Source organism: Promicromonospora kroppenstedtii (assembly GCF_044389675.1).
Classification (GTDB): domain Bacteria; phylum Actinomycetota; class Actinomycetes; order Actinomycetales; family Cellulomonadaceae; genus Promicromonospora; species Promicromonospora kroppenstedtii.
In genome coordinates this window covers 56025-111456 of sequence record NZ_JBIRYI010000008.1, presented here as the reverse complement: position 1 = coordinate 111456, position 55432 = coordinate 56025, and the positions used below count along the sequence as shown (strand labels likewise).

At 72.3% G+C, this 55432-nt stretch carries 55 protein-coding genes (1 of these 55 running past the window's edge); 18 read left to right on the top strand and 37 right to left on the bottom strand.

Annotated elements, in window-relative coordinates; genetic code table 11:
- Positions 1 to 174: 174 nt before the first annotated feature.
- Both ACH47X_RS14385 and ACH47X_RS14380 read left to right on the top strand, forming a co-directional pair.
- Positions 175 to 1086, top strand: a complete 912-nt coding sequence (locus ACH47X_RS14385; RefSeq protein ID WP_397405285.1) for a DUF4031 domain-containing protein — start codon at positions 175 to 177, stop codon at positions 1084 to 1086.
- Positions 1087 to 1237: 151 nt separating this feature from the next.
- Positions 1238 to 1861, top strand: a complete 624-nt coding sequence (locus ACH47X_RS14380) for a vancomycin high temperature exclusion protein (protein ID WP_397405283.1) — start codon at positions 1238 to 1240, stop codon at positions 1859 to 1861.
- 1 nt (position 1862) lies between these two features.
- Here the strand turns inward: ACH47X_RS14380 and ACH47X_RS14375 are convergent, their stop codons facing one another.
- The 4 genes from ACH47X_RS14375 to ACH47X_RS14360 form a co-directional block, all read right to left on the bottom strand.
- Positions 1863 to 2345, bottom strand: a complete 483-nt coding sequence (locus ACH47X_RS14375; protein WP_397405281.1) for a hotdog fold domain-containing protein — start codon at positions 2343 to 2345, stop codon at positions 1863 to 1865.
- Positions 2346 to 2434: 89 nt separating this feature from the next.
- Complete coding sequence (locus tag ACH47X_RS14370) at positions 2435 to 4069, bottom strand: succinic semialdehyde dehydrogenase (RefSeq protein ID WP_397405279.1); 1635 nt, start codon at positions 4067 to 4069, stop codon at positions 2435 to 2437.
- A gap of 113 nt (positions 4070 to 4182) precedes the next feature.
- Positions 4183 to 4653: a GNAT family acetyltransferase gene (locus ACH47X_RS14365; protein WP_397405277.1), complete on the bottom strand. Its 471-nt coding sequence runs from the start codon at positions 4651 to 4653 to the stop codon at positions 4183 to 4185.
- Between the two features lie 5 nt (positions 4654 to 4658).
- Positions 4659 to 5783 carry a GuaB3 family IMP dehydrogenase-related protein gene (locus ACH47X_RS14360; RefSeq protein WP_036964899.1) on the bottom strand — a complete coding sequence of 375 codons (1125 nt, stop codon included), beginning with the start codon at positions 5781 to 5783 and terminating at the stop codon, positions 4659 to 4661.
- A 140-nt stretch (positions 5784 to 5923) separates the two neighbouring features.
- Here ACH47X_RS14360 and ACH47X_RS14355 point away from each other — a divergent pair, with 140 nt between their 5' ends.
- Entirely contained in the window at positions 5924 to 6646 is a 723-nt protein-coding gene (locus tag ACH47X_RS14355) for an exonuclease domain-containing protein (protein ID WP_397405275.1), read from the top strand.
- 66 nt (positions 6647 to 6712) lie between these two features.
- Here the strand turns inward: ACH47X_RS14355 and ACH47X_RS14350 are convergent, their stop codons facing one another.
- The gene (locus ACH47X_RS14350; protein WP_397405273.1) at positions 6713 to 7351 is read right to left on the bottom strand and encodes a Rid family hydrolase; all 639 of its coding nucleotides are present in this window, start codon (positions 7349 to 7351) and stop codon (positions 6713 to 6715) included.
- A 350-nt stretch (positions 7352 to 7701) separates the two neighbouring features.
- Here ACH47X_RS14350 and ACH47X_RS14345 point away from each other — a divergent pair, with 350 nt between their 5' ends.
- Positions 7702 to 9315, top strand: coding sequence for a flavin monoamine oxidase family protein (locus ACH47X_RS14345; protein WP_397405271.1), 1614 nt, complete (start codon positions 7702 to 7704; stop codon positions 9313 to 9315).
- 115 nt (positions 9316 to 9430) lie between these two features.
- Here the strand turns inward: ACH47X_RS14345 and guaB are convergent, their stop codons facing one another.
- A complete protein-coding gene (guaB, locus tag ACH47X_RS14340) occupies positions 9431 to 10945 on the bottom strand; it encodes an IMP dehydrogenase (protein WP_036964893.1) in 1515 nt (504 codons plus the stop codon).
- Positions 10946 to 11011: 66 nt separating this feature from the next.
- Complete coding sequence (locus ACH47X_RS14335) at positions 11012 to 12310, bottom strand: MerR family transcriptional regulator (RefSeq protein WP_397405268.1); 1299 nt, start codon at positions 12308 to 12310, stop codon at positions 11012 to 11014.
- Positions 12311 to 12501: 191 nt separating this feature from the next.
- On the opposite strand from ACH47X_RS14335, the gene ACH47X_RS14330 reads away from it, so the two are divergent.
- Positions 12502 to 12789: a WhiB family transcriptional regulator gene (locus ACH47X_RS14330; protein ID WP_020016179.1), complete on the top strand. Its 288-nt coding sequence runs from the start codon at positions 12502 to 12504 to the stop codon at positions 12787 to 12789.
- 248 nt (positions 12790 to 13037) lie between these two features.
- Here ACH47X_RS14330 and groES read toward each other — a convergent pair whose 3' ends face one another.
- Complete coding sequence (gene groES, locus ACH47X_RS14325) at positions 13038 to 13334, bottom strand: co-chaperone GroES (RefSeq protein ID WP_020016178.1); 297 nt, start codon at positions 13332 to 13334, stop codon at positions 13038 to 13040.
- Between the two features lie 333 nt (positions 13335 to 13667).
- Between groES and ACH47X_RS14320 the strand changes: the two genes are divergently transcribed.
- Entirely contained in the window at positions 13668 to 14936 is a 1269-nt protein-coding gene (locus ACH47X_RS14320) for a class I SAM-dependent methyltransferase (protein WP_397405266.1), read from the top strand.
- Positions 14933 to 16108 carry a glutamate--cysteine ligase gene (locus tag ACH47X_RS14315; protein WP_397405265.1) on the top strand — a complete coding sequence of 392 codons (1176 nt, stop codon included), beginning with the start codon at positions 14933 to 14935 and terminating at the stop codon, positions 16106 to 16108. The genes ACH47X_RS14320 and ACH47X_RS14315 overlap by 4 nt, the downstream gene beginning before the upstream one ends.
- 16 nt (positions 16109 to 16124) lie before the next feature.
- On the opposite strand, the gene ACH47X_RS14310 is transcribed toward ACH47X_RS14315, so the two are convergent.
- A complete protein-coding gene (locus ACH47X_RS14310) occupies positions 16125 to 16742 on the bottom strand; it encodes a malonic semialdehyde reductase (RefSeq protein WP_036964618.1) in 618 nt (205 codons plus the stop codon).
- A 123-nt stretch (positions 16743 to 16865) separates the two neighbouring features.
- On the opposite strand from ACH47X_RS14310, the gene tsaD reads away from it, so the two are divergent.
- Both tsaD and ACH47X_RS14300 read left to right on the top strand, forming a co-directional pair.
- Positions 16866 to 17909 (top strand): tRNA (adenosine(37)-N6)-threonylcarbamoyltransferase complex transferase subunit TsaD, encoded by a 1044-nt coding sequence (gene tsaD, locus ACH47X_RS14305; protein WP_397405263.1) that lies wholly within the window; start codon positions 16866 to 16868, stop codon positions 17907 to 17909.
- Positions 17910 to 18048: 139 nt separating this feature from the next.
- Positions 18049 to 18771, top strand: a complete 723-nt coding sequence (locus tag ACH47X_RS14300; protein WP_036964616.1) for a hypothetical protein — start codon at positions 18049 to 18051, stop codon at positions 18769 to 18771.
- A gap of 31 nt (positions 18772 to 18802) precedes the next feature.
- Here ACH47X_RS14300 and ACH47X_RS14295 read toward each other — a convergent pair whose 3' ends face one another.
- The 6 genes from ACH47X_RS14295 to ACH47X_RS14270 all read right to left on the bottom strand — a co-directional run bounded on the left by ACH47X_RS14295 (position 18803) and on the right by ACH47X_RS14270 (position 23946).
- On the bottom strand, positions 18803 to 19660 hold the full coding sequence (locus ACH47X_RS14295) for a sulfurtransferase (RefSeq protein WP_397405261.1): 858 nt from the start codon (positions 19658 to 19660) through the stop codon (positions 18803 to 18805).
- Entirely contained in the window at positions 19657 to 20223 is a 567-nt protein-coding gene (gene rimI / locus ACH47X_RS14290; protein ID WP_142032797.1) for a ribosomal protein S18-alanine N-acetyltransferase, read from the bottom strand. The genes ACH47X_RS14295 and rimI overlap by 4 nt, the downstream gene beginning before the upstream one ends.
- Positions 20220 to 20990: a tRNA (adenosine(37)-N6)-threonylcarbamoyltransferase complex dimerization subunit type 1 TsaB gene (gene tsaB, locus ACH47X_RS14285; RefSeq protein WP_397405259.1), complete on the bottom strand. Its 771-nt coding sequence runs from the start codon at positions 20988 to 20990 to the stop codon at positions 20220 to 20222. The genes rimI and tsaB overlap by 4 nt, the downstream gene beginning before the upstream one ends.
- Positions 20991 to 21089: 99 nt before the next feature.
- Positions 21090 to 21662: a tRNA (adenosine(37)-N6)-threonylcarbamoyltransferase complex ATPase subunit type 1 TsaE gene (tsaE, locus tag ACH47X_RS14280; protein WP_397405257.1), complete on the bottom strand. Its 573-nt coding sequence runs from the start codon at positions 21660 to 21662 to the stop codon at positions 21090 to 21092.
- On the bottom strand, positions 21659 to 22894 hold the full coding sequence (alr, locus tag ACH47X_RS14275) for an alanine racemase (protein ID WP_397405255.1): 1236 nt from the start codon (positions 22892 to 22894) through the stop codon (positions 21659 to 21661). Before alr ends, tsaE begins: the two co-directional genes overlap by 4 nt.
- A 47-nt stretch (positions 22895 to 22941) precedes the next feature.
- Complete coding sequence (locus tag ACH47X_RS14270; protein WP_397405253.1) at positions 22942 to 23946, bottom strand: pseudouridine synthase; 1005 nt, start codon at positions 23944 to 23946, stop codon at positions 22942 to 22944.
- Between the two features lie 177 nt (positions 23947 to 24123).
- Between ACH47X_RS14270 and ACH47X_RS14265 the strand changes: the two genes are divergently transcribed.
- Genes ACH47X_RS14265 through ACH47X_RS14255 form a run of 3 tightly spaced genes read left to right on the top strand, consistent with a single transcriptional unit; the run spans position 24124 to position 26163 of the window.
- Complete coding sequence (locus ACH47X_RS14265; protein WP_397405251.1) at positions 24124 to 24702, top strand: hypothetical protein; 579 nt, start codon at positions 24124 to 24126, stop codon at positions 24700 to 24702.
- Positions 24699 to 25625, top strand: a complete 927-nt coding sequence (locus tag ACH47X_RS14260) for a nucleotidyl transferase AbiEii/AbiGii toxin family protein (protein ID WP_397405249.1) — start codon at positions 24699 to 24701, stop codon at positions 25623 to 25625. Before ACH47X_RS14265 ends, ACH47X_RS14260 begins: the two co-directional genes overlap by 4 nt.
- 55 nt (positions 25626 to 25680) lie before the next feature.
- A complete protein-coding gene (locus ACH47X_RS14255) occupies positions 25681 to 26163 on the top strand; it encodes a glutathione peroxidase (protein WP_397405247.1) in 483 nt (160 codons plus the stop codon).
- Between the two features lie 15 nt (positions 26164 to 26178).
- On the opposite strand, the gene ACH47X_RS14250 is transcribed toward ACH47X_RS14255, so the two are convergent.
- A complete protein-coding gene (locus ACH47X_RS14250; RefSeq protein ID WP_397405245.1) occupies positions 26179 to 26481 on the bottom strand; it encodes a hypothetical protein in 303 nt (100 codons plus the stop codon).
- Between the two features lie 142 nt (positions 26482 to 26623).
- Here ACH47X_RS14250 and ACH47X_RS14245 point away from each other — a divergent pair, with 142 nt between their 5' ends.
- Positions 26624 to 27097: a GNAT family N-acetyltransferase gene (locus tag ACH47X_RS14245; protein ID WP_397405243.1), complete on the top strand. Its 474-nt coding sequence runs from the start codon at positions 26624 to 26626 to the stop codon at positions 27095 to 27097.
- Positions 27098 to 27121: 24 nt separating this feature from the next.
- Here ACH47X_RS14245 and ACH47X_RS14240 read toward each other — a convergent pair whose 3' ends face one another.
- From ACH47X_RS14240 to ACH47X_RS14230, 3 genes are read right to left on the bottom strand one after another with little or no spacing between them, the layout of a single operon-like run.
- The gene (locus ACH47X_RS14240) at positions 27122 to 27763 is read right to left on the bottom strand and encodes a response regulator (RefSeq protein ID WP_397405241.1); all 642 of its coding nucleotides are present in this window, start codon (positions 27761 to 27763) and stop codon (positions 27122 to 27124) included.
- On the bottom strand, positions 27756 to 29000 hold the full coding sequence (locus ACH47X_RS14235; protein WP_397405239.1) for a sensor histidine kinase: 1245 nt from the start codon (positions 28998 to 29000) through the stop codon (positions 27756 to 27758). The genes ACH47X_RS14240 and ACH47X_RS14235 overlap by 8 nt, the downstream gene beginning before the upstream one ends.
- 38 nt (positions 29001 to 29038) lie before the next feature.
- Positions 29039 to 30199 carry a hypothetical protein gene (locus ACH47X_RS14230; RefSeq protein WP_397405237.1) on the bottom strand — a complete coding sequence of 387 codons (1161 nt, stop codon included), beginning with the start codon at positions 30197 to 30199 and terminating at the stop codon, positions 29039 to 29041.
- Between the two features lie 124 nt (positions 30200 to 30323).
- Here ACH47X_RS14230 and ACH47X_RS14225 point away from each other — a divergent pair, with 124 nt between their 5' ends.
- Entirely contained in the window at positions 30324 to 31082 is a 759-nt protein-coding gene (locus ACH47X_RS14225; protein WP_397405235.1) for a class I SAM-dependent methyltransferase, read from the top strand.
- 32 nt (positions 31083 to 31114) lie between these two features.
- On the opposite strand, the gene ACH47X_RS14220 is transcribed toward ACH47X_RS14225, so the two are convergent.
- From ACH47X_RS14220 to ACH47X_RS14200, 5 genes are all read right to left on the bottom strand, one after another.
- Complete coding sequence (locus ACH47X_RS14220; RefSeq protein WP_397405233.1) at positions 31115 to 32494, bottom strand: copper amine oxidase; 1380 nt, start codon at positions 32492 to 32494, stop codon at positions 31115 to 31117.
- Positions 32495 to 32640: 146 nt separating this feature from the next.
- On the bottom strand, positions 32641 to 35541 hold the full coding sequence (locus ACH47X_RS14215; protein WP_397405231.1) for a choice-of-anchor G family protein: 2901 nt from the start codon (positions 35539 to 35541) through the stop codon (positions 32641 to 32643).
- Positions 35542 to 35916: 375 nt separating this feature from the next.
- Positions 35917 to 38268: a helix-turn-helix transcriptional regulator gene (locus ACH47X_RS14210; protein ID WP_397405229.1), complete on the bottom strand. Its 2352-nt coding sequence runs from the start codon at positions 38266 to 38268 to the stop codon at positions 35917 to 35919.
- A gap of 283 nt (positions 38269 to 38551) precedes the next feature.
- Positions 38552 to 39016 (bottom strand): hemerythrin domain-containing protein, encoded by a 465-nt coding sequence (locus ACH47X_RS14205; RefSeq protein ID WP_397405227.1) that lies wholly within the window; start codon positions 39014 to 39016, stop codon positions 38552 to 38554.
- Between the two features lie 87 nt (positions 39017 to 39103).
- Positions 39104 to 40861: a bifunctional ADP-dependent NAD(P)H-hydrate dehydratase/NAD(P)H-hydrate epimerase gene (locus ACH47X_RS14200; RefSeq protein WP_397405225.1), complete on the bottom strand. Its 1758-nt coding sequence runs from the start codon at positions 40859 to 40861 to the stop codon at positions 39104 to 39106.
- Positions 40862 to 40960: 99 nt separating this feature from the next.
- Between ACH47X_RS14200 and ACH47X_RS14195 the strand changes: the two genes are divergently transcribed.
- Positions 40961 to 42010, top strand: a complete 1050-nt coding sequence (locus ACH47X_RS14195; RefSeq protein ID WP_397405223.1) for a TIGR03560 family F420-dependent LLM class oxidoreductase — start codon at positions 40961 to 40963, stop codon at positions 42008 to 42010.
- Between the two features lie 30 nt (positions 42011 to 42040).
- On the opposite strand, the gene ACH47X_RS14190 is transcribed toward ACH47X_RS14195, so the two are convergent.
- The 4 genes from ACH47X_RS14190 to glmS form a co-directional block, all read right to left on the bottom strand.
- The gene (locus ACH47X_RS14190; protein ID WP_036964604.1) at positions 42041 to 42391 is read right to left on the bottom strand and encodes a holo-ACP synthase; all 351 of its coding nucleotides are present in this window, start codon (positions 42389 to 42391) and stop codon (positions 42041 to 42043) included.
- A gap of 334 nt (positions 42392 to 42725) precedes the next feature.
- Complete coding sequence (locus ACH47X_RS14185) at positions 42726 to 43556, bottom strand: alpha/beta fold hydrolase (RefSeq protein WP_397405220.1); 831 nt, start codon at positions 43554 to 43556, stop codon at positions 42726 to 42728.
- 45 nt (positions 43557 to 43601) lie between these two features.
- Complete coding sequence (locus ACH47X_RS14180; protein WP_397405218.1) at positions 43602 to 43970, bottom strand: pyrophosphatase; 369 nt, start codon at positions 43968 to 43970, stop codon at positions 43602 to 43604.
- Positions 43971 to 44003: 33 nt separating this feature from the next.
- Positions 44004 to 45905: a glutamine--fructose-6-phosphate transaminase (isomerizing) gene (gene glmS / locus ACH47X_RS14175; RefSeq protein WP_397405216.1), complete on the bottom strand. Its 1902-nt coding sequence runs from the start codon at positions 45903 to 45905 to the stop codon at positions 44004 to 44006.
- 121 nt (positions 45906 to 46026) lie between these two features.
- Between glmS and coaA the strand changes: the two genes are divergently transcribed.
- Positions 46027 to 47022 (top strand): type I pantothenate kinase, encoded by a 996-nt coding sequence (gene coaA / locus ACH47X_RS14170; RefSeq protein WP_051433040.1) that lies wholly within the window; start codon positions 46027 to 46029, stop codon positions 47020 to 47022.
- Positions 47023 to 47026: 4 nt separating this feature from the next.
- Here coaA and ACH47X_RS14165 read toward each other — a convergent pair whose 3' ends face one another.
- The 4 genes from ACH47X_RS14165 to rplM all read right to left on the bottom strand — a co-directional run bounded on the left by ACH47X_RS14165 (position 47027) and on the right by rplM (position 50416).
- Positions 47027 to 47776: a DedA family protein gene (locus tag ACH47X_RS14165; RefSeq protein WP_397405214.1), complete on the bottom strand. Its 750-nt coding sequence runs from the start codon at positions 47774 to 47776 to the stop codon at positions 47027 to 47029.
- Positions 47777 to 47930: 154 nt separating this feature from the next.
- A complete protein-coding gene (gene glmM, locus ACH47X_RS14160) occupies positions 47931 to 49295 on the bottom strand; it encodes a phosphoglucosamine mutase (RefSeq protein ID WP_397405212.1) in 1365 nt (454 codons plus the stop codon).
- A 142-nt stretch (positions 49296 to 49437) separates the two neighbouring features.
- Positions 49438 to 49923, bottom strand: coding sequence for a 30S ribosomal protein S9 (rpsI, locus tag ACH47X_RS14155; protein WP_036964600.1), 486 nt, complete (start codon positions 49921 to 49923; stop codon positions 49438 to 49440).
- A gap of 43 nt (positions 49924 to 49966) precedes the next feature.
- On the bottom strand, positions 49967 to 50416 hold the full coding sequence (gene rplM, locus ACH47X_RS14150) for a 50S ribosomal protein L13 (RefSeq protein WP_020016145.1): 450 nt from the start codon (positions 50414 to 50416) through the stop codon (positions 49967 to 49969).
- Between the two features lie 296 nt (positions 50417 to 50712).
- On the opposite strand from rplM, the gene ACH47X_RS14145 reads away from it, so the two are divergent.
- Positions 50713 to 51138, top strand: a complete 426-nt coding sequence (locus ACH47X_RS14145) for a DUF5709 domain-containing protein (protein ID WP_397405209.1) — start codon at positions 50713 to 50715, stop codon at positions 51136 to 51138.
- Between the two features lie 150 nt (positions 51139 to 51288).
- On the opposite strand, the gene ACH47X_RS14140 is transcribed toward ACH47X_RS14145, so the two are convergent.
- Positions 51289 to 52203, bottom strand: a complete 915-nt coding sequence (locus tag ACH47X_RS14140; protein WP_397405207.1) for a tRNA pseudouridine synthase A — start codon at positions 52201 to 52203, stop codon at positions 51289 to 51291.
- Between the two features lie 39 nt (positions 52204 to 52242).
- Between ACH47X_RS14140 and ACH47X_RS14135 the strand changes: the two genes are divergently transcribed.
- Complete coding sequence (locus ACH47X_RS14135) at positions 52243 to 53001, top strand: ROK family protein (RefSeq protein WP_397405205.1); 759 nt, start codon at positions 52243 to 52245, stop codon at positions 52999 to 53001.
- Positions 53002 to 53076: 75 nt separating this feature from the next.
- Here the strand turns inward: ACH47X_RS14135 and rplQ are convergent, their stop codons facing one another.
- From rplQ to rpsM, 4 genes are all read right to left on the bottom strand, one after another.
- Positions 53077 to 53613 (bottom strand): 50S ribosomal protein L17, encoded by a 537-nt coding sequence (gene rplQ, locus ACH47X_RS14130; RefSeq protein WP_397405203.1) that lies wholly within the window; start codon positions 53611 to 53613, stop codon positions 53077 to 53079.
- A 55-nt stretch (positions 53614 to 53668) separates the two neighbouring features.
- On the bottom strand, positions 53669 to 54685 hold the full coding sequence (locus tag ACH47X_RS14125; RefSeq protein WP_036964595.1) for a DNA-directed RNA polymerase subunit alpha: 1017 nt from the start codon (positions 54683 to 54685) through the stop codon (positions 53669 to 53671).
- A 188-nt stretch (positions 54686 to 54873) separates the two neighbouring features.
- Complete coding sequence (gene rpsK / locus ACH47X_RS14120) at positions 54874 to 55278, bottom strand: 30S ribosomal protein S11 (RefSeq protein ID WP_020016139.1); 405 nt, start codon at positions 55276 to 55278, stop codon at positions 54874 to 54876.
- 75 nt (positions 55279 to 55353) lie between these two features.
- A protein-coding gene (gene rpsM / locus ACH47X_RS14115) for a 30S ribosomal protein S13 (protein ID WP_036964594.1) crosses the window boundary here: on the bottom strand, positions 55354 to 55432 show its final stretch. It continues 296 nt past the right edge of the window; 79 of the gene's 375 nt are visible here — the last part of the coding sequence; the start codon falls outside the window, past its right edge; its stop codon occupies positions 55354 to 55356.

Here is a 55432-nt window from a genome sequence, read left to right as displayed (position 1 = left end):
AGTACCGGGTAGTGCCGCTGAGCATGAGCGGCCTGGAGGACCATAAGGGGCGCGCGGGGGCCACCAGGACCAGATCAACCGCCCTGCGGGTGTTCCTGCAGAAGATCACCCGCACAACCGGCTCCCCCGAGCCCGGCAACCGCCCAGCCCTCCCAGGAGCGCTAGCCTCACCCCGTGACCCTCTTCATCGACCCGCCGGCCTGGCCCGCGCACGGGACGCTCTTCTCCCACCTGGTCTCCGACAGGTCACTCCAGGAACTCCGGCTCTTCGCGCGAGCCGCCGGCGTGCCCGACCGCGCCCTCGACCTCGACCACTACGACGTCCCCGCCGAGCGGTACGACGACCTGGTCGCGGCGGGCGCCGTGCCCGTCGACGGCGGTGACCTGGCCCGACGCCTGGCCGGCTCAGGGCTGCGCGTCTCCGGCGCCGAGCGGAACCGCGCCAAGCGCGCCGCGCTCCTGAGCCGGTGGGACGCCCTGTGGGCCGACCCGAGCCTGGCCCACCACGCCGGCACCGACCTGGTCGAGCGCTGGCGCGAACCGCACCGGGTCTACCACACGACGTTCCACCTGGCCGCTGCCCTCGACGCCCTCGACGTCGTCGCGGCCGGGAGCCGCATCGACGACCGCGGTCTCTGGCACGCCCGGCTCGCGCTCTGGTTCCACGACGCGGTGCACGACGGCGTCGCCCAGCAGGACGAGGAGCGGTCCGCCGAGCTCGTCGCCGAGCTGCTCGGGCCGCTCACCAACGCCGGCGTCACCGCAGAGGACATCGACGAGACCGCACGCCTCGTCATGGTCACGGCCACCCACGATCCGGCGCCCGACGACGTCGTCGGCGGCCTGGTCAGCGACGCCGACCTGGCGGTGCTCGGCGGCAGCCCTACCGTCTACACGCGGTACACGCACCAGGTCCGCGCCGAGTACTGCGACGTCCCCGACTCGCTGTTCCGCGCCGGCCGCTCCGAGGTGCTCCGCGGCCTGCTGGCGGGCGGCCCCCTGTTCCGCAGCACCCCGGGCACCACCCGCTGGCAGGACGCCGCGACGGCGAACCTCGCCGCCGAACTGGCCCTGCTGGCCGCCTGATCCCGGTCGGCAAGACGTCGGGCGGTCGGCAGAATGTCAGATGGTCGGTTCCTCGGAATGCCGACCACCTGACATTCTGCCGACCACCCACCCGCGGCCCCAACCCCGCCCCGCGACAGCCCACCGCCCCGCACGCGGTAGCCTTCGCCGCGTGACTCCCCTCAAGGTCTCCGCCGTCGTCGCGGGCGTGCTCGCCGTCGCCTTCACCGTCCCCGTCGTCGCAGTTCAGGCCACCGGGAACGCCCGCGTGCGCAACGGCGCGAGCGAGATCGAGAAGGCCGACGCCGTCATCGTGCTCGGGGCGGGCCTGCGCACGGACGGCACGCCGTCGACCTACCTGCGCCGCCGCGTCGAGGGCGGCGCCGAGCTGTTCCGCGCGGGCGTCGCGCCGACGGTGATCCTGAGCGGCGACGCCCACGACAACCCCGACGGCACCCGCTACGACGAGCCGGGCTCGATGCGCGCCTGGCTCCTGGACAACGACCTGGGCGTCCCCGACGACGCGATCGTGCTGGACCGCGAGGGCTTCAACACCACGGCCACGTGCCGCCGCGCGTACGACCTGTACGGCGTGCGCACCGCCGTCGTCGTCACGCAGGACTACCACCTGCGCCGCACCCTCTATTCCTGCGTGGAGGCCGGGCTGGACGCCGTGGGTGTCGGCGTCAGCGCCGCGAGCGTCCAGCCGGCGCAGTGGGCCTGGTGGCACGTGCGCGAGCTGCCGGCGAGCTGGAAGGCCGCGGTCCGCTCCCTCGCGAGGCGCCGCCCTCGCTGACTCACTTCTTCTTCGGCGTCACCCACAGGTGGATCGTGCCCTCGACCACCACGGTGCCGTCGGCCAGCACGCCGCGCACGCGGACGGGCAGGTCCTTGTCGTCGCCGTCCCACTGCGCCTGGTCGGTCTCGGCCACGCAGGTGACATCGCCGGTCGACTTCGCGAGGTAGTGCACCTCCATGCCCTTGGGCAGCCACCGCTTGTCGTCCGGCACAGTGGCCTCGGCGAGCGAACCCATGGCCATCTCGAGCCCGTTGCAGACGGCGATCGCGTGCACCGTGCCGATGTGGTTGCGGTTGCGCCACCGGTTGGGGACGACGACCTCGCCGTAGTTCGGTCGCATGTCGACCACGCGCGGGGCGATGGTGCCGAAGTACGGGGCCTTGAGGCTGTACGCCAGGCTGAAGATCCGCTTCCCGAGCAGGCCACCGACCACCGGCAGCGAGTTGGCGGACTTCCAGAAGGCATGGAGCTGCGTCGTCATGCGGGTGAGCGTACTCGCCCCGGTGACGACCGTTCACTCCTTCGACGACCATACGGTCGTCGCCCCGACCCCGAGGAACGTCGAACCCCTCAGGACATGCGCAGCCTGCGCATCGCCCCCAGCGCCGTGGTGAGCACCCGGCTCGGGGTGTCCCCGCCCAGCCCGTAAAGGCTGTCAAGCGTCGCCCCGATCCGGGCGCCACGCGACGTCACCACGGTCTGCTGCCGGGTCATGCCGGTGATCGACGCCGCGCCGTGCCGCCCGCCGAGCCCCGACGACTTCCAGCCGCCGAGCGGCGCGGAGACCGAGCCCCAGGTGAGCGTGTACCCGTCGTTGATCGCGACCGACCCGCACTCCAGGCGCGCCGCCAGGCGCCGCGCCCGCGCGACGTCCCGGGTCCAGACGGCGGAGTGCAGCCCGTACTCGGTGTCGTTGATGACCGTGACAGCGTCCTCGTCGCAGTCGACCCGCGTGATCGTGACGACGGGGCCGAAGGTCTCCTCGCGCGCGACGACGGCCTGGGCCGGCACGTCGTCGAGCACGGTCGGCGCGTAGAAGTACGGGCCGACGTCGGCGCGGTGCACCCCGCCCGCGAGCACCCGGGCGCCGCGGGCCAGCGCGTCGTCGACGTGCGCGGTCACCTTGTCGAGCTGCGCGGCGGAGGTGAGCGAACCGATGTCGGCCGAGTAGTCCAGCGCCGGGCTGAGCCGCAGGTTGCGCACGGCGCGCACGAACTTGGCCACGAACTCGTCGGCGATCGCCTCGTGCACCACCAGTCGTTCGACGGACACGCACAGCTGCCCGGCGTTCGAGAAGCAGGCCCGAACGATGCCCGGAACTGCGGCGTCGACGTCGACGTCCTCCGCGACGTACAGCGCGTTCTTGCCGCCGAGCTCGAGCGTCGCCCCGATGAGGCGCTCCCCCGCGCGTGCGGCGACCTTGCGCCCCGTGGCGGTCGAGCCCGTGAACGCGACGTGGTCGACGTGCTCGATCAGCGCCTCGCCCACGTCCGGACCGCCCGCGACCACCTGGAACAGGCCCGCCGGCAGGCCGGCGTCGTCCAGGGCCTCGGCCGCCCACAGGGCGGTGAGGGTGGTCTGCGGGTCCGGCTTGAGCACCACCGCGTTGCCGGCGAGCAGTGCGGGCAGAGCCTCGGACAGTGCGAGCACCAGCGGGAAGTTCCAGGGAGCGATCGCGCCGACGACGCCGACGGGCCGGCGGTGCACCTGTACACCCGCCAGGAGCGGGACCATGCCGCGCAGACGACGGGAAGCCAGGTAGCGCTCACCGCGGACGGCGTAGTGCCGGGCGACCTGCGCGATGTCCGCGATCTCCTCGAACGCGGCGCGCCGCGACTTGCCTGTCTCGAGCTGGATCAGGTCGAGCGCCTCGGACTGTCTCTCCAGGACGATGCGACCGAGCCGCTGGAGCACCCCGGCACGGTCGCGCACCGAGAGGCGCGCCCAGCCGCGCTGCGCCACCCGCGCGCGGACAACGCTGGCGGCGACGTCGTCGGCGGAGGAGACCGGGAAGGTCACGAGGGGAGCACCCGTGAACGGACACATCGAGCGGTGCGTGCCGGAAGCCTCGGACGTCGCGATCCGAGCCACGAGCGGCGCCATCACGCCGGGCTCGAGAACGAAGGTTCCCTGCGGGTGCTCGGGGTCGAGCACCGCGCCGACGGCACCACTCGCTGCTGCGTCGGCTGCTGTGTCGTCGATCATGGCGGCCACCCTACGCGCAAAACCCTGCACCATGTATTGATAGATGTGTGAAACTGACTTTCATGGCGCTTGGTCGCGACGGCCGCGATCTCGCCCCGCGGCGGCGGTCGTGGCTAGTTCTGCTCGACCCAGCGACCCAGGACGGTGGTCTCCTGATCGCCGTAGCCGAGCCGCTCGTAGAAGCCGAGCACGGCGGTGTTGGTGGTGCGCACCATGAGCTGGATCTTGCGCGCGCCACGGGCCACCAGCCAGGCCTCGGCCGCGACCACCGCGGCCCGGCCCAGGCCCGTGCCCTGCAGCCCGGGTGCGACCGCCACGTAGTACAGCCAGCCACGGTGCCCGTCGAGCCCGGCCATGGCGGACGCCGCCACGCGGCCGTCGGCCCGGGCGACCAGGACCGTCGAGGTGCTGCCCGCGCGGGCGTCGGCGATGTCGAGGTGCGGGTCGTTCCAGGGCCGGATGAGGCCGCACTCCCGCCACAGCTCGACCACCTGGTCGACGTCGGTGTCCGTGATCTCGACGAACTCACCATCGGCCACGGGCGCTGCGGCCAGGACCGGGGCGAGCGGCTCGGTACCCGACACGGGCGTCACCGTGGCTGGTACGGCGACACGACGACCTCGACCCGCTGGAACTCCTTGAGGTCGGAGTAGCCGGTCGTCGCCATCGCGCGGCGGAGGGCACCCACGAGGTTGAGCGTGCCGTCGGCCTGCTTGCCGGGCCCGAAGAGGATCTCCTCCAGGGTGCCGACCGTACCCACCTCGACGCGCTCGCCGCGCGGCAGCTGCGGGTGGTGCGCCTCGGGACCCCAGTGGAAGCCCTTGCCGGGGGCCTCCGCAGCCCGCGCGAGCGCGGCACCGAGCATGACGGCGTCCGCGCCGCAGGCCACGGCCTTGACGATGTCGCCGGAGTGGCCCACGCCGCCGTCGGCGATGACGTGCACATACCGGCCGCCCGACTCGTCGAGGTAGTCGCGGCGGGCCGCGGCGACGTCGGCCACCGAGGTGGCCATGGGCGCGTGGATGCCGAGGCTGACACGCGTGGTGTGGGCGGCGCCGCCGCCGAAGCCGACGAGCACGCCCGCGGCGCCCGTGCGCATCAGGTGCAGCGCGGCCGTGTAGGTCGAGGCCCCGCCGACGACGACGGGCACGTCGAGCTCGTAGATGAAGCGCTTGAGGTTGAGCGGCTCGGCGTTGCCCGAGACGTGCTCGGCCGAGACCGTGGTGCCGCGGATGACGAACAGGTCGACACCGGCGTCGACCACCGTCTTGTAGAACTCCTGGGTGCGCTGCGGGGTCAGCGCGCCGGCGACGGTGACGCCGGCCGAGCGGATCTCCTTGAGGCGCTGCGTGATGAGCTCAGGCTTGATGGGCTCGGAGTAGATCTCCTGCATGCGGTGCGTCGCCTCGCCGACGGGCAGCGCCGCGATCTCCGCGAGCAGCGGCTCGGGCGACTCGTAGCGGGTCCACAGGCCCTCGAGGTCGAGCACGCCCAGGCCGCCGAACCGGCCCAGCGCGACCGCGCTGTCCGGGGTCATCACGGAGTCCATCGGGGCCGCGACGATCGGCAGGTCGAAGTGGTACGCGTCGATCTGCCAGCCGACCGAGACGTCCTTCGGGTCGCGTGTGCGCCGGGAGGGCACCACCGCGATGTCGTCGAAGGAATAGGCGCGCCGCCCACGCTTGCCGCGTCCGATCTCGATCTCGTTGCTCACCCGCCAAGCCTACCCATCGCTGCTGACCCGGCGCGCAGTGTCTCGGTGATGTGCGGGGTGGCACGAACCACAGTGTCAGTGAGCGGTGGCAGGGTTCTCCCTGGACGCACCGGTGAACCCGGACGAGCAGGGAGGACACCATGAACGAGACCTGGATCCACAGGCCGCTGCTGGGCTTCGACACCGAGACCACGGGGGTGGACGTCACGGGTGACCGCATCGTCACCGCGGCTCTCGTGCTGCGTACGCCCGGAGTCGGCACCGAGGTGCGCACCTGGCTGATGGACCCGGGTGTGGAGATCCCGCAGGAGGCCGCCGCCATCCACGGCATCTCCACCGAGCACGCCCGGGCCCACGGCGTGGCGCCCCGGGAGGCGCTGGAGGAGATCGCCGCGGAGCTCGCCACCCACCTGGCCGACGGCGTCCCGGTGGTCGCCTACAACGCCGCCTTCGACCTCTCGCTGCTCGACTCCGAGCTGCAGCGCCACGGGCTCAAGACCCTGCCCCAGCGCCTGGGCCGGCCCGTCGAGCCGGTGGTCGACCCGCTGGTCATCGACCGCTGGCTGGACCGGTACCGGCCGGGCAAGCGCCGCCTGGGCGACCTCTCGCAGTGGTACGGCGTCACCTCCGACGGTGACCTGCACACCGCCGAGGTGGACGTGCTGGCGACACTCGACGTCCTGGAGGCGCTCGCACGGCGGTTCCCACAGTTGTCCCGCATGTCCCTGGCCGACCTGCACCAGCAGCAGATCGGCGCGCACCGCCAATGGGCGGTCAGCTTCAACGAGTGGCGCCGCGACCAGGGCCTGACCGGTCCCGACGCGTCGGGCGCCTGGCCGGTACAGCACGCGACGAGCGCCTGACGGGCGGGGCGGGCGGCCTCGCCCCGGGAAGTGTCCGGGGCGAGGCCCTGCTCAGCCCGCTGCAGCTCAGCGCGGGTAGACGGCGTCGACCTCCACCTCGACCAGCCAGCCGTCGACCGGCAGGTTCTCGACCTCCAGCGCGAAGCGCGACGGACGCGCCTCGTTGACGACCATGGGCTCGGTCGTCGCCGAACCGAGCTGCACGTCGAGCACCTCACCGGTGGCCAGATCCGTGTTCGCGAAGAACTGGCGGTAGGCCCGGTTCCACCCGGCGAAGTCCATCTTCTCGGCGCCCCGGGGGTTCTGCAGGAACACGCGCATCGAGACGACGTCGTCGTACGACAGACCCGCCTTGTCCAGGTTCTCGCCGATCCGCATGAGGGCGTTGATGCCCTGGGCCTCGGTGAGGGTGACGCCCGCGGGCAGCTCCCCGCCGGGGAACACGTCGGTGGGGATGTACCGCTCCTCGGCACTCACCCCCGGCGTGGTGTTCCGGGCGGCCGGGCCGAGGCCGGAGGACTTGTACCAGGACACGTTCTTTCCGATCGCCACGCCGTCGGCGATGAGCGGGGTGTCCCCGGTGACGAACGAGTGGGCGCGCGTGGGGTCGGGCCGGAAGGCGTGGGCGGCCGCGAACGCGGTCCCGGGGACCGCGATCGCGGCGGTGACGACGACGGCGGTGATCAGCGCGGCACGGTTCTTCATGGTGCTCCTCCATCTGGCCGGGCCGGGTGCCGCGAGGGCGCCCGGATGCGGTGTGGCCCGGCGGACGGCACCGGGTGGCGCGGACGCTAGCCACGGGGAGTTTCGGCGGGATGTCCACTTCGAGTCGGGTCGGGAACGACTCCGCAGCGCGGTTCGAATCGTTCCTGCGGAAACGCTGACCTGCGGCGGAACCCGGAAACACCATGGTTACTACGCGCAACTGCGCAGTAACGGCGGAGACTCGCAGCGGTGACCTTCGGTCCATAGCGTCCGGCGCGGTGCTGACGGCGGCCCCGGCTTCTTGCCGAGGTTCGCGTGCGTCAGGCCTGTCGACACGAGAGGTAGGGACCGTGGTCACCGAGAAGAGCACCCCAGGTGTCTCCCGCCGTAACTTCCTGCAGGCCGTCGGCGCCGGCTCCAGCGCCGGTGTCATGTTCGCGACGATGGGCGCGATGGGTCTGGCCCCCAGCGCCGCGGCCCAGCCGAGAGCCGAGTCCTGGGTCCCCCCGAAGGCCGGCGACTTCACGCTGACCGGCCGGTCCACGAAGAAGGTCGTCGTCGTCGGCGCGGGCCCCGCCGGCCTCGCGACCGCGTACGAGCTGCAGAAGGCCGGCTACCGCGTGACCGTGCTCGAGGCGCGGCACCGCCCCGGCGGACGGACCCTGACGATCCGCGGCGGCGACAGCGAGACCGACGTCAACGGCGTCAAGCAGACCGCGCGGTTCGCCGACGGCATCTACATGAACGCCGGGGCCGGCCGTATCGCGCAGTGGATGGTCACCATGGACTACATCCGCGAGCTGGGCGTGCCGTACGAGGTGTTCACCAACGCGAACGCCGACGCCTACCTCTACAACGAGCGGACCGGCGCGACGCCGGGCAACCCGGTGCGCTACCGCACCGCCAAGGCCGACGTCTTCGGTTACACGTCCGAGCTGCTGCACCACGCCACCGACCAGGGCGCCCTGGACCAGAAGCTGACCGCGGAGGACAAGGACAACCTGCGCTCGTTCCTGCGCAGCTGGGGTTCGCTCAAGTCGGACGGCACCTACGCCGGCGGCAGCAACCGCGGCTTCGAGGTCTACCCGTCCGCCTGGAACGAGCACGGCACGCCGTTGCCCGGACCCGGCACGGTCTCCGAGGTGCTGGCCTCGAAGGTGGGCCAGTACTTCCCGTTCGAGATCAACTGGGAACAGTCGATGCTCATGTTCCAGCCCAAGGGCGGAATGGACACGACCTACCGGTACCTGGTGCGGGCCATCGGCAGCCAGAACGTGCACTTCCGCTCCCCGGTCACGGGCGTGGAGAACACGAGCCGCGGGGTCAAGGTCACCTACACGCCCGAGAACGGGCGGGAGCGTCAGATCGAGGCCGACTTCGCCGTCGTCGCGGCGCCGGCGGGCCTCATGCGCCGGTGGGACACCAACTGGGGCCCGCAGATCGACGCGGCGCTCGGCGAGTTCGCCGTGGGCTCCCCCGCGGGCAAGATCGGCCTGCAGTACAAGTCGCGGTTCTGGGAGGACGACCACCGGATCTTCGGCGGGATCACGGAGACCGACATGGACCTCGCCCACGTCTGGTACCCGTCGTACGGGTACGGCGAGCGCAAGGGGCTCGTCGTGGGCTACTACAACACCGGCGCCAACGCCCGCACGTACGCCGACATGACCCCGAAGCAGCGCGAGCTGCGCGCCGTCGAGCAGGGCGTGAAGATCCACGGGGAGAAGTACCGCAGCGAGCTGGACACGTCGTTCTCGATCGCCTGGCACAAGGTGCCCTACATCGAGGGCGCCTGGGCCTACCCGAACACCAGCTCCGCCGGCTTCCGGCTGCTGCAGCAGGGGGCCGGCAACGTGTACTTCGCGGGCGACTGGATGTCCGAGGTCTCCGCGTGGCAGCACGGCGCGTTCTGGTCGGCCCGCTACGCGGTGCAGGCCCTGCACGCCCGCGTCATGGCGAGCTGACGGGTTCGATTCGCCGCGGTGGAACCGTGGCGAGACGGAGCTGGGGCCGGAGCACTGATCAGTGCTCCGGCCCCAGCTCCGTCTCGCCGCGTTCTGCTTCGGCAGGGTGGCAGGATCAGAAGCCGCTGTAGTTCGGCGCCTCGACCGTCATCTGCACGTCGTGCGGGTGGCTCTCCTTGAGCGACGCCGACGTGATGCGGACGAACCGGCCGTTCTCCTGCAGCTCCGGGACGGTCCGCGCACCCGTGTAGAACATCGTCTGGTGCAGACCGCCGATGAGCTGGTGCGCCACGGTGGCCAACGGCCCCTTGTACGCGACCTGGCCCTCGATGCCCTCGGGCACGATCTTGTCGTCGCTGGTGACCTCGGCCTGGAAGTACCGGTCCTTGGAGTAGGACTTCTTGCCGCGCGAGGACATGGCGCCCATCGAGCCCATGCCGCGGTAGGTCTTGAACTGCTTGCCGTTGACGAGCACCAGGTCGCCCGGGGTCTCCTCGCAGCCCGCGAACAGCGAGCCCAGCATCACGGACTCGGCGCCGGCCACGATGGCCTTGCCGATCTCGCCGGAGTGCTTGAGGCCGCCGTCGGCGATGACGGGCACGCCCGCCGGCTTGCAGGCGAGCGACGCCTCGTAGACGGCGGTGATCTGCGGCACGCCCACGCCGGTCACGACACGGGTGGTGCAGATGGAGCCCGGCCCCACGCCCACCTTCACGGCGTCGGCGCCGGCGTCGACGAACGCCTGCGCGCCCTGGCGCGTGGCGACGTTCCCGCCGATCACCTGGACGTCCTTGGTGGCCGGGTCGGTCTTGAGGCGCTTGACCATGTCGATCAGCATCCGCACGTTGCCGTGCGCGGTGTCGGCCACGAGCACGTCCACGCCGGCGTCGATCAGGGCCGTGGCGCGCTGCCACGCGTCGCCGAAGTAGCCGATCGCGGCACCCACCATGAGGCGGCCCTGGCCGTCCTTGGACGAGTTCGGGAACTGCTCGGACTTCACGAAGTCCTTGACGGTGATGAGCCCGGTGATGCGGCCGTCGGGGTCGATCAGCGGCAGGCGCTCCAGCTTGTGCTTGCGCAGCAGCAGCGTCGCGTCGTCCCGGGAGATGCCGGCCGGGCCGGTGATCAGCGGCTGCGGCGTCATCACCTCGTCCACCTTGGTGGTGGCCCACTCGGCGACGGGCGTGAAGCGCAGGTCGCGGTTGGTGACCATCCCGATGAGCTTGTTGTCGGTGTCGACCACCGGGAAGCCGGAGATCCGGAACTGGCCCGCGAGGGTGTCGAGCTCCTCGAGCGTGGCGTCCGGGCCGATCGTGACGGGGTTGGTGATGATGCCGGTCTGCGTCCGCTTCACGAGGTCGACCTGGGTGGCCTGGTCCTCAATGGAGAGGTTGCGGTGCAGCACGCCGAGGCCACCCTGACGCGCCATGGCGATCGCCATGGCCGACTCGGTGACCGTGTCCATCGCCGCTGAGATCAGCGGGATCTTGAGCGAGATCTCGCGCGTGAGGCGAGACGTCGTGTCGATGTCCGACGGCGCCAGGTCGGAGTAACCCGGCAGCAGCAGGACGTCGTCATAGGTGAGCCCGAGGAAACCGAACGGGTCGCCCGGCGAGGTCTGGTCCGTCATGCAGCAAGTCTACGGCCGCCGCGACCACAGATCTCGGCCGGGCCGTGGTACCGGCCGAGGCGTGCGTCACCTCGACTTGATGACGGCGAGCACCTCGTGCAGCAGCCCTGTGAAGGAGCGCACCCGCTGCACCGTGGGCCCGAACGGCAGCTCCGTCGCGGCGGCGTCGGCCCGCAGTCCGACAAAGATGGGCAGCTCCGGGTAGCTCTCGTTCACCGCGTGCACGACGTCGAGGTCCGGCTTGTTCTGCGTGGTGGCCAGCACCACCGCCGTCGGGCGGACCATCGTGACGAGTTCCACCGACCGGTGCGTGCTCGCGGGACCCGTGACGATGCGCGCCATCGAACCCTGGGCGGCCAGCGCGGCGGCGAGGGCGTGCGCCGAGAGCGGCACCACCTCGTCCGGGGCGGCGAACACCAGCACGATCTTGCGCATCCGGCTCGGGTGGTTGGCCGGGGGGCCACCCGCCTCGACCATGACCCGCTCGAACTCCTCGATGTAGTTGCGCAGGGCCCGCAGCGCGGACGTCGCGAGCACGACCTCGGGCATCTCACCAGGGCCGGCCAGGACCGTCCGCTCCGACAGCCGGAGCCAGGCGGGCTCGACGAGCTCGGTCCACCACGTGGCCGGGTCGCCCTCCGGGCCCAGCACGAGGAGGTTGTCGCAGGCGGTCCGGCTGTAGGCCAGCGCGGCGTCGACCAGGGCGGACACCCGGCCCGACGTCGGCGCCGGGGAGGCGGCGGACCGCGGACCGCCGGCCGGCGCCGGGGCCGCGGCCCCGCCCGTTCCGCCACCGCCGGACGCGCCTCCGGGCAGCGCCCGCAGGTGCGCGCGGCCGCGCGGCTCCTCGGGGCGGTCATCGTCCGACGCCGGCGCGGGGTCGTCGGTCTCGTCGTCGAACTGCGGGTCGCCCTCGGGCCCCGGCTCGTCGTCCTCGGCCGGGGCCTCGACGGTGCCGACGAACCTCTCGGCGAACTCGGCGTCGTCGACGTCGTCGTCGGCGAACTCGTCGACGTCGTCGGCCTCCAGGTCGCCCCCGACCTGCACCGCGGGCAGCGCGGGAGCGGTCTTGGTGGCGACCTGGAGCTCCGCGTCCCCCGCCTCGACAGCGGCGCGAGCCGCGTCGACGGGGGCCACGCCCTCAAGGGTCAGCCGGCGCATGACGAGGAGCCGGGCGACGTCGTCCGGTGTGTAGCGGCGGTGCGATCCAGCGGTGCGGCCCGACGGGCCGAGGCCGTAGCGGCGGTCCCACGTACGCAGGGTCGCGGGAGCGACCCCGAGGCGCCGGGCTACCGCGGCGACAGCCAGTCCGGGGCTGGATGTACGTGACCCGCCCGAGTTCTGGGCGGGTCGCGAAGAAGTCATGGACTCGATTCTGCCGACCGGACCCTCTCCGCGCCACTGCGAAACCCGGCGTGCCGCCGATCTCGGTGGATTCCAGTCCAGATTGGAACAAATCCGGTCAGGGCCGAACCGCTTCGGGCTGACTCGATTTGATCGAGATGAAACGAAATTGCCCCTTGAACAACTTCTGCACAACTTGTAGGTTGTTCGCCATGACGGAGATCTCGAGGCTTCCCGGTCCGGTGATGGAACTGTGGGAATGGCAGTACCAGGGTGCGTGCCGCGACGCGGACGACACCCTCTTCTTCCACCCCGAGGGTGAGCGCGGGTCGACCCGCCGGCGTCGCGCCGAGGCCGCGAAGGCGATCTGCCGCTCCTGCCCCGTGATGATGCAGTGCCGCGAGCAGTCGCTCCGCGTGCGCGAGCCATACGGCGTGTGGGGCGGGCTCAGCGAGGACGAGCGGTCGGCGATCCTCGCCGGCAAGTCCGTCTCCGCCTGACAGAGCCTGCCTGACCAGGCCGAACAACTTCTGCCGCACGATGTCGCGCGGCAACCTGAGGCAGCGCGCCTGAGGAAGCAGCACCCCACCGGGACGGGCGTGCGCCGAAGCACGTCGGCCGGGCGCCAGGCGCGCGGGCACGCGCACCAGGAACGGCACCGCAGACAGACAGCACCAGGGCTCCGCCACGACGAAGGCCCCGCACCGACCGGTGCGGGGCCTTCGTCTGTAGCTGTCGCGGACTGGGATCAGCCCACGACGACCGCGAGGACGTCGCGGGTCGAGAGCACCAGGTACTCCTCGCCCGCGTACTTGACCTCGGTGCCGCCGTACTTGGAGTAGATCACCTTGTCACCGACGGCGACGTCCAGCGGCACACGGTTGCCGTTGTCGTCGATGCGGCCCTGGCCCACGGCCAGCACCTCGCCCTCCTGGGGCTTCTCCTTGGCGGTGTCCGGGATGACCAGGCCGGAAGCGGTCGTGGTCTCGGCTTCGAGAGCCTTGACGACGATCCGGTCCTCGAGCGGCTTGATGGGGACCGACACGTCGGACCTCCTCTTTCGTGAGCGGATCGAGTGATCAGCTGCGTGGTTGACTTAAGGGGCTCGAACGTTCGACGGTCCGCCGTCGTCGCGGGTGCCGGCGGGCACGAACGTCTGGGTCCTCCGCCGCGACGCCCGCTGTCGGGTTCCGCGCCGGTGAACAACCCCAAATCTAGGTCGGCGCTAGCACTCGGTCAAGGCGAGTGCCAATCGCGTGGAGTCGCTCACACGCCTGGAGGCTGACTCGCCGCCAGGACGTCGAAAACTCGTCATCTCCACCAAAAGGTTGCGTCCGGATACTCGTCATGACCAGGACAAACGTGGAAAGATCTTCCCATGGATGCGGCGATTCTGAGCAAACTCCTCAGCCCTGAGGGCTGGGCCCTGCTTGCGGCACTTCCGCCGTACGACGAGCGCGACGCGATGCGCACCGTCTCCACACTGCGCTCCCAGGGCGTCGCGGCGGATCTCGCCGCCGCCGTCGTCACCCAGTCCCGGCTCCGCACGCGGGCCCGGGCCAAGTTCGGCGACTTCGCCGACGGGATGCTGTTCACCGCGGACGGCCTGGAGCAGGCGACGCGGCTCGTGGTCGCGGCGCTGCACGCCCGGCGGTACCTCGACGCGGGCATCACCGCGCTCGCCGACCTCACCTGCGGGATCGGCGCCGACTCCCTCGCATTCGCCGGCACGGGCCTGCGCGTCGTCGCGACCGACCTCGACGAGTGCACGGCCGCCATCGCGCAGTGGAACCTGCGCCACTTCCCCGAGGCAGAGGTGCGGCACGCGGACGGCCTGACGCTCGACCTGCGCGCCGAGGGCATCGAGGGTGTCTACGCCGACCCCGCCCGGCGCGTGCGCGGCGGGTCGGGCGGCCGCAGCCGCCGCATCTTCGACCCGCACGCCTACGAGCCCCCGCTCGACTCGGTCTGGGCGCTGCGCGAGACCGTGCCGGCCGTCGGCATCAAGGTGGGCCCGGGAATCGCGCACGAGGGCCTGCCCACCGACGCCGAGACCCAGTGGGTCTCCGTGAACGGCGACGTGGTCGAGGCCGGGCTCTGGTTCGGCCCGCTCGCGCCCGACGGACCCGGCCGCTCGGCCCTCGTGCTGCGCACCTTCACCGACGGCGACGGCAAGGAGCACACCCTCAGCCGCACCGTGCGCGGCGACGACGTCGAGCCGGAGGTCGGCGGCGTCGGCCAGTTCTTCTACGAGCCCGACGGCGCCGTCATCCGCGCCGGCCTGGTGGGTCAGGCCGCCGCCGAGCTGGGCGGGCGCCTCGTCGACCCGACCATCGCGTACGTGACCACGGACGAGCCGGCCGCCATGCCGTCGGCCAGGCCCGCCGACCCGGCCGGGGCGCAGGCCCCGATCGCGACCGGATACCGGGTGCTCGACACCATGCCGTTCGGCCTGAAGCGGCTCAAGTCCTACCTGCGCGACCGGAACGTCGGGCGCGTCACGATCAAGAAGCGGGGCACCGCCGTGGTGCCTGAACAGCTTCGCAAGCAGCTCGTACTCACCGGAACCGAGGAGGCGACGATCGTGCTCACCCGTGTTGCAGGCAACCAACAGATACTGCTCGTCGAACCCCTGGGAGCCGTATGAGCTCGCCGGCCCAGCTCGGCTTCGGCGAGTCCCCACGGTCGACCGTGGGGATCGAGTGGGAGATCGGGCTCGTGGAGCCCGGCACCGCAGACCTGTCCCAGGCGGGACCCGAGGTGCTGGAGGCTCTGGCCCGCGACGGCGGCAACCGGCAGCGCGGCTCCGGCGGGCTGATCCCGCACGTCACGGGCGAGTACATGAAGAACACGATCGAGCTGGTCTCGGGCGTGGGCAGCACCGTGGCCGACGCCGGAGCCGACCTCACCCGCACGCTCGAGCACGTGCGCACGGTGACCGACCCGATGGGCCTGGAGCTCATGGGCGGCGGCACGCACCCGTTCGCCCGGGGCGCCGACCAGGAGATCGGCGACAAGGAACGCTACGCCCGGATCCGCGAGCGCACGGGGGTGTGGGGTACGCAGCTGATCATCTGGGGTCTGCACGTCCACGTCGGCATCGAGGACCGGGAGAAGGCGCTGCCGCTGATGCGGGGGATGCTCAAGTACTTCCCGCACCTGCAGGCGCTGTCCGCCGCCTCGCCGTACTGGGCGGGTGAGCACTCGGGCTACGCGTCCAACCGGTCGCTGTTGTTCCAGCAGATCCCGAGCTCGGGCCTGCCGCTCGCGTTCCGGACCTGGCAGGAGCTGGAGGCGTACGCGGGCGACATGATGCACGTGGGCGCGGTCGAGGTGTTCAACGAGGTGCACTGGGACATCCGCCCGTCGCCCAAGTTCGGCACGCTCGAGGTCCGGGTGTGCGACGGCCCGACCAACCTCACCGAGGCGCTGACGCTGGCCGCGCTGGTGCACTGCCTGGTCGAGCACCTGTCCACGCAGCTCGACCAGGGCCGGGACCTGGTCGAGCTGCCGCCCTGGTACGTGACCGAGAACAAGTTCCGCTCGGCACGCTACGGGCTGGACGCCACAGTGATCCTCGACGCGCACGGCAACCAGGGCCACGTCGTCGACGCGATCGGCAAGCTGCTGGTCGAGCTCGAGCCCGTGGCGCACCGTCTGGGCTGCGCCGGGGAGCTCGCCGGTGTGCGGGACATCGTCCGCACGGGTCCGTCCTACCGGCGGCAGCAGGAGGTGGCCGCGGCGCACGACGGCGACCTGGTGCCGGTGGTGCGCGCCATGATGGAGGAGATGCGCGCCGGCCGGCCGCTGGCCGGCTGACGGCGCCGCGCCGGGGTCAGACGACCCGCGCGGCGTCGTCGAAGCTCAGGCGCGGGGCGCGCGGGCGGGTGGTGTCGGCGCCGTCGGCCGCGCTGACGTTGACCACGAGGAAGCCCTTCCAGCCGTTCTCGGCGAAGAACTCCGCGTCGATCCCGGCGTAGTCGCCGTTCATCGGGCCGACGGCCAGGCCTGCGGCGCGCAGGCCGACGAGGAGGTAGCCGGCCTGGAGCAGGGCGCTGGTGCGCGCCGCCCCGGCGCGCATCTCGGCGTCCCCGGCGAACATCTCGCGGGCACCCGGCATGTGCGGGATCAGCACGTCGAGCCGCTCGTGGAAGTCGGTGTCGTAGGCGAGCACGAGCGTGACGGGGGCCTTGGACACCCGCTCCTGGTTGTTCTCGGGCATGTGGCCGACGAGGCGCTGCCGGGCCTCCGGCGTGCGGACGACGAGCATCCGCAGCGGGCTCGTGTTCATCATCGTCGGGCCCCACTTGATGAGGTCGTAGACGGCGGTGAGCTGCTCGTCGGTGACCTCCGACTCCGCGAAGGTCGTCACGGTGCGCGCGGTACGGAACAGGCGGTCCGCGGTCGCGTCGTCGATGGCGAGCGGTGCGGTGGCCTCGAGTGCTTGAGTCATGCCCGGTGGAACAAAGTTGCCCTGAGCGATAGTTCCAGATTCAACCGTGACGTCCCGCACGTCCGCGTGTCACATCCCAGCCGGTTCCACGCTCACCGCCGCCGGGGAACTAGGCTGGAGCACATGGCAGATCCACTGGTGCTCGGTATCGAGACCTCCTGCGACGAGACCGGCGTCGCGCTGGTCCGCGGAAACGACCTGCTGGTCGACGCCGTCGCCAGCTCGATGGAGGAGCACGCCCGCTACGGCGGCATCATCCCCGAGGTCGCCAGCCGCGCCCACCTCGAGGCGATGATCCCCACCATCCAGAAGGCCCTCGGCGAGGCGGACGTCGACCTGTCCGAGGTCGACGCGATCGCCGTCACCGCCGGGCCCGGGCTCGTCGGGCCGCTCACCATCGGTGCCTCGGCCGCGAAGGCCCTGTCCATCGGCCTGAACAAGCCGCTGTACGGCGTGAACCACGTGATCGGTCACGCGTGCGTGGACCAGCTCGTGGACGGGCCGCTGCCGGAGCGCGCGATGGCGCTCGTGGTCAGCGGCGGACACAGCTCGCTGCTGCTGGTCGACGACATCGCCACCGACGTCACCGAGCTCGGCTCCACCCTGGACGACGCCGCGGGCGAGGCCTTCGACAAGGTCGGTCGTCTGCTCGGCCTCCCCTACCCCGGCGGTCCGCACATCGACCGGCTCGCGCGCGAGGGCGACCCCACCGCCATCCGGTTCCCCCGCGGCCTCACGGCCGCGAAGGACCAGGCCAAGCACGCCTACGACTTCTCCTTCTCGGGTCTCAAGACGGCGGTGGCCCGCTGGGTCGAGGCCCGCACGGACGCCGGGCAGGAGATCCCCGTGCACGACGTCGCGGCGTCGTTCGCCGAGGCCGTCGCCGACGTCCTGACGGCCAAGACCATCGCCGCGTGCCACAAGCACGGCGTCGAGACGCTGGTGGTCGGCGGCGGGTTCTCCGCCAACAGCCAGCTGCGCGAGATGGCGGCCAAGCGCTGCGCCGAGGCGGGCATCGACCTGCGCATCCCGCCGATCCGCTACTGCACGGACAACGGCGCGATGATCGCGGCGCTCGGCTCCGCCGTCGTGCGGGCCGGGTTGGCGCCGAGCAACCTGGACATCCCGGTGGACTCGTCGATGCCGCTCACCACGATCACCGTCTGAGCCGGAGGTGAGCGCAGGCGGAGCGCCGAGGAACGAGGCGCACCGCCCGGAGCGAACCGCAGGCTCGGACGGCAACGTCACCGTCTGAGCCTCTGAACCTCCGGCCGCGCTGTCGGTGGATGGCTCTACGCTGCGTGCCGTGACAGTGATCCCGCTCGAGAAGCTCGAGCCCGCGCCCGTCATCGAGACCGCGCGCCGCCTGCGCGAACGCATCGGCGCGCGGTTCCCCGACCGGGGCATCCACCGGGTGGCCCAGGAGCTCGCGACCCTGACGGAGCAGGTGGCGGACACCTCGGCGGGGACCCGACGGCGCAGCCGCCTGGTGCGGGCCGGCTCGCGTCTCCTGATCGCCCTCGTGGTGCTCGTCGCCCTGGTCGCGTTCGGCTTCGCCGTCGAGGCCGCGGGCACCGATGCGCCGGACAACGGCCTCGACTGGTTGCCCCTCATCGAGAGCGCCGTGAACGACATCGTGTTCGTCGCGATCGCCGTCGTCGTGCTGCACTCGGTGCCGCAGCGGGTGCAGCGGTCGGACCTGCTGGCCAAGCTGCACCGGCTGCGTTCCCTGGCGCACATCATCGACATGCACCAGCTCACCAAGGAGCCGGAGATCCTGCGGGACGCCTTCACGGGCGAGTCGGAGAACAACGACGTCGACCTGACCCCCGAGCAGATCGAGTACTACCTGGAGTACTGCACCGAGCTGCTGTCGATCGTGGGCAAGGCGGCGGCGCTGTGCGCCGAGGAGTCGCAGGACGACATCGTGCTGAACACGGTCTCGACCATCGAGTCGCTGACGGTCGGCATGGCCCGCAAGGTGTGGCAGAAGATCCTCGTGCTCAACGAGGTCAGCCCCACGCCCTGACGCGGTCCATGCCTGCCCGGCGCACGGTCGGTCAGCCCACCGCGACGGGCCGCGCGGGATCGTTCGACCACTGCGACCAGGAGCCCGGGTACAGCGCCGCGTCCACACCGGCGATCGCGAGGGCCGCCACCTCGTGCGCCGCCGTGACACCCGAGCCGCAGTACACGCCGACGGTCGCGCCGTCGGCGGCGCCCAGGGCACCGAACCGCCGCCGCAGGTCCCCGGTCGGCAGGAACCGGCCGTCCGCGCCCAGGTTCTCGGCCGTCGGCGCGCTGACCGCGCCCGGGACGTGCCCGGCTTGCGGGTCCACCGGCTCGACCTCGCCGCGGTACCGCTCGCCGGCCCGGGCGTCCAGCAGCACACCGGCGCCGTCGGCCAGCTCTGCCGCCTGGTCGGCGTCGAGCACGGGCATGGCCCCGGGTCGGACGACGACGTCGCCCGGCTCGGGCGTGACGTCCCCCGGCTCGACGGCGGAGCCCTGCGCGGTCCACGCTGCGAGTCCGCCGTCGAGGATGCGGACGTCGGGCACGCCGAAGTAGCGCAGCAGCCACCAGGCCCGGGCGGCCGACGTGCCGCCCACGGAGTCGTAGACCACCACGCGCGAGCCGGCCGAGACGCCCCAGCGGCGCGCCGCCGCCTGGAACGCCGCCGCCGAGGGCAGCGGGTGCCGCCCCTCGGCGGGCGAGCCGTGCGCGGCCAGCTCCGACTCCAGGTCCACGTACACGGCACCTGGCACGTGCCCGGCGCGGTACTGGTCGTGGCCGTCGGTCATGCCCAGCGCCCAGCGGACGTCGAGCACGACGGGCCGACCCTCGGCCGGGTCCGGCACGCCGCCGACCTGCAGGTCGGCCGCCAGCGTCGCGGCGTCGACCAGGACTTGTTTCCTCATGCCGCGTCTCCCGTGGCGTCGTCCGGGGTGTCTGCAGCCGGGGCGTCCACCGGCGACTCGACCGCGGCGTCCGCCGTCGGGTGCTCCACCTCGGACAGCTCCAGGCGCATCGTGTACGCGTCCATGTCCTCGGGCTGGTAGTAACGCTTGCGCACGCCGAGGATCTGGAAGCCGAAGTCGCGGTACATCTCGATGGCGGGCGCGTTGTCGACGCGCACCTCCAGCAGTACGGCCTCTGCCTTGACCTTGCGGGACCGCTCGATGAGGGCGTTCATGAGCTGGCGCCCGACGCCGTGCCGCTGCACGTCGGGGTCCACGCCGATGGTCATGATCTGCGTGACGTCGCCGTCGAACCACAGCCCGGCGTAGCCGACGACGGGCTGGTCCCCGGCGCGGTCGAGCCGCTCCGGCTCCGCGACGACGTACCAGCGGCCCAGGCCGGCGAGCTCGTCGGCGAGCATCCCGTAGGTCCAGGCGCCCCGGCCGAAGAGCTGGCGCTCGAGCTGCAGCACACGGTCGAAGTCGGCGCTGCGCAGCGGGCGGAGCCGCACCTCGGTGATCATGCGGCACCGCCGGTGGCGGCCGTCGCCGGACCGGCCCCGGAGCCGGCACCCGAGCCCGTCGGGGAGCCCGGCTCGTGCACGTCCGGACGCCGCAGGTACAGCGGCTCGGTCGGCAGGTCCTCGCCGGCCGCGCGGCGCACGAGGGCCAGCCGGGCGAGCACGGTCGCGTCCGGGACCAGCGGGGCGTCGTCGGCCACGGGCAGGAACTCCGGGTAGAGCATGGCGCCCTCGCCGACCACGACGGGCAGCGGGGCGTCCCCGGCGTCCGGTGTGGGGAGCTGGCCCTGGGCGACGAAGCCGGCCCGGTCGACGTCGGGCCCGGCGGTCCGCTCCACGACCGGTACGCCGTGCGGCCCCTCGTGCGCGACCACGCGGTAACGCGCCCAGTAGACCTCCTTGCGGCGGGCGTCGGAGGTGGCCAGGATCTCCTGCCCCGCCCGGAGCCCGAGGTCGCTGACGGCCTGCACCGCCAGGGCGTCGAGGCTCGGCACGCCCAGCACGGGGATGCCGAGGGAGAGGGCGAGCGTCCGGGCGGTCACGAGCCCGACGCGCAGCCCCGTGAACGGGGCGGGACCCGTTCCGGCGACGACGGCGGTCAGGTCGGCGCGCTCGATCCCGGCCTCGTCGAGGACCTCCGTGATCAGGGGCGCGAGCGACTCGGCGTGCCTGCGGCGCTCGTCGGAGGAGCGGGACGCGAGGCGCGCACCGTCCTCGTCGACGAGGGATACGGCGACGGCTGCTGAGGTATCGAGAGCAAGAACGGCCACGCCACCAGGGTATTACGGCCCCAGGCGGCCGCAGGGAATGATCGGCGGTTCGTCAGGTGATCGGCAACCCGGGCTGCCGATCACCCGACGAGCTACCGATCACAGCAGGGAACGCAGGTCCACCCCGGCCCAGCGTGGCCCCACCGCGCGGATCGTCACCTTGCGCGTCCCCGCCTCCGGGTCCTCGGCCGCCTCCACGCCGGGGTCGAACGTCGGCGCAGCACCCCGCGGCCGCTCCAGGTCGATCTCCAGGCGGTCGTCGGCGAGGGCCTCGGCCAGGCCGCGCCCCCATTCCACGACGGTCACGGAGTCGTCCAGCGATGAGTCCAGGTCGAGCGCGTCGAGCTCGCCGAGCCCGCCGAGCCGGTAGGCGTCGACGTGCACCAGCCCCGGCCCACGCGTCCCGTCCGGGCGCGGCAGCGGCGGGTGCTCGCGCGCCACGATGAACGTGGGCGATGCCACCTGCCCGCGCACGTTCAGCGCCGCCCCGATCCCCTGCGTCAGGGTCGTCTTGCCCGCGCCGAGGTCGCCGGTGAGGATCACCAGGTCGCCCGGGCGCAGCACCCCGGCGAGGGCCGCTCCGAAGGCGCGCGTCGTGTCGGCGTCCGGCAGCTCGATCACCACCGCCTCCGACGTCGTGATGTCGCCCGGTCCGCTCACTGCCCCGCTCACGCGGTCTCCCTTCCTGCCGTGCCCACGTACACGCGTGGCACGCGCGCGCCGAGGCGCGTCACGATCTCGTAGCTGATGGTGCCGGCGGCCTGTGCCCAGTCCTCGGCGTTGGGCGCGCCGGCACGGGCGAGCCCGTCGGACGCCCCGAACAACGTCACGACGTCGCCCGCCTGCTCGGACGCGTAGGGGCCGAGGTCCAGCATGATCTGGTCCATGCACACCCGGCCCGCGACACGCAGCACGCGCACGGTACCGAGACCGGTCGCGGGCGCGGCGACGTCGTCCACCGCGCCCCCGACCAGCACCGGTCCGCCCGGGCCGAGCGAGCCGCCCGACGCGTGCCGCGGGATGCCGTCGGAGTAACCGAGCGGGACGACCCCGAGCACGGTGTCCTGCGGGGTGACGTAGAAGTGCCCGTAGGAGACGCCGTGCCCCTCCGGCACCCGCTTGACGGTCGCGAGCCGCGCCTCCAGCGTCATGGCGGGCCGCAGCCCGTAGTCGCCCGGGGCACCCAGCTGCGGCACGGGCGAGAGCCCGTACACGGCGATCCCGGGCCGCACCAGGTCGTAGTGGGCGGCCGGGTTGGTCAGCGTCGCGGCCGAGTTGGCGATGTGCCGCACCTCGAGGTCGATCCCGGCCGCCTCGACGGTCCGGAGCGCCTCCTCGAAGACATGGGTCTGCATCTTGACCGACGGGTCGTCGGGCTCGTCCGCGAGCGCGAAGTGCGACATCAGGCCGACGACGGCGAGCGTCCCCTCGGCCCGCAGCGCCGCGGTTCGTTCGAGCACGGCGGGCAGGTCCGCTGGCATGATCCCGTTGCGGCCCAGCCCGGTGTCGACCTTGAGGTGCACGCGGGCGGTGCGGCCCGCGGTGCGGGCGCCGTCGGCCACCTCGTCGAGCGCCCAGGCCGCGGCGACGGCCACGTCGACGTCGGCGCGCACGAGGTCGGCCAGGGGCGCGCCGGGCGCGTAGAGCCAGGTCAGGATGCGTGGGCCGGGTCCGACGGCCGCGCGGATCGCGAGCGCCTCGACGCTCTGCGCCGCGCCCAGCCAGGTAGCACCGCCCGCGAGCGCCGCCCGGGCCGAGGGGGCCAGCCCGTGCCCGTACGCGTCCGCCTTGACGACGGCCATGACCTGGGCGGTCGGGGCGGTCGTCCGCAGGGCGCGCACGTTGTCGCGGATCGCGTCGAGATCGACGACGGCGCGGGCGGGGTAGTCGGGGGCGGTACTCATCGCACCGATTCTTGCACCTGTCAGATGCGCACGGACGTGTCAGCCGCTCAGTTCCCCGGAGGGATCCGTGGGTCTGACCCGTCGCGCGCCGGCTCGCCTGTCCATTCGCGCAGGTCGCGGCGGGACTCGAAGCGGCGCAGCCGGCCCGACAGGGGGTCGGTGAGCTCCAGGGAGCGGGACAGGAGCTGCAGGGGCCGGTCGAAGTCGTCGGGCTCGCTGCGCAGCTCCGGCCAGAACGGGTCGTGCAGGATCGGCAGCCCGAGCGAGGCCATGTGCAGCCGCAGCTGGTGGGTCTTGCCGGTGTGCGGTTCCAGGCGGTAGAGGCCCAGGCCACGGGCGTCGTCGACGGCGGTGAGGGTGATCAGGGACTCCGCGTTGGGCTCGCCGGGCACCTCCTCGGCGCGGGTCACCCCGCGCCGCTTCACGATGCGGTTGCGGAGCGTGACGGGCTCACCCAGGGCCAGGCGCGCGCCCGGTTCCGGGAGCGGGGCCACGGCCTCGTAGACCTTGCGCACCACGCGGCGGGCGAAGGCCTCCTGGTACGCGCCGCGCACCTCGGGCCGGACCGTGAGGACGAGCACACCGGCGGTGCCGCGGTCGAGGCGGTGGGCCGGGGAGAGCTCGGGCAGGTCGAGGGCCACCCGGAGGCGGACCAGGGCGGTCTCGCGCACCCACCGCCCGCGCGGCATCGTGGCGAGGAAGTGCGGCTTGTCCACGACCAGCAGGTTCTCGTCGCGGTGCAGCACCTCGGGTTCGAACGGGATCGGGTCCTCGTGGGCCGGCGGGTCGCGGTACAGGTAGAGGAACCCGCGCGGCTCGTACGGCGTCGTCGGGGTGAGCGGCTCGCCGTGGCCCGTGACCACCTCCCCCTGGGCGACCTTCTCGAGCAGCCGGTCCGCGTCTTCGCGGAACCGGTCCAGGAGGTAGTCGAGCGCGTACGGGAACCGCACGACGACGGCGGGGTCGTGCGGGAGCACGATCCGGGTGGGGTTGAGCCCGTCCCGCACGGGCAGCGGGGGCCGGTGCTTGGCGGGTCCGGGCGTACGGGTCACGTCGTCAACCTAACCCGGCGAGCGCCGTCTATCGCAGTCGAAGATGCCAGGTTGCCCATCACCAATAGTTGCCTAGCCTTGTGGAGGTGCTTGGGCCTGCTGGGCCGACGAACGTCTCGACGTACAGAAATGTCGACAGGTACGTTATACCTGTCGACATTTTTGTACGGAGGCACCATGACGCCCACGACACCGTTCCTGATCAGACCAGGATCCACCGCCGACGACACCCCGACCCGCCGGGCCGTCGAACGCCTGGCGGCCGCGGGCGAGTACGAGAAGATCGCGCCGGGCGCCTACGTCCCGACCGGGTCCGTGGACGACACCGTCGCGGCCTGGCTGGCGCTCGCCACCCGCCGTCCCGACGTGACGATCTGCCTGATGAGTGCGGCCGCGCTCCACGACCTGACCGACGAGATTCCCCGGACGAGCCATCTGGCGCTCCCACGGCCCGCCCGCGCACTGAAAACCGAGTTCGCTCCGATCACCTGGCACTTCTTCGCCAAGAGCACGTTCGACATCGGTCGGGATCCCTACCCGCTGCCCGGTGGGCAGTCGATCGGTCTGTACAGCGCCGAGCGCACGATCATCGACCTGTTCCGCCTCCGTCACACGCATGGCGAAGACCTCGCGGTCGCCGCGCTGAAGACATGGCTCGGGCGTCGGACGAGCCGTCCGGGCAGCCTGCTGGCAATGGCCGGGAGCTTTCCGACGGCGCGGCCCGAGATCCGCCGGGTCCTCGAGGTGCTGCTGTGAGCAGGGCCGTCCAGCGGGGCACACCCGCCGCCGACGCGACGCTCGCCCTTCGAGCACTCGCTCGCGCCCGGGGTACGGACGTCCAGGAGCTGCAGACGCTCTACGCCCTGGAGTGCCTGCTCGCACGAGTCGCTGCGTCCCCGTTCCGGGACGACTTCGTCCTCAAGGGCGGTGCGCTGCTCGCGGCGTACGCCCTGCGCCGCCCGACCAAGGACCTCGACCTGAGTGCGACCAGGCTGGCCAATGACGTGGACAGTGTGACAGCACGGATCCGGGTGATCTGTGAGGTGCAGCTCCCGGACGGCGTCGAGTTCGACGCCGGGTCGATCAGCGCTACCGAGATCCGCGACGACGACGAGTACAGCGGCGTACGGCTGAGGATCTCCGGTGCACTCGGTCCTGCTCGTGTCCGGGTCGGGATCGACGTGAGCTTCGGCGACCCGATCTGGCCTGCCCCGAACATCGTGCGGGTACCGCGGCTGATCGACACGGGCCTTGACCCGGTACTGGTACTCGGCTACCCGCTCACCATGGTGCTCGCCGAGAAGATCGTGACGGCGGTCGAGCGGGGCGAGGCGAACACACGTTGGCGCGACTTCGCCGACGTCCACCTCGTCACCCGCCGGCACCAGATCGACCGTGGCACGCTCCGGTCCTCCGTGCACGAGGTCGCCCAGTACCGCGAGGTGGAGATGGTGCCGATGACGGAAGCGGTGGGCGAGCTGGCTGACCTGGGCCAGGCGAGGTGGAGCCGTTGGCTCCGCCGTGTCGACAGGACCGACCTTCCGGAGAACCTGGCGGAGGTGATCGGGACGATCGCGCGGTTCATCGATCCCGTGCTCACGGAAGCCGACCACCGTGCCAGTTGGTCGCCGGAGGCGCAACGCTGGGTCGAGACCGTTGACGCGGAAGCCGGCGCGTGACGCCACCGGCCCCGAAGGGTTCCGTCGACTCGGACAACGGGTGGAAGATGACCGGGTGACCCTCTACGACATTCCTTTCCACACGATGGACGGCACCGAGATCTCGCTGGCCGATCACAAGGAGGACGTGGTCCTCGTGGTGAACGTGGCCTCGCGGTGCGGCCTGGCCCCGCAGTACGCGACCCTCGAGGAGCTGCAGAAGAAGTACCAGGACCGCGGCTTCACGGTGCTGGGCTTCCCCAGCAACCAGTTCCTGCAGGAGCTGAGCTCGAACGAGAAGATCGCCGAGTTCTGCTCCATGACGTACGGCGTCACCTTCCCCGTGCTCGACAAGATCCGGCTGAACGGGCGCAACGCGCACCCGCTCTACGTCGAGCTCAAGAAGACCGAGGACGCCGAGGGGCACTCGGGCAAGATCCGCTGGAACTTCGAGAAGTTCCTGGTGCTGCCCGGGGGCGACGTGCGCCGGTACTCGCCGAGGACGCTGCCGGACGACCCGGCGATCATCGAGGAGATCGAGGCGCACCTGCCCCGCTGAGGGCCCGGCGCCCGGTCACCCGTCGCTCGGCGCGAGCGTGAGCCGCATCGCGACCGGCACGATGTCCGAGGCATCGCCGAGCCAACCGGTCCAGACCCGGGTCAGACCCAGCTCCCGTCCCGGGTCCGGTACCTCCGGTGACAGCCGGTGCCTGCTCACGAGCGGCATGGCCGTGAGCTCGCTGACCGTCAGTATCTCGATGACCAGCACGTCCACCCTGTCGAGGCCGAACGCCAGCCAGTCCTGACTCACCCGCAGCGAGAGCGTGTCGAGCGCCGAGAGGCGGGACATCACCGCGCTGAATGCTGTATCCGTCATGCACCCTAGACGCGGGAACCGCGCCGAGGTCACAGCACTTCGAGAAAATGTTGCAGACCAGTTCTCACCCGCTCCGGCACAGGCCTCGGACGCAAATCTCAACGGTGGTGCCACGGGTGAGGCCGGGCCGTACGCTGGGGCAATGGTCGTCAACCGGTTCCGGCAGGCCACGCCCGAGGACGCGCACGCGCTCCTGGACGTGGAGCGCGCCGCTGGGATCGCGGCGCTCGGCCACATCTTCCCGCCGGGCATGTACCCGTTCCCGTCCGACGAGGTGCTGGCGAAGTGGCAGGCCGCACTCAGCGAGCCGGGGGTCCGCATCCTCGTCCTGGACGACGACGGCGACCACCCCCGGCTGGCCTGTTTCGTGGCCCACGACGAGCGGCTGCTCAGGCACCTCGCGGTGCACCCCGCGCACTGGGGCAGCGGCCTGGCCCGCGCCGCGATGGACGCGGCGGTCGCCGAGATGGCCGACCCGCGGCTGTGGTGCCTCGCCGACAACGACCAGGCGATCGGCTTCTACGAGCACCTGGGCTGGCGCCGCACGGGCCGCCGCAAGGCCGCCGAGTACGCGCCCTTCCCGGACGAGGTCGAGATGGTCCTCCCCCAGGGCTGAGCCGGCCCACGGCCGGACCGCGGGCTACAGCTCCACCAGCCCCGCCCGGTAGCCCAGCACGACGGCCTGCGTGCGGTCGCGCGCCTGCAGCTTGGCCAGCACGGACGCCACGTGCGTGCGCACCGTCTCGACGCCGACCACGAGCGCCGTCGCGATCTCGGCGTTGGTCATGCCCTGCGCCACCAGGTCCAGCACCTCCCGCTCGCGCGGCGTCAGCGCCGGTGCCCCGGCCGTCGCGCGCGGCCGTGTGCGCACCAGGTCCCGCAGCGCCTGCGGGTACAGCAGGCTCTGCCCGACGGCGACCGTGCGCACGGCCTGCACCATCTCGTCGGCCCCGGCGCGCTTGAGCAGGAACCCCGAGGCCCCGGCGGTGAGCGCGTCGAGCACGTAGCCGTCGTGCTCGAACGTGGTCACCACCAGCACACGGGGCGGCTGCGGCAGCCGGAGCACCAGCTCGGTGGCGCGCAGGCCGTCCACGCCCGGCATCCGCACGTCCATGCAGACGACGTCGGGCCGCAGGCTGCGGGCCAGCTCGACCGCCCGCGCGCCGTCACCGGCCTCGCCGACGACCTCCAGGTCGGGCTCCGCGTCCAGGATGAGGCGCAGGCCGCTGCGGACCAGCGGCTCGTCGTCGGCGAGGAGCACCCGCACGGGGGCTTCAGGCATCAGGTTCCTTCCGGTCGGTCGGTGCGGGTGTCCAGGGCAGGGTCGCACGCAGCACCCAGCGGTCGGCGTCGGGTCCCGCCTCGGCGGTACCGCCGAACAGGGCGACCCGCTCGCGGATCCCGGCCAGGCCGCGTCCGCCGGACGACCGGCCGCCCGACGGACGCCGGCCGGTCCGGGTGCCGCTCCGGACCGGGTTGACCGCCTCGATCAGCACCTGGTCGTCCCCGGGCCCGGCGATGCCGACGGTGAGCCGGACGGGGCCGGGCGCGCCGTGCCGGTGCGCGTTGGTCAGGGCCTCGGTGACGATGCGCTGCACCGTGCCGCTCAGCAGGGCGGGCAGCCCGGCCGGCAGGTCGATCTGCGCGCTCAGGTCGAGGCCGGCCCGGCGGTGCGCGGTGACGACGTCGTCCAGGGCGGGGGCCAGCGCGGCGGGAGCGGCGTCGGCGGCGTCGTCCCGCAGGACGGCCAGGAGCTGGTCCAGCTCGGCGAGCGCCGAGCGGGCCGTGTCCTCGATGGCCCCGAGCGCGTCAGCGGCCGCCTCCGGGTTCGCGGCCACGACACGCCGTCCGGCCGCGGCCTGCACCGTGACCACGGTCAGGGCGTGGCCGATGCCGTCGTGCAGCTCGCGTGCCAGGCGCGTGTGCTCCGCCTCGCGCCGGGCACGGGCGAGCGCGGTCTCCAGGCGGTCGTGCGGCGTGGGCCCGAGCACGCGCTTGGCAAGGGCGGACGCGGCCACGCCCAGCGGCCAGGTCGCCGTCACCGCCAGCAATCCCACGACGGCGCACGCCGCCAGCCGCAGGACCACCTCGACCGGGCCCGAGGGCACCGCCAGGCCGGAGCTCAGCGACCGCCCGGTGACCGCCTCGAAGCCGACCAGCGCGACCGCCGGGAGCAGGGCGAACAGGCCGGATGCCACGACCAGGCCGGTGAGCAGGTGCAGCACCACCCAGGCGGCGGTCCGGGCCCGGTGCGCGAGCCGGGGTTCGGCGGGGACCACCAGCTCGTCGTCCACGTCGAGCAGCGCGCGGGCGGCCGTGACCTCGAGCTCCCGGGCGCCCGGGACCAGGCCGAGGGCCACCGCCGCCGCGACGGCGGTGACCACGACCACCCAGCCCGGGACGCCGCCGGTGGCGGTGTGCAGCAGGCCGTACACGAGCAGCACCAGCGCCAGCCCGATCGCGGCGCCCAGCATGTGCCAGGCAAAGCGCCGGGCGAGGTACCGCGTCGTCGCCTGCATGCCGCCATCCTCTCCGCTCGCCGGGGCTGCACGCCAGGTCAGGGCAGGTCCTCGCGGAGCCAACGGCCCGCGAGCGCCTCTGCGGGACGCCCGGCGCCGGCCCGTGGGGTGGCCTCCGCGCCGCGGTCGTTGCCGGAGTCGCCGTCGGACCGGAGCCGGTGCGCCACGTACCCCCAGACCGCGAGCGCCAGGGCCGGGCCCCAGTACCAGCACGGGAAGGCGATGGCACCGACGATCCCCTCGACCAGGCCCTGACCGCTGAACAGGACGAGCATGGGTACGGTCGAGAAGATCAGGGTGACGGCGATGAGCCCGCCGGGCACGGCGGCGGCGGCGATCGGCACGCGGCGTCCGGCGAGGCCGGGCATCCAGCGGGGGAACACCTCGCCCCACGGCCGGATCAGGCCGAGCGTGAGGAAGAACCCGAGCCACGCTCCGCTGGACAGGGCCAGGCCCCAGATCCGGGTGGAGAGGTCCAGGTCGAACCCGAGCTGCGGCCACGGCGTGAGCCAGGTGAGGCGGATCAGCGCGTAGGGCAGCGGTCCGGTGGCGGCCACGACGGTGATGGCCTTCCGGTGCCGCACCACCCAGTCCGTGGCGCGCTCGACGGCGGGCGTGCCGGCCAGCGCCTGCGCGCCGACGGCGGCCCAGAGGGTGCCGGTGACGAGCACGAGCAGGGTCAGCAGCAGGCCGGCGCGCTGCTCCGCGAGCCCGGAGCCCAGCATGCGCAGGATGCCGCCCAGGGCCTCGCGCGCCAGGAAGCCACCCACGAGGAGCACCACCAGGCCGGGCACCCCGACGGTCCAGCGCGCCACCGGGTACCGGCGCACCACCTGGACCAGCAGGACCACCACGGCCACGGGCATCGCCATGGCGACCAGGTAGCCCATGGTGGACAGCGGCCCGGTGCCCTGCAGCACCACACCGAACACGACGAGCTGGAGCACCGCGGCGGTGACCCGGCCGCGGGTGCCGAGTGCGCCGGCGAGCGCCGCGATGCCGGCCGCGACGCCGGCCAGCGCCGTGACCACGTGCGTGACGTCGGCGGCGCCGGGTCCGGCGAGGCCTGCCAGGAGGGCGGCGCTCGGGACGGTGTAAGGACTGGGCCAGAGCCCGAGCAGCCAGGTGAGGCCGAGCAGCGCGGTGACGCCGCTGGCCACGGTGGCGCCGATCAGGGTGGCGCGGGCGAGGCGTGACATGACGGTTCCCTTCGGTCGGTCGTGCGGTATGCCTCCACGCTCCCGTCCGCGGGGTGCGCGGCCCTCCCCCGGTCGGGGGATATCTCCTGGTGACCGGGTGACACCCGGCGCTAGCGTCGACGGCATGACGTTCGACGAGCAGGTCGCCGAGGGGTTGGCCGTCCCCACCGACGGCTGGGACTTCTCCTGGTTCGCGGGCCGCGCCACCGAGGAGCGCCCCGGGTGGGGCTACGTGCGGCTGTGCGGCGAGCGCCTGGGCCGGGCCGGCGCGGTGCTCGACGTCGACACGGGCGGCGGCGAGGTCTTCGCCGAGGCACTGGGGCTGGCGGTGCGGGTACCCGGCATCGTGCGCGCCACGGAGGCGTGGGCGCCGAACCACTCGCTCGCCTCGGCCGCGCTGCGCCCCTACGGGGGCGTGGTGCACCTGGTCGACGGCGGCGACGGCGCGCTGCCGTTCGACGACGGCACGTTCGACCTGGTCACGGGGCGCCACCCGGTCGCGTTCCCGTACCGCGAGGCGGCGCGGGTGCTGGCGCCCGGTGGCTCGCTGCTGGTCCAGGAGGTGGGCGCGGGCTCCAACCGTGAGCTGTACGAGTTCCTCATGGGCCCGCAGGCGAACGACGACGACGCGTACGTGGACCGGCTGCGCGCCCGGGTGGCCGACGCCGGGCTGGAGGTGGTGGACCTGCGGGACGCGCGGACCCGGGTGGAGTTCTTCGACCTGGCCGCGGGGGTGCACTTCCTGCGCAAGGTCCTGTGGACGGTGCCCGACTTCGCCGTGGACAGGTACCGCGACCGGCTGCGCGCGCTGTACGACCACATCGCGGAGCACGGGTCGTTCGTCTGCCACAGCCGCCGCACACTCGTGGAGGCGAAGGCCTGACGGGGCCGCGGTGCCTGAGGCTCAGGACCGGCTCAGCGGGTGTCGGCCGGCCTGCCGTTGACGTCCTCGCGGGCCGAAGGCGGGTCGACGCGCTGCGCGGTGAGGTCCCGCGGCGTGAGCGTGAAGCCCTGCCAGTGCATCTCCATGGGGCTCTGGTCCTCGTCGCGCGCCACGTGGTGGAAGCCGACGGCGACCCACGTGACGACGTCGGACAGCTCCGCCTCGTCCTGCGCGAAGTCGAGCACGCCCGCGCCGCAGGAGCCGTCCTTGTTGGCCGTCGCGTAGAGCTGGCAGTCGTCGGCCTCGGTGAACGCGACCGCGTAGCCGCCGTCGCTGTCGCCGCCGTCAGCGCCACCCGTGTGCTCGTGGTCCTGCGTGAGCTGGAACGGCGTCGTCGCCCCCAGCTCGATCTGGTACGAGATCGGGTGCTGGTCCGCGTTGAGCACCTCGGGGTTCACCACGCGCCACCAGCGCCGGTCCGCCGCCTGGGCGGTGCCCTCGCGCGGGATGCGCGTCAGGCCGCCCTCGACGAGCGGAGCGCGCGGGCCCACCTCGCCGGTCGGCGCGGCGTCGTACTGCTCGACCACCTGGCCGCCCCGGCCGCCGAGGGCCCAGTGCACCCGCCAGACGGCGTTGTGCGAGTGGCTGGTGGCGTAGTCGGTGTCGCCGGGGCCGACGGGCCAGCCGTGGGCCGGGTCGTCCCCGTAGTCCTCGGGCGACAGGTCGCCGGTCGCGCCCAGGTCGGACCGGATGCTGCCGTCGCCGCCGAACGTGTACTGGCTGACGTACTCGTACCAGCCCACCTTCGAGATCGTGGAGAGCCGCAGGTCCGTACGCCGGGCCACCTCGGTTCCCGTGGTGTCGCCGCTGCGGTAGGCGATGCCGCCGTCGACCACCTCCTGGCAGAGCACGGCCCGGTCCTGGCCGCCGCCGCCCATCGCGCCGTCGCCGATCTTCGGCACGTAGGTCTCGAGCCGCTCCCCGAGGCACTCCGGCTCGGTGAGGGTCATGATGTGGCTGCCGCCGAAGCCCTGTGTGGTGATGTCCTCGGTGTTGCGCAGGCCGGTGTCGTACGGCACCTCGAGCTGCCCGATCGACAGCTCCGCGAGCACCAGCACCGGATCGGCGCCGGCGGGCGTGAAGTGGACGTCCTCGAGCACCAGGCCGCGGCTCGCGTCGACGCGCCAGCACATGGTCCACACGGAGCCGCTGAGCAGCTCCTGCGCGAGCGGTTCGTTCTCGGCGCACTTCACGTGCGCGCTGCCCTGCACCCGCGGGTCCTCGTCGCGCGGGCTCGGTGCGGCGGGCAGGGCCTGCTCCACCACCATGATCGCGGCCACGACGAGCGAGACGATGGCGGCCGCCGCGACGATCGCCGGGACCAACCTCCGTTTCGACGACACCTCGCGCACGGTTCCCTCTCCTTCGCTCAGCTCTCGGCCCCCTGCGGACCCTTTTCCTGACAGGACCGGCCCGGTGCGACGAGTCGCACCGGGCCGGTCTGCTTCGGACGCCTGACCACTGCGTCCGTCTACTGCTTCGTCAGAGACTCGGTCCGTCAGGCGGAACGCGAGTCGTCGGACATGCGGCCCATCGCGGTGGCGAAGGCCTGGCTGATCTCGCGGCGACGCTTGATCATGACCGCACCGGCGCCGAGCAGCAGCACCGTCGCGGCGATCAGGATGCCGACGTTCGCACCCGTGGAGGCGAGGCCACCGTCATCGTTGCCACCGGCGGTGGCGGCGACGACCTCGAACGTGGCCGACGCGGAGTCGCCCTGCTCGGTGCTGACCGCGATGCCCTGGTGCTCGCCCACGTCGAGCCGCTCGTCGACGGTGAACGTCCACTGGACGTTGCCCTCGGCGTCGGCCTCCTGTGCCTGGAGCGCGAAGCTCTCCGAGTTGATCAGGCCCACGACGACCTCACCGGGCTCGAAGCCCGAGGCGTAGAAGGTCTGCTCGTCGCCCAGCTGGGCGGTCGGGTGCTCGAAGCGCGCCGTCAGGTCGCGCCCGTCGCCACCGACCGTCTCGACGACGGCGATCGGCGTCTGTGCGCCCTCGCTGCCGTCGTCCGGCTGTGCGTCCACGATGATGACGCCCGGCGGGGTGTCCTCGGGGACGGTGATCGGAGTGGTGAAGCCGCAGTCCTCGTCCACCTTCACGGTGACCGGCTCGCCGATCTTCTCACCGTCGGTGGTCTGGAGCTGCACGGTGACGTTGGCGCCGGCCGGGAAGCCGGTACCGGTGATGGTCACCTCTTCGCCCGCGCGGACCATGGTCGGGTCGGCCGTGATGGCCGGGTCCGTGCACTCGCCCGGGTTGTTGGTGCCCGGGTCGAGGATCTCCAGGGGCGCCTCGGCACCCTCGCTGCCGTCCTCCGGCTCCGCGCCCACGACGTGGTCGCCGGGCTCGGCGTCCTCGGGAACCGTGAGGTCGGTGATGAAGCCGCAGGCCTCGTCCGGGGTGACCGTGATCGGGTCCCCGACCGGGTTGCCCTCGGCGTCACGCAGCTGGACCGTGACCGGCACGCCGGCCGGGAAGCCCTGGCCCACGACGGAGACGGTGTCGCCCGGGTAGGCGGCGTTGGGCTCGACCGTCAGGGTCGGGTCCATGGCGCAGATGTCGGAACCGGCGACGACTGCCAGCGGGGCCTCGGCGGCCTCACCGGTGGTGTCGTCGGTGCCGACGACCGTGTAGTCACCGAGCTCGGCGTCGGACGGGACCGGCACCGGGGTGCTGAAGCCGCCCTCGGAGTCGGTGTCGACGGCGATCGCGTCACCCACGGGGTTGCCCTCGGGGTCGGTGAGCTGGACGGTCGCGGTCGAGTCCGGCGTGTAGCCCTCACCGGTCGCGACGGTCGACTGACCGGGCGCGACCGAGGCCGGCACGGCGGTCAGGGTCGGGTCGATCTCGCCCGAGCCACCGTCGTCGCCACCGATGCGGACGGCGGCGTTGCCCAGGTTGATGCGCGCGACCTCGTTGGCCGGCAGCAGGGCGATGCTCAGCGCCGACAGCTCGAAGGAGGTCTCGGCAGCAGCGGCCTTGGTCGACGTCGGGGCAACACCCTCGGTCGTGACCTGGCGGTTGATCGTGATCGACAGCACCTGCGACAGGACGTCGAAGACCGGCGAGAGCAGCTCGCGGATCGGCTTCGTGATGGCGTCCGTCTTGAGGTCGTTGATCAGCAGGTCGAAGATGTTGTCACCCTCGTCGCTGATCAGCAGGTCGTAGACCGGGGCCAGGATCGGCGCCAGGGCCGGGCCCACCGTGTTGATGGTGCCGACCAGCAGCTCGGCGACCGGGGCCATCGTGCCCGTGCTGTTGTTCACGGCCTCGGGGAAGTTGCCGTTCACGGCGTCGGCCAGCGGCAGCGACCACGAGACGTCGAGGTTGCCCAGCGGGCTCTCGTCGGTGAAGGCGATGTTGATCGTCACCGAGTTCAGCGAGTCCTCGATCGCGCCGATGAGGATGTTGGTGACTTCCTCCATCAGCTCGTGCACGGTCTCCGCGATCAGCGGGTAGGTCGTGTCGTCGATGAGCTCGGTGTTCGGGTCGAGCGCGTTGATGCCACCCTCGTTCGGGCCGTCGACGAGCTTGTCGAGGTGGACCTCGAGCTGGCCGGTCGACAGGTCGATCGTGATGAGCTGGTTCTTCGAGGTGATCGGCTCACCCACGACAGACTGGAACAGGTTCTCCTGCATGTTGCTGTCGACGGTGATCGACGGCGTCGGGACGCCCGGGATCGCGTCGAAGAGGCCGGTCAGGGCGCTCTCGTCCAGGTTCTCGTTGACGAGGTCCTCGACGGTGGTGTCGATGGTGCCGCCGATGTCGTAGATCGACGAGGCAGCGTCCTCGATGACCGGGGAGTGCAGCGTCAGGTCCAGGTCGGCCACGCGGTACTGGCCGAGGCCACCCACGCCGTCCTGGTCCAGGATGACGCCGTCCTCGGCCTTGACCTCGGCCGCGCCGGCGCCCGCCTCGAGCAGGAGCTGGTCGACGATCTGGTCCGTGAGGCCGTCGACGCCCAGCAGACGTGCCACGGACAGGACGTCCACGGTCGCCTTGCCGAAGTCGTCGGTCTCGCCGTCCAGGGTCACGCCGCCGTCGGCGCCGGCCAGGCCGGAGATCGCGTGTGCGTCAAGCGGACCCGAGGCCTCGCTGCGGCTGGCGAGCGCACCGAGCTGACCGAAGTCCAGGATCTCGTCGAGGCGGACCTCGACGTCACCGAGGTGAACGAGCTCCGAGCCGAGCAGCTCGACGTTCAGGTTGCCCTCGTTCGGGCCTGCGTTCGAGACCGAGCCGGCCTCGGAGTAGGCGGCTGCTGCCAGCGCCTTCTGGAAGAGCGTCGAGTCGAGGACGCTCGCGGCGGCCTCCGACGGCTCGTCCGGGTAGTTGTCAACGGCGGCGACTGCCGGCAGACCCGTGGCGGTAACCACAAGGGCCGAAGCCGCGACCGTCACCAGAGATCGGCGCAGTACGAGGCCACCCCTTCGACGGCGTGACGGTACTTGCGTTGGGTTCAACGGAACTCACTCCTCCACATTCGCGCTTAAGAAAAAGCGTCCGGATCGGTACGTGATCACGTCCGGATCTTCGGGGCGGTCGCATGAGGCGCACCGGCTCCCGGCCCTCAGGGAACAGTGGTTCTCAGCCGGCTGCCAGGCAGAGCGGTAATCGTGCGCTGACGCAATCCAACGCAACCGCGACTGCGTTCGAGACGATTCGAGGCGCGCCAAAAGCAGGCGTACGCAGAATGGCGGAGAGAAGCGAAAGAAGTCCGGAATGCCGGGTGAAAAACGGTCGAACGAGCGGGTGAAAAATCTGCGCTCGGGAAACTACCCGCCGGCGAGCCACGCGGGCGGCCGGGTCTCCGCGAGCCGGACCAGGTCGCGCCGGTCGCGGATACCGAGGGTCGTGTAGGCCTGCCGCAGCCGGTTCACGACGGTCCGTTCGGACACGAACGTGGCCTGGGCGATCTGGGAGTTGGTCGCACCGTGCACCGCGAGCCGGACCATCTCCCGCTCGTGCCTGCCCAGCACCTCCCACTCGGGGCCGGCACCGCCGCTCGCGTCCGCCTCGGCGAGGAACACGTCGATCCCGCGCAGCCAGCCCGCCATGCCCGCGAGCCGGACCAGCGTCCGGGCCTCGTCGAGCATCGCGGTGCCCGTCGCGCGGCCCCCGCGGGTCACGGCGTACCGGCCGTAGGCCACCAGCATGCGCACGCGCTGCCAGGGAGACATGGGCACCGGCGCCCCGTGCAGCGCGGCCTCGAAGGCGGGCGAGGGGGCGCCGTCGTCGGCCAGCAGGGCGCTCAGGCGGGACCAGGCGGCGGCGACGTCGACCGCCGACCGCTCCTCGGGGGCCACGGGCGGCTCGAGGAGCCGCTCGACCCGCGGTCCCACCCGGCCGGGCGGCGTGGACGCCATGACGGCCTCGACCAGGTCGCAGCGCACCTGCACGCGGCCGCGGTAGGGCCAGGCGCAGTGTTCCAGGGCGATGGTCAGCAGCGCGACCGCACCCTCTGCCTGTCCGACCACCAGGTGGGCCGCGCCGAGGTCGGCCGCGTACTCCCCCAGTGCCCGCGGCGACCAGCTCCCCGCCTGGGCGGGCATCGTGCTCGCCGGGGCGGTGCCGTCGACGACGGCGTCGGCCGCAGCGCGCAGCCCGCGCGCAGGCAGCCACTCGTCGACCGAGGGCCGCAGCTCGGCCGCGTGCGCGAGGTGGGTCCGGACGTCGACGGCGCGGCCGTCGAACGCCGCGACCCGCGCCGCAGCGAGGTCCCGGGCCACGATCTCCGCGACCGTGCTCCCGCCCGCCGCGCCCGAGTGGTCGGCGAGCAGGCTGCGGGCACCCACCACGTCGCCCAGCATCAGCAGGGCGCGCACCTGGATCTCGACGCCCACCCAGTCCTGGCCGGGCGTCGGCCCCAGCAGTCGCAGGTCCGCGCGGAGCGCGCCCGGGTCCGGAAGCTCGCCGGTACCTTCCAGCCGCAGCAGCGCCAGCGCCACGCGCGCGCCCGCGGCGCGCACGTCGGCGGCGATCCCGGCGGCATCGCGCCACCAGAGGTGGTCGGTCCACTCCGGCCCGACGCCGTCGGGCACCAGGGGTCCGTCGCGGTGGTCCATCCAGGTGCGCCCCGTCAGCAGCGAGACACCGACGGCGCGCGCCGCGAGGCGCGGCTCGGGGGCCGCGGCCACGACGGCCCAGGCGCGGGCCGGCAGCTCGTCGAGATGCAGCCCGTCGAGGATGTGCTCCGCCGTGTGCGCGCCGGTCACGTCGCGCTCGGCGACCTGGGCGTCGCGCGCGTCGGCGTGCCCCTCCGCGCCGCGCGCCTCACGGCACAGCAGCGCCAGCAGCGGGTGGCGCACGGCGGACCGCGCGTCCCGGCGTTCCAGCGCCGCCCCACCGAGCGGCGCGGCGCCCAGCGGCGCGGCGGCGAGCGCGGTCATGGTCGCCGGGTCGAGGCCCGCCAGCATCGCGCGGTAGACACGCCGGGAAGCGGAGCCCACGACCTCGGGCCCGGCCCAGGCGGCGTCCCCGCGCAGCTCGCCCGAGCTCAGCGCGCCGGCGAGCTCCAGGGCGATCCTCGGGTTGCCCGCGCTCCACCAGCGCAGCTGCTCCACGACGTCGGCCGCGACCGGCACGCTGAGCTCCATGTCGAGCACGTGACGCAGGGACCCGCGGTCCAGCGGGCCCAGCTCCAGCACCTCGACGTCGTCCGAGAGCGGTTCGGCGGAGATGCTCCGCACGGCGGCGATCACGCGCCAGTCCTGTCCGTACGCCTCGTCGGCCAGGTGCTGCAGCCAGCGTGCGCGCTCGGCGGTGAGCACGCCCACGTCGTCGACGAAGAGCACGCGCGGCCCGGTGCCCGCATCGTCCGCCCAGGCCGACACGGCGCGCAGGAAGCCCGCGGCGTCGAAGTCGGAGTCGTGCTCCAGGTGGTCGGGCACGGACCAGGCCGACAGGTCGATGCGCCTGCTGTTCTCCAGGTCGTGCGCCGAGGGTCGTGGCGAGCACGGCCGCACCACGCGCACCGCCGACGACCCCGCTCCGACCTGCTTGAGCGCGCGGATGACCGTCGCCGTCTTGCCGATGCCGCTCAGGCCGCGCACGACGAGGACCGTCGGGTCCAGGTCGGTCGCGAAATGCCCGATGACCCGCAGTTCTCTGTCCCGCCCGTGGACCACGTGGCCCCTCCCCCTGCCGCCCGCCTGGCTCTGTCCTGCCCCCGACGTCGTCGGCGACATGGCCGTGGAAGGCTCGTAGCTAGATAGCACGCACACCCCAATTCCCCTGAATTGCATGAATATGATCGGAGCGCGTCGAGAGTCTATGACAAGAGATAAATCGTGCAGTTCGTGCCTGTGATACGAGGAAATTACGCTCCTACCTGGCACAACTCGGACAGCCGGGATAAAGACGTGCCTTCCGGAAATAAATCCGGAATGCCCAATTCGGCGAAGGATGGCGTCAGGCGAACGGGCCGAGCAGCGCCTGCCGGTCGGACGCCGGGCGCTCGGCGTCGTCGAGCACGGTCACGAGCTTCTTCTCCTCGTACCGGAAGTGCGTCTCCATCACGGCGTCGATGCCGTCCAGGTGCCGCAGCAGCACGTCCCGGTCCTCGCCCGACAGCGCGGCGCGCTCGAGCTCGCCCAGGAGGTGGTCCAGCATGGAGTGGTCCCGCTTGAGGTCGGCGACCACAGGCGCCAGGTCGGGGCGGGCGGCCAGCACGACGTCGAACAGCGTGGCGTCCTCTGCGCGGTGGTGCCCCGTGAGGGCGGCGCAGAACCCGACGCAGTAGAGCTGGAGGTCCCGGGCCGCCACCGGGCCGGACGCTCCGTCCTCGACCGCGGCCCGCGCGACGCCGAGGGCGTCGCGCAGCCGCCGGTGGATCTCGCGGAGCTCCCGACCCCAGGCGACGACGCGTTGACTCATCGCCGGACAGCCTAGCGGCGACGGGCCGACGGCGGGGGCCCGCGGCGGAGACGGGCCGCCCGGCCCGCCCCCGCCGGGGGTGGACGCTCAGCCCAGGAGCTCGGCGATCACCGCGGGCACCGCGCGGGCGATCTCCAGCGCGGCGACCGGCCCGCCCGCCGACGCGCGCGCCGCGGCGCGGCCGTGCACCAGCACGGCGGCTGCCGCCAGGCGCGCCGCGAGGGTCTCGTCCGCGACGACGTCGGCGGAGCGGCCGGCCAGGAGCGTGCCGAGAATCCCGGCCAGGACGTCGCCCGCGCCCGCGGTGGCCGTCCACGGCGGGGCGTCCGCCTGCGCGTAGGCGCCGCCGGGGCCGGCCACGACGGTGACCGCGCCCTTGAGCAGCACCGTCGCGCCGGTCGCCTGGTGCGCGGTGCGGGCCCAGTGCAGCGGCCGCGCCTCGACCGCCGCGCGGTCGGCCTCGTGCCCCAGGCCCTGCAGGAGCTCCGCCAGCTCGCCGGCGTGCGGCGTCAGCACCGCCCAGGCCGGGAGCCGGTGCTCCAGCATCGTGAGTGCGCCCGCGTCGATCACGGCGGGCATCCGGCCGCCGGTCACGTCCTCGGACAGCACGCCGGTCACCGCCGCGAGCGCCCCGAAGACGCGGCGTGCCTGGCCGTCGTCGTCAGGCCCCTCCTCCGGGTCGTAGGCGGGGACGCCGGGGCCCAGCACCCATGCCTGGACCCGGCCGCCCGCCACGACCACCTCGGGCCGGGCCAGCAGCACGCGGGTGCCGACGTCCTCGGGGCCGAGGTAGCGCACCATGCCGGCGCCGGCACGCACGGCGCCGGACGTCGCCAGCACGGCCGCGCCCGGGTAGGTGCTGGTGCCCGCGATCACCCCGACCACGCCGCGCGTGTACTTGTGGTCGCGCGCCGTGGGCGCGGGCCAGAGGGCCGCGACGTCAGCCGGTTCCATACGCCGCACACGGCCGGGTCCGGTGTCGGTGCCGGTCATCGCGTGCCGGCCCAGGGTCACGCGCTGGGCGGCACCGGCCCAGTGGTCGGTGACCGAGACGTCGGGGAAGCCGATGTCGACCAGCTCGACCGTGCCGGCGAACCCGGCCGCCGGGGGCAGCAGCAGCCCGGGCTTGAGCGCGCCGAAGGTCACCGTGCGGTCCGCGGTCAGTACCGGGCCTGGCACCACGCCGTCGTCCACGCCGATGCCGCTGGGGATGTCCACCGCGACCGTGTACGGCCAGCGGCGGCCGGCCGCCTCGCGGGCCTCGACGAGGGCGCGGACCAGGCCGCCGGCCGGCGGCCGCAGGGCGCCGCGGGCACCGACGCCGACCAGGCCGTCCAGCACGACGTCGGACGCGCGGGCCCACTGGACCACGGTCGGGACCCGGACGTCGGCGAGCCGCTGGACGTGCCCGCCGGCGGCCTCGAACGCCGCGAGGCCCTCCTCGTGCGCCCGGGCGGACACGAGGACCGCGGTGACCGACATCCCCCGCCTCGCCAGGTGCGCGCCGGCGTAGAGGGTGTCGCCGCCGTTGTTGCCGGGGCCGACGAGGAGCAGGGCGCGGGCGCCGCGCACGTCGCCGCGGGTCTCGGCCGAGCGGGCGGGCCGCACCCGGGCCGTGCCGGGCAGACCGTCGGAGCTGAGGCTCCCCCGCAGGCGGACGCCGCTCGGGCGGGGGGCAGGGCGGCCGGCCGGGCGGGTCGCACGGCTCCCGGCAGGGCGAGCCGCCACCTCCCGGAGCACCGCCTGGGCGAGCGCGTACGCGGCCCTGGCCATGAGCGGCACGCCCGCGGCGATCAGCGGCTCCTCGGCCTTTCGTATCTCGTCGGAACTCCACGCGTCTTTCACAGCCCCATCCTGCCGCGTCTGCCGCCGCCCGAGGTACCGAAACCCGACATTTTCGACCACCCCTCCCCTGGGCGAACTCCGTCGGCATAGGGTCGGGTCATGCGATTCGGACTCTTCATCCCGCAGGGCTGGCGCTTCGACCTGGTCGACGTCGCGCCCGCCGACCAGTGGGCCACCATGCTCTCCCTCGTCCACCGCGCCGAGAACCAGGCCGCGGGCGAGGCCGTCCCCGGCGGCGAGTTCGCCTGGGAGTCGGCCTGGGTGTACGACCACTTCCACACCACGCCCGAGCCCTCGACCGAGGCCACGCACGAGGCGTGGTCCCTGATGGCCGCGTTCGCGGCGGCGACCCAGCGCATCCGCCTGGGCCAGATGTGCACCTGCATGGCCTACCGGGAGCCGACCTACCTGGCGAAGGTCGCCTCGACGATCGACACGATCTCCGGCGGCCGCCTCGAGATGGGCATCGGGGCCGGATGGTACGAGCACGAGTGGCGCGCCTACGGCTACGGCTTCCCGACGGCGGGCGAGCGCCTGCGCGCACTCGACGAGGGTGTGCAGATCATGTCGAGCATGTGGCGCACGGGCTCCTCGGGAACGTTCGAGGGCAAGCGCTACCAGGTCGACGGCGCACTCTGCTACCCGCAGCCCCTGCAGCAGCTCCCGGTGGGCGACGGCGGCGCCGAGGTCCCGTCCATCCCGCTGTGGATCGCGGGCGGCGGCGAGCGGAAGACGCTGCGCATCGCCGCGCAGCACGCCCAGTACACGAACTTCGACGGTTCGCCCGAGGGCTTCACCCACAAGTCGGGCGTGCTCGAGGCACACTGCAAGGACGTGGGGCGGGACTTCGGCGAGATCACGCGGTCCACGAACTACAACGTGGTGATCGGCGAGAACGACGCCGAGGTCGCCGAGCGGCTGGACTGGATCGAGGCGCACCTGCGCAAGTCGGTGCCCGGCAAGGCGGACCGCGAGATCACGAACTGGCGGGGCGGGCTCCTGGTCGGCACGCCGGAGCAGATCGTCGAGCGGCTGCAGGGCATGGGCTCGCGAGGCCTGGAGTACGCGATCACGTACTTCCAGGAGGCGGCCTACGACACCAGCGGCCTGGAGCTCTTCGAGAAGCAGGTCATCCCCGAGCTCCAGTGACCCCGCCGCGGTTCTCTCTCGCGGGAGTGCTCAGCCCTCGGCGATCACCATCGCGGACGCGATCCCGGCGTCGTGCGAGATCGTGATGTGCCACGTGCGTACCCCGAGCTCGGCGGCGCGGGCGGCGACGGTGCCGCTCGCGTCGATCCGGGGCGGGCCACCCACCGTGCGGTGCACCGTGACGTCGTGCCACCGCAGGTTGCCCGGGGCGCCGAGCGACTTGGCGATGGCCTCCTTCGCGGCGAACCGGGCGGCCAGGGACGCCGCCGGCAGCTCCCGCTCGACCTCGGTGAACAGCTTCTCCCGCAGCCGGGGCGTGCGATCGAGGGTCTCCATGAACCGGTCCACGTCGACCACGTCGATGCCGGTGCCGATGATCATGGGCACAGCCTAGATCCCGCGTCGGCCACGCCCCGGCCACGGAGAGCTTCGGGTGGACAAAACCGCAGGTCAGCCGCTTCACAGCGGGGCCTTGCGAGGGATGCCCGTTTTGAGGCACCATACCCTCGTAATGCAAAGGTAAAGGTGGCACCTGCTCCGTACCGGCAGGGCGCCACCTTTCGCGCGTAGGAGGTTGCCATGCCGGAGGACGACGACAAGCTCCCCTTCCCCGTGATCGTGGTCGCCGTCTTCGGCGTCGTGATCGCCGCGATCGTCACGCTGCTGGTGTTCGTCGCAGTCTCGAACTGATCGTCGTCGCCCGAGGCGCCCCGGTTCAGGCCGGGGTCGCCTCCTCCACACGGTCCAGCCACTCGCCGGCGAGCGCCTCGAACAGTCCGCGCTGCTCGATGTCCAGGGCGTGCCCCGCGCGGTCCAGCACGGCGAAGGTCGCCCGCGGGTAGCGCTCCACCAGGTCCCACGCGTCGCGATAGCCCGTGGTCGAGTCCTGGCGGCCCACGAGGATCAGGACCGGCTTGTCGAACGGCGCCGGTTCCACGGGGAACGTCCCGGCGTAGCTCGCCTCGATCCGCGCCACCGCCTCGGGATCGGCCGCGGACAGCCCCGGGTCCACCTCCTGGCGTGCCCGCTCCCACGTCTCCTCGGTCTGCACCACCAGCACCTCCTCCGCGTCGAGCACCTCGGCGCCCACCCGGGCCAGCAGGGCGGGCTCGCGCACCAGCACCTGTCGCCCCGGGACGTGCCGCAGCTCGTGGCGCGGCTCGACCACCGTCACGACAGCGGCGAGCCCGGCCACGCGGTCCGGGTCGGCGGCGGCCAGCCCTCGCGCGAGATACCCGCCGTACGACTGCCCGACCACCACGTAGTCGCCGTCGGGCACCAGTGCCCGGACGGCGCCGCGCAGGATCCGGAAGACGTCGTCGGTGCTCGCCACGGCGGGCGCCGTCGTACGGCCCATGCCCGGCAGGTCCACGTAGACGCGGCGCCAGCCCGGGCGCTCCGCGAAGACCGGCTCGAACGCGCCGGTCATGAGCCGGTGGTCCACCGGGAACCCGTGGACCAGCACCGCCGTGCGCACCCCGCCGCCGGACGGCGGTCCGTGCTCCACGTAGTGCACCTGGACCCCGTCGACCTCCACGTACGCCACGGGCGCTCCTCTCCTGGGGCCTGGGCGGCCCGTCCGGATCAGACCCTAGACGGGACCACCGACATCGGGACCCACGTCCCGGATCCCCGCCGTGTCCTCCGGCCGGACCAGGTGCTGCCACCGGAACCACTTGCGGTCCAGCTCCTCGGCGAGATCCACGTCGAACCGCCGGGCCACGAGCAGGAGCTGCCCCAGCGCGTCCGCGACCTCGCCGCGGAACGCGTCCCGCACCTCGTCGTCGCTAAGGCCCCGGTCGCGCGAGCGGCCGGACAGGTTGAGGAACGCCTGGGTGAGCTCCCCGATCTCCTCGTGGAGCTTGAGCAGGAGCCAGTCGTCGGTGCGTTCCAGCCCGTGGATGCGGGCATAGGCCCGGCTGATGATCTCGACCTCGTCGGAGAGCTTCTGAAGTTCCACGCCGACGAGCGTGCCACAGCCGGGCCCGCGTCCTTACTCGACCGTGACCGACTTGGCGAGGTTGCGCGGCTGGTCCACGTCCAGGCCCTTCGCGGTGGCGAGCGCCATCGCGAAGATCTGCAGCGGCACCACGGCCAGCAACGGCTGGAGCAGCGTGGGCGCCTGCGGGATCCAGAAGATCTCGTCGGCGTACCTGCGCACCTCGTCGTCGCCGTCCTCCGCGATCACGAGGGTCCGGGCGCCGCGCGCCCGGATCTCCTGGATGTTGGAGATGACCTTCGAGTGCAGGGAGTCGCGTCCGCGGGGCGAGGGCACCACGACGAACACGGGCTGCCCGTCGTCGATCAGGGCGATCGGGCCGTGCTTCAGCTCGCCGGCGGCGAAGCCCTCGGCGTGGATGTACGCGAGCTCCTTGAGCTTGAGCGCACCCTCCAGAGCCACCGGGAAGCCGACGTGCCGCCCCAGGAACAGCACCTTGTCGGACTGCTCCATGGACCGGGCCGTCGCCCGCACGTACTCGCCGCGCTCGATGACCGTCTGGATCTTGCGCGGCATGGCCCGCAGCTCGTCGAGCAGCGTGGCGATCTCGTCGGGGAACTTGTTGCCGCGCAGCTGGGCGAGGTACAGGCCCAGCACGTAGGCGGCGGTGATCTGCGCGAGGAACGCCTTGGTGGAGGCGACGGCGATCTCGGGGCCGGCGTGCGTGTAGAGCACGGCGTCCGACTCACGCGGGATCGTGGAGCCGTGGGTGTTGACGATCGAGATCACCTTGGCACCCTGCTCGCGCGCGTGCCGCACGGCCATCAGGGTGTCCATGGTCTCGCCGGACTGCGTGACGGCGACCACGAGGGTGCGCTCGTCGACGATCGGGTCGCGGTAGCGGAACTCGTGCGCCAGCTCGACCTCGACGGGGATGCGGCACCAGTGCTCGATCGCGTACTTCGCCACGTGCCCGGAGTAGGCGGCGGTACCGCACGCGATGACGATGATCTTGTTCACGGCGCGCAGGATCGACTCGTCGATGCGCAGGTCGTCCAGCACGAGCGCGCCCGCGGCGTCGGTCCGGCCGAGCAGCGTGTCGGCCACGGCCTGCGGCTGGTCGTGGATCTCCTTGTCCATGAAGGAGTCGAAGCCGCCCTTCTCGGCGGCCGCGGCGTCCCAGTCCACGGTGTAGCGCTTGGCCTCGGCGGGCTTGCCGTCGAAGTCGGTCACGGCCACCGACGTGGGCGTGATGGTCACGACCTGGTCCTGCCCCAGCTCCAGCGCCTCCTTGGTGTGCGCGATGAACGCGGCGACGTCGGAGCCCAGGAAGTTCTCGCCCTCGCCGAGCCCCACCACCAGCGGGGAGTCGTGCCGGGCGCCCACCACGGTCTCGGGAGCGTCGGCGTGCACGGCGAGCAGCGTGAAGGTGCCCTCCAGGCGACCGGCGGCGGCGGTCATGGCGGCCGTCAGGTCGCCCGTCTCGCGGTACGCCTTGGCCACCAGGTGGGCGGCCACCTCGGTGTCGGTCTCGGAGCGGAAGACCACGCCGTCGGCCAGCAGCTCGGCCTTGAGCTGGGCGAAGTTCTCGACGATGCCGTTGTGGATGACGGCGAGCCGGTCGCCGTCGGCCAGGTGCGGGTGGGCGTTCGCGTCGGTGGGGCCGCCGTGCGTGGCCCAGCGCGTGTGCCCGATGGCGGCGGTCGCCTCCGGGAGCGGGTCCTGGTCGAGCACCTCGATCAGGTTGGCGAGCTTGCCCGACTTCTTGGCCCACGCGACCCCGTCCAGGCCGGGCGCGACGAGCGCCACGCCCGCCGAGTCGTAGCCGCGGTACTCGAGGCGGCGGAGCCCCTCGAGGGCCACGTCAAGGGGCGTGCCAGACGGCGAGGCCGCGCCCGAGGCGATGCCGTCCGCGATTGACGCAGCTGTTCCGGTGTAACCGACGATCCCACACATGCGGGCGAGTCTAACGAGCGTTCAGGTGCACCCCCCTGACTGGGCTCACAGGGCCGGTATCTCACCCCTGAGATCACCTCGGGCCTCGGACGACGCAGATCCGTGCCGCGGGTGGGGCACAATGCTGCAGGTGGTTTCACAGTTCTCGACGACGGACCTCGGGGAGCACCTGCTCGCCCTCGCCCCGTCCTCGCCCTACGTGGATCTCGACAGGGCGGCCTGGAGCCGTCTGTCGGCATCCACCCCGCTGCCGCTGACCGACGACGACGTCGAGCGCCTGCGCGGACTCGGTGACCCGATCGACCTCGCCGAGGTCGACGCGATCTACCGCCCTCTGTCGCGACTGCTCAACCTCTACGTGCAGGCCACCGGCGGCCTGCACGACGCGACCTCGACCTTCCTGCACGAGGACCCGCCCCGCACCCCCTACGTGATCGGCGTGGCCGGCTCGGTGGCCGTCGGCAAGTCGACGACGGCACGCGTGCTGCGCGAGATGCTCGCCCGCTGGCCCGAGACGCCGCGCGTCGAGCTCATCACGACCGACGGGTTCCTCTACCCGAACGCGGAGCTCGAACGCCGGGGCCTGATGGAGCGCAAGGGCTTCCCGGAGTCGTACGACCGCCGCGCCCTGATCAGGTTCCTGTCCCGGATCAAGGCCGGCCAGTCCGAGGTGCGGGCCCCCGTGTACTCGCACGTGATCTACGACATCGTGCCCGAGCTGGAGGTGGTGGTGCGCAAGCCCGACGTGCTCATCGTCGAGGGACTGAACGTGCTGCAGCCTGCGCGCCCGTCCGCCGTCGACGAGTCGACCGTCGCGGTGAGCGACTTCTTCGACTTCTCGATCTACGTGGACGCCCGCACCCGGAACATCCGGCAGTGGTACGTGGAACGGTTCCTGGAGCTGCGCCGCACGGCGTTCACCAAGCCGGACTCCTACTTCAAGCGGTACGCGTCGCTCTCCGACCAGGAGGCCACGGACAAGGCCCTGTCGATCTGGGAGTCGATCAACGCGCCGAACCTGGAGAAGAACATCCTGCCGACGCGCGGCCGCGCCACGCTGGTCCTCACCAAGGGCTCGGACCACGCGGTGCAGCGGGTCCGGCTCCGCAAGCTCTAGCGGCTCACCGCTCGTTCGCGGACCGGTCCGCGTCGTCGACCCGGTGGACGTACTCGCGGACCATCTCGGTGGCGCCCGCCGGGACGGCGATCTTCTCGCCGTCCGGGCCGGCCTCGCCGTCCGCGTCCTCGTCGAGGTGCCGGTGGGAGAACCAGCCCACGACCTTGTCCACGATGAAGCCCATCGCGACACCCAGCACGACACCGATCACGATCGCCAGCAGCGGCTCGTGCCCGAGCCACTGGGCCGCTACCAGACCGATGCCCGCGGAGTACAGGGCCCACATGACCGCCGCAATCGCGGCGATGAACATGAACCTCCGCCGCGGGTAACCGACGGCGCCCGCCGTCATGTTCACGGCCACGCGGCCGATCGGCACGTAGCGCGCCGCGAGGATGAAGGACGCGCCGCGGCGGGTCAGCGCCCGCTCCGCCCAGTCCACGGCCCGGCGCCCCCGGGCCGAGCGCAGGAACGGGACACGGTCCGTGCCGATCATCTTGCCGATCTGGTACGCGATCTGGTCCCCCACCCAGGCGCCGGCCGCCGCCGCGATCAGCACCAGCCACATCCAGGGCGTACCGGTGCTGTGGGCCGACACGGTCAGCGTGATGACCACGGACTCGCTCGGCAGCGGCGGGAAGAACCCGTCGATCGTCGCGAAGGCGAACATGGCCGGGTAGATCCACGGCGAGGCGGCCATCGCGAGGATCCATGCCTCGGTGGCGCTCAGGACGGTGGAGATGAGTTCGAGCACGGGACCTCGGGGAGTCTCGGCCGGGCACTACCCGGGGGGCGGAGGAGGGCACCTCATAGTGCCTACTGCCAGAGTACGCAAGGGGGCCCCCTGAAACGCATCAGGGGACCCCCTGGTACAACCCCGCTTCCCAAGGTTTCACGGGCCGTTCACGTCAGAGCGCGAGCCGCTCCCGCACGACGGCGGCAAGGTCCTCGGCCACCTTGTCCGCCTCGTCCTGCGCCGGGGCCTCGACCATGACGCGGACCAGCGGCTCCGTGCCGGACTGCCGCAGCAGCACCCGCCCGGTGTCCCCCAGGCGAGCCGTCGCGTCGGCCACGGCCGCCTGGACGCCCTCGTCGGTACCGGCGCGGGACTTGTCCACTCCGCGCACGTTGACCAGCGTCTGCGGCAGCCGCTCGATCTCACCCGCAAGATCACCCAGGCGCTTGCCCGACGCCTTGACCCGGGCCGCGAGGTGGAGCGCCGACAGGACGCCGTCGCCGGTGGTGGCGTGCTCGGCCAGGATGATGTGGCCCGACTGCTCGCCACCCAGGCCGTAGCCCTTGGCGCGCATCTCCTCCAGCACGTACCGGTCGCCGACGGCGGTCTGCACCGTCGTGATGCCCCGCTCCCGCATCGCGAGGATCAGGCCCAGGTTGCTCATCACCGTGACGACGAGGGTGTCGCCCGGCAGGCGGCCCTCCTCCTTGAGGGCGGTGGCCAGGATGCCGAGGATCTGGTCGCCGTCCACGATCTTGCCGGTGTGGTCGACGGCGAGGCAGCGGTCGGCGTCGCCGTCGAACGCCACGCCGAAGTCGGCCTCCGAGGCCACGACGACGGCCTGCAGCTGCTCCGGGTGCGTCGAGCCGCACTTCTCGTTGATGTTCCGGCCGTCCGGGCTGGCGTTCATCACCACGACGTCCGCGCCCGCGGCGCGCAGCGCCTCCGGGCCGACCTCGCTCGCCGCGCCGTTCGCGCAGTCCAGCGCGATGCGCAGGCCCTCCAGCGGCCGGTGGTCCGGGGTGGTGCCGACGCTGTCCGTCAGGTGCCGCACGTAGCGCTCGGCGGCCGCCTGGCCGTCGGTACGGATGCGGCCGACGTCGGCCCCCGTCGGGCGCTCCCAGTCGTCCCCGAGCGTCGCCTGGATGGCATCCTCGACGGCGTCGTCGAGCTTGAGCCCGCCCCGGGCGAAGAACTTGATGCCGTTGTCGGGCATCGGGTTGTGCGAGGCGGAGACCATGACGCCGAGGTCGGCCTCCAGCTCCGTCACCAGGTACGCCAGCGCGGGCGTCGGCAGCACGTTCAGCATCACCACGTCCACGCCCGCGGACGCCAGTCCGGCGGCGACCGCCCCGGCCAGGAACTCGCCCGACGCACGCGTGTCCCGCCCGACGACGGCCCGCGGTCGCGGGCCCAGCAGCTCACCCTGCGCGGTCAGGACCCGCGCCGCCGCGGCACCCAGCTCCAATGCCAGCTCCGCGGTGATGTCCTTGTTGGCGAGGCCCCGAACTCCGTCGGTGCCGAACAGCCTGCCCATGCGCGTTCTCCTCAGCTCGTTCCCGATCCCACCGTAGTGGGCGCCGGCGGGTGCCGGTTCCGCTCCCTGCCCCTGCAAAAGCAGGTGGCCCCGCTGAACAGTTCGACACTGTCCGGCGGGGCCACCCGGCCAAGCGCTCTGATCAGCGCTTGGAGTACTGCGGAGCCTTGCGGGCCTTCTTGAGACCGGCCTTCTTGCGCTCGACCTTGCGGTCGTCACGCGTGAGGAAGCCGGCCTTCTTGAGCTCGGCGCGGTTCGCGTCCTCGTCGATGGCGTTCAGCGCACGGGCGATGCCCAGGCGCAGCGCACCGGCCTGCCCCGACGTGCCGCCACCCGTGATGCGGGCGATGACGTCGAAGCGGCCCTCGACCTCGACCAGGTTCAGCGGCGAGTTGACCAGCTGCTGGTGCACCTTGTTCGGGAAGTAGTCCTCGAGGGTGCGGCCGTTGATCTTCCAGGTGCCGGTACCGGGGACGAGGCGCACGCGCGCCACGGCCTCCTTGCGGCGCCCGAGGGCCTGGCCCGGGGCGGTGATGGACGAACCGCGCGTCGCCGGCGCGGCAGTCTCGGTGGTGTAGTTGCTGGGCGCCTCGGCGCCCTGCTCGAATTCGACGGTGGTCTCGGCCACTGTGATGTCCTCGCGTCCTTCGCGTTGCGATCCGGCAGCGGCCTCAGGCCTGCTGCGAAACCTGGGTGATCTCGAACGGCTTGGCCTGCTGCGCCGTGTGCGGGTGCTCAGAGCCTGCGTAGACCTTCAGGTGGGTCATCTGCGTCCGACCGAGCGAGGTCTTGGGGATCATGCCGCGCACGGCCTTCTCGATGGCGCGCTCCGGCTTGGTGTCCAGGAGCTCGCCGTACGGGGTGGCCGTGAGACCGCCCGGGTAGCCCGAGTGGCGGTAAGCCAGCTTGGTCTCGCGCTTGTTGCCGCTCAGCGCGACCTTGTCCGCGTTGATGACGATGACGAAGTCACCGCCGTCGACGTGCGGGGCGAAGGTCGGCTTGTGCTTCCCGCGCAGCAGGGTTGCGACCTGGCTTGCCAGGCGGCCCAGGACGACGTCGGTCGCGTCGACGACGTACCAGTCGCGCTGGACGTCGCCGGGCTTGGGGGTGTACGTACGCACGGTTCGTAACCTTTTCGTTTGCGGTGTCGTCGGGCGAGAAGCGGCGCCCGATGAGTCAGATCGTTGTGCGCGGGGGTCAGAATGACGTCCGGGCCGGTCGTCGGCACTCGAGTGGGCTCGGTGCCGACGCAGGACGTCGTGACAAAGCACAACGACTCATTAGGGTACCTGGCAGTTTCCCCGGGGGTCAAAGCGTAGGCGCACCACGGTGCCGTTCCCGGGCATGAGGTTCGCCACGTCGGCACTCCGGCCCCGGCACTCTGGCGTCTGCGCCGAACTGGTGTCACGGTAGGACCATGACCGAGGAAACCCCAGCCACCATGCCTGGACCGGACGGTATCGCCGAGGGCGACACCGACCAGCTCCCGACCGAGGACACCCTGTACAGCCGTGGTCCCAAGGACTTCCTCGACGAGGGCTACTCCCCGCCGGACCGCCCGCGCTCGAACCACTGGGGCGAGACCTCGTGGGAGGAGCGGCAGGGCGAGCCGATGGACCAGCGCCTCAGCGAGGAGGAGCCGGACATCTGGCAGGACGACCCGCTCGACCGCGCCGACACGTCGCGCGCGGGCCGGCTCGTCTCCGACCCCGACGCCGACCCCGGGAGCTACGCGGCCGAGGACGGCAACCGCGAGAACGACCTGTACGGCACCGACGCGGGCATCGACGGCGCGGGCGCGAGCGCCGAGGAGGCCGCGGTCCACTGGGTCGAGGAGCCGTGACCGGAGCGCAGCAAGGCACTCGCCCGTAGCGGAGCGCAGGTCACGGCTCCTCAGAAGGTAGGGAGCCGTGACCGGAGCGCCAGCGCATCCGCTGTTCGCGCTCGTCGAGACCCTCGTGCGGTCCCGACAAGCTCGACCAGCGGTTCCGTTCTATCCCGGCGGGGCAGCCACCTGCTCGTCCCAGACGTCCTCGTCCATCCGCTTCGCCTTGACCGCCTCGGCCCGGGCCGCGAGCTCGGCGTCCGCCGGGTAGCTGATCTCCTCCAGGCACAGCCCCTCGGGCGGCACCACGAGGACGCCGGCCTCCCGCCGCCGGCTCGCCAGGAGGTCGGCCGGCCAGCTCACCGGACGGCGCCCCTCCCCCACCGCGATCGACGCCCCGACGAGCGCGCGCACCATGTTGTGGCAGAACGCGTCGGCCACGACGTGCGCCACCACGAGCCCGGCGTCCGGCCCGTCGACCGGCCGTTCCCAGGCCATGCGCTGCAGCTCCCGGATGGTCGTCGCCCCGGGCCGCGGCTTGCAGTAGGCGGCGAAGTCGCGCACCCCCGTCAGCGGGCGGACCGCGGCGTCCATGGCGTCGGCGTCCAGCGGCTTCCGGGTCCACAGCACGTGGCTGCGGCGCAGCGGGTCGCGCAGCGCGACGTCGTCGGCGATCCGGTAGGTGTAGCGGCGGCGCAGCGCTGAGAAGCGCGCGTCGAAACCCGCAGGCGCGGGCGCGGCCCGCCGCACGACCAGGTCTCCGGGGAGCACGCCCCCCAGCCGGGTCACGAGCGACGCCCCGGGCGCGCGGTCGGACCGGCCGGGCAGCGCGACCCAGGCCTCGGGGTCGATGTCGACGTGCGCCACCTGGCCCCGTGCGTGGACGCCGGAGTCGGTGCGGCCCGCGACCGTGAGGCGGGGCGCCGGGAGGCCGCGCGGCTCGGTCCGCAGCACCTGGGCGAGGCCGCCCTGGAGGGTCCCCTCGACGGTGCGCAGGCCCGGCTGGCGGGCCCAGCCCGCGAAGTCGGTGCCGTCGTAGGCAAGGTCGAGGCGGACCCGGATGAAGTCGTTCACGTCAGCCATCTTCCCCGATGCCCCCGCGAGGGTTCGTACAGTGACGTCATGGCAGACACCCTCACGCTCGCGGTCGACTGTGGCGGCGGCGGCATCAAGGCGGCCGTCCTCGACACGTCGGGCACGGCCCACGCGACCCCCGTCCGGGTGCCGACCCCCTACCCGCTGCCGCCGGAGCTGCTCGTCGACACGATCGCCAAGATCGCCACCGACCTGCCCGCCGCGGCACGGGTCACGGTCGGCATGCCGGGCATGATCCGCAGCGGCGTCGTGGTGCACACGCCGCACTACATCACCAGGTCGGGGCCGCGGTCCCGCGTGGTCCCCGCGCTCCAGGAGGCGTGGAGCAGCTTCGACATGCAGGCGGCGGTCGCGGCACGCCTGGGGCTGCCCGCCCTCGTCCTGAACGACGCCGAGGTGCACGGCGCGGGCGTCGTCGCGGCGTCGGGCCTGGAGCTGGTCATCACGCTCGGTACGGGCCTGGGCACGGCGATGTTCCACGGCGGGCGGATCGCGCCCCACCTGGAGTGGTCGCACGCCCCCGTGCGCCGCAGCCTCACGTACGACCAGTACATCGGCGAGCCCGAGCGGCGCCGGCTCGGGGACGGGCTGTGGTCGCGGCGCGTGGTCACCGTCGTGGACGGGCTGCGGCCCGTCTTCCACTGGGACCGGCTGTACATCGGCGGCGGCAACGCCCGCTGCATCACGCCGTCGGCGCTGGCCCGGCTGGGCGACGACGTCGTCATCGTGCCCAACTCCGCCGCCCTCGTGGGCGGCGCGCGCGCCTGGGACCTCCCGCCGTCCTGACCCACCGACGACGACGCCGGGCCGCACCCTCCGTACGGAAGGTGCGGCCCGGCGTCGTGCAGGGAGGAAGGGGGCTCAGGCCTCCTTCTTCTCCTCCGTGGTCTCCTCGGCGGGAGTCTCCTCGGCGGGGGCGTCCTTGACGTCCTCGGCGGGGGTCTCCTCCACGGGAGCGTCCTCGACGGGCGCGTCCTCGACCGGAGCAGCCTTCTCGGTGGCCTTGGTGGCCTCCTTGACGACGGCCTGCTTGGGGCTCACGGGCTCGGTCACGAGCTCGATGACCGCCATCGGCGCGTTGTCGCCCTTGCGGGTGCCGATCTTGGTGATGCGCGTGTAGCCACCGTTGCGCTCGGCCATGGCCGGGGCGATCTCGGTGAACAGCGTGTGGACCACGCCCTTGTCGCGCACGACGGTGAGCACGCGGCGGCGGGCGGACAGGTCGCCCTTCTTCGCGAACGTGATCAGACGCTCGGCCAGCGGACGCAGGCGCTTGGCCTTGGTCTCGGTGGTCGTGATGCGGCCGTGCTCGAAGAGCGAGGTCGACAGGTTCGCGAGGATCAGACGCTCGTGAGCCGGGCTACCGCCGAGCCGTGCGCCCTTGGTGGGGGTAGGCATTGCTTGTCTCCTTGAATGTGGTTCCGCGCACCCGGCCTAGGCCGGGTGCGGGACGTCAGTACGACTGCTCGTCGCTGCCGTAGGCCGCGGAGTCGCCACCCTCGAAGTACGAGGCGCCGGCCGGATCGAAGTCCAGCGGCGAGTCCTTGAGGCTGAGGCCGAGCTCGGCCAGCTTCTCCTTGACCTCGGTGATCGACTTCGCACCGAAGTTGCGGATGTCGAGCAGGTCCGCCTCGCTGCGGGCCACGAGCTCGCCCACCTGGTGGATGCCCTCGCGCTTGAGGCAGTTGTACGAACGGATGGTGAGGTTGAGCTCCTCGATCGGCAGCGCCAGGTCCGCGGCCAGCGCGGTGTCCGTCGGCGACGGGCCGATCTCGATGCCCTCGGCCTCGACGTTCAGCTCACGTGCCAGGCCGAACAGCTCGACCAGGGTCTTGCCAGCCGATGCGAGCGCGTCGCGAGGCGTGATCGCCTGCTTGGTCTCGACGTCGACGATGAGCTTGTCGAAGTCGGTGCGCTGCTCGACTCGGGTGGCCTCGACCTTGTACGTGACCTTGAGGACCGGCGAGTAGATCGAGTCGACCGGGATGCGCCCGATCTCCGCGTCGAACTGCTTGTTCTGCGCGGCGGACACGTACCCACGGCCCCGCTCGACGGTCAGCTCGATCTCGAGCTTGCCCTTGTCGTTGAGGGTGGCGATGTGCAGGTCGGGGTTGTGGACCTCGACCCCCGCCGGCGGAACGATGTCCGCGGCGGTCACGGTGCCGGCGCCCTGCTTGCGCAGGTACATCACGACGGGCTCGTCGTTCTCCGAGGAGACGACGAGGTTCTTGATGTTGAGGATGATCTCGGTGACGTCCTCCTTCACGCCCGACACGGTGCTGAACTCGTGCAGCACACCGTCGATACGGATGGACGTGACAGCCGCGCCCGGGATGGACGACAGCAGGGTGCGACGCATCGAGTTGCCGAGCGTGTAGCCGAAGCCAGGCTCGAGCGGCTCGATGGAGAAGCGGGAACGGCTCTCCGAGATGACCTCTTCGGTCAGCGTGGGGCGCTGTGCGATGAGCACTGTGGGTGTCCTTTCAGTGTGCGTCCGCTATATGACGCATCACGGCCTTGCGATCTCTCGCAGCCCGGGCGGATCTCTGTCACCGTCCGGGCGGGTTGCTCACCTCATGAGGTGAGCGGGCGCCGCGATCGCGGTGCGGCCCCGCGGCCCTGGGGCCGCGCGCCGCACCGCGTCGCGACAGACGTACGTCAGACGCGGCGACGCTTCGGGGGGCGGCAGCCGTTGTGCGCCTGGGGCGTCACGTCCTGGATCGAGCCGACCTCGAGGCCGGTCGCCTGGAGCGAGCGGATGGCGGTCTCGCGACCGGAACCCGGGCCCTTCACGAAGACGTCGACCTTCTTGACGCCGTGCTCCTGCGCGCGGCGGGCGGCCGACTCGGCGGCCATCTGCGCGGCGTACGGGGTGGACTTGCGGGAGCCCTTGAAGCCGACGTGGCCGGCAGAGGCCCACGACACCACGGCACCGGACGGGTCGGTGATCGAGATGATCGTGTTGTTGAAGGTGGACTTGATGTGCGCCTGGCCGAGCGGGACGTTCTTCTTGTCCTTGCGGCGCGGCTTACGGCCGGCGGCGGCGCGAGTCTTGGGAGGCATCTGTTCTGTAATCTCCTGGTCTGATCGGACCGGGGCGGTCTCAGCTCGATGAGCCGACCGCTCCACGGACTGCTATCAGCGGGCCTTCTTCTTGCCCGCGACGGTGCGCTTGGGACCCTTGCGGGTGCGCGCGTTGGTCTTGGTGCGCTGACCA

What these genes read in the sequence shown, in the direction of transcription:
- ACH47X_RS14375 (WP_397405281.1), bottom strand. Translation starts at nt 2,345, where the DNA reads ATGACGACGCAGCTCCATGCCTTCTGGAAGTCCGCCAACTCGCTGCCG.
- ACH47X_RS14370 (WP_397405279.1), bottom strand. Translation starts at nt 4,069, where the DNA reads ATGATCGACGACACAGCAGCCGACGCAGCAGCGAGTGGTGCCGTCGGC.
- ACH47X_RS14355 (WP_397405275.1), top strand. Translation starts at nt 5,924, where the DNA reads ATGAACGAGACCTGGATCCACAGGCCGCTGCTGGGCTTCGACACCGAG.
- ACH47X_RS14350 (WP_397405273.1), bottom strand. Translation starts at nt 7,351, where the DNA reads ATGAAGAACCGTGCCGCGCTGATCACCGCCGTCGTCGTCACCGCCGCG.
- guaB (WP_036964893.1), bottom strand. Translation starts at nt 10,945, where the DNA reads ATGACGGACCAGACCTCGCCGGGCGACCCGTTCGGTTTCCTCGGGCTC.
- ACH47X_RS14335 (WP_397405268.1), bottom strand. Translation starts at nt 12,310, where the DNA reads ATGACTTCTTCGCGACCCGCCCAGAACTCGGGCGGGTCACGTACATCC.
- ACH47X_RS14330 (WP_020016179.1), top strand. Translation starts at nt 12,502, where the DNA reads ATGACGGAGATCTCGAGGCTTCCCGGTCCGGTGATGGAACTGTGGGAA.
- ACH47X_RS14320 (WP_397405266.1), top strand. Translation starts at nt 13,668, where the DNA reads ATGGATGCGGCGATTCTGAGCAAACTCCTCAGCCCTGAGGGCTGGGCC.
- ACH47X_RS14315 (WP_397405265.1), top strand. Translation starts at nt 14,933, where the DNA reads ATGAGCTCGCCGGCCCAGCTCGGCTTCGGCGAGTCCCCACGGTCGACC.
- ACH47X_RS14310 (WP_036964618.1), bottom strand. Translation starts at nt 16,742, where the DNA reads ATGACTCAAGCACTCGAGGCCACCGCACCGCTCGCCATCGACGACGCG.
- tsaD (WP_397405263.1), top strand. Translation starts at nt 16,866, where the DNA reads ATGGCAGATCCACTGGTGCTCGGTATCGAGACCTCCTGCGACGAGACC.
- ACH47X_RS14295 (WP_397405261.1), bottom strand. Translation starts at nt 19,660, where the DNA reads ATGAGGAAACAAGTCCTGGTCGACGCCGCGACGCTGGCGGCCGACCTG.
- rimI (WP_142032797.1), bottom strand. Translation starts at nt 20,223, where the DNA reads ATGATCACCGAGGTGCGGCTCCGCCCGCTGCGCAGCGCCGACTTCGAC.
- alr (WP_397405255.1), bottom strand. Translation starts at nt 22,894, where the DNA reads ATGAGTACCGCCCCCGACTACCCCGCCCGCGCCGTCGTCGATCTCGAC.
- ACH47X_RS14265 (WP_397405251.1), top strand. Translation starts at nt 24,124, where the DNA reads ATGACGCCCACGACACCGTTCCTGATCAGACCAGGATCCACCGCCGAC.
- ACH47X_RS14250 (WP_397405245.1), bottom strand. Translation starts at nt 26,481, where the DNA reads ATGACGGATACAGCATTCAGCGCGGTGATGTCCCGCCTCTCGGCGCTC.
- ACH47X_RS14245 (WP_397405243.1), top strand. Translation starts at nt 26,624, where the DNA reads ATGGTCGTCAACCGGTTCCGGCAGGCCACGCCCGAGGACGCGCACGCG.
- ACH47X_RS14240 (WP_397405241.1), bottom strand. Translation starts at nt 27,763, where the DNA reads ATGCCTGAAGCCCCCGTGCGGGTGCTCCTCGCCGACGACGAGCCGCTG.
- ACH47X_RS14235 (WP_397405239.1), bottom strand. Translation starts at nt 29,000, where the DNA reads ATGCAGGCGACGACGCGGTACCTCGCCCGGCGCTTTGCCTGGCACATG.
- ACH47X_RS14230 (WP_397405237.1), bottom strand. Translation starts at nt 30,199, where the DNA reads ATGTCACGCCTCGCCCGCGCCACCCTGATCGGCGCCACCGTGGCCAGC.
- ACH47X_RS14225 (WP_397405235.1), top strand. Translation starts at nt 30,324, where the DNA reads ATGACGTTCGACGAGCAGGTCGCCGAGGGGTTGGCCGTCCCCACCGAC.
- ACH47X_RS14205 (WP_397405227.1), bottom strand. Translation starts at nt 39,016, where the DNA reads ATGAGTCAACGCGTCGTCGCCTGGGGTCGGGAGCTCCGCGAGATCCAC.
- ACH47X_RS14195 (WP_397405223.1), top strand. Translation starts at nt 40,961, where the DNA reads ATGCGATTCGGACTCTTCATCCCGCAGGGCTGGCGCTTCGACCTGGTC.
- ACH47X_RS14190 (WP_036964604.1), bottom strand. Translation starts at nt 42,391, where the DNA reads ATGATCATCGGCACCGGCATCGACGTGGTCGACGTGGACCGGTTCATG.
- glmS (WP_397405216.1), bottom strand. Translation starts at nt 45,905, where the DNA reads ATGTGTGGGATCGTCGGTTACACCGGAACAGCTGCGTCAATCGCGGAC.
- coaA (WP_051433040.1), top strand. Translation starts at nt 46,027, where the DNA reads ATGCTGCAGGTGGTTTCACAGTTCTCGACGACGGACCTCGGGGAGCAC.
- glmM (WP_397405212.1), bottom strand. Translation starts at nt 49,295, where the DNA reads ATGGGCAGGCTGTTCGGCACCGACGGAGTTCGGGGCCTCGCCAACAAG.
- ACH47X_RS14145 (WP_397405209.1), top strand. Translation starts at nt 50,713, where the DNA reads ATGACCGAGGAAACCCCAGCCACCATGCCTGGACCGGACGGTATCGCC.
- ACH47X_RS14140 (WP_397405207.1), bottom strand. Translation starts at nt 52,203, where the DNA reads ATGGCTGACGTGAACGACTTCATCCGGGTCCGCCTCGACCTTGCCTAC.
- ACH47X_RS14135 (WP_397405205.1), top strand. Translation starts at nt 52,243, where the DNA reads ATGGCAGACACCCTCACGCTCGCGGTCGACTGTGGCGGCGGCGGCATC.
- rplQ (WP_397405203.1), bottom strand. Translation starts at nt 53,613, where the DNA reads ATGCCTACCCCCACCAAGGGCGCACGGCTCGGCGGTAGCCCGGCTCAC.
- rpsK (WP_020016139.1), bottom strand. Translation starts at nt 55,278, where the DNA reads ATGCCTCCCAAGACTCGCGCCGCCGCCGGCCGTAAGCCGCGCCGCAAG.